Origin of the sequence: Pseudomonas nitroreducens NBRC 12694, from assembly GCF_002091755.1 — a bacterium.
In the GTDB taxonomy this organism is placed as follows: domain Bacteria; phylum Pseudomonadota; class Gammaproteobacteria; order Pseudomonadales; family Pseudomonadaceae; genus Pseudomonas; species Pseudomonas nitroreducens.
On the sequence record NZ_BDAI01000003.1, the window covers coordinates 444,606 to 500,957 of the forward strand.

Annotated in this window: 55 protein-coding genes (2 of these 55 running past the window's edge); 36 read left to right on the top strand and 19 right to left on the bottom strand. The window is 64.8% G+C overall.

The features are described 5' to 3' along the window. The 3 genes in view from PNI01S_RS11145 to PNI01S_RS11155 are tightly spaced (at most 5 nt apart) and all read left to right on the top strand, a layout consistent with a single transcriptional unit that may run on beyond the window. Positions 1-3,574: the 3' portion of an alpha-2-macroglobulin family protein gene (locus tag PNI01S_RS11145; protein WP_084358256.1), read on the top strand. The gene continues 980 nt to the left of window position 1, outside the view; only the last 3,574 of its 4,554 coding nucleotides appear in the window; the start codon falls outside the window, past its left edge; its stop codon occupies positions 3,572-3,574. Between the two features lie 3 nt (positions 3,575-3,577). Next, positions 3,578-5,221, top strand: coding sequence for a DUF2300 domain-containing protein (locus tag PNI01S_RS11150; protein ID WP_024765924.1), 1,644 nt, complete (start codon positions 3,578-3,580; stop codon positions 5,219-5,221). A gap of 5 nt (positions 5,222-5,226) precedes the next feature. Further along, entirely contained in the window at positions 5,227-6,042 is an 816-nt protein-coding gene (locus PNI01S_RS11155; protein ID WP_024765925.1) for a YfaP family protein, read from the top strand. 81 nt (positions 6,043-6,123) lie between these two features. On the opposite strand, the gene PNI01S_RS11160 is transcribed toward PNI01S_RS11155, so the two are convergent. Genes PNI01S_RS11160 through gatC form a run of 5 tightly spaced genes read right to left on the bottom strand, consistent with a single transcriptional unit; the run spans position 6,124 to position 10,184 of the window. After that, positions 6,124-6,465, bottom strand: a complete 342-nt coding sequence (locus PNI01S_RS11160) for a carboxymuconolactone decarboxylase family protein (RefSeq protein ID WP_054906694.1) — start codon at positions 6,463-6,465, stop codon at positions 6,124-6,126. A gap of 59 nt (positions 6,466-6,524) precedes the next feature. Further along, positions 6,525-6,908 (bottom strand): septal ring lytic transglycosylase RlpA family protein, encoded by a 384-nt coding sequence (locus tag PNI01S_RS11165; protein WP_024765927.1) that lies wholly within the window; start codon positions 6,906-6,908, stop codon positions 6,525-6,527. A 54-nt stretch (positions 6,909-6,962) separates the two neighbouring features. Then, positions 6,963-8,408 (bottom strand): Asp-tRNA(Asn)/Glu-tRNA(Gln) amidotransferase subunit GatB, encoded by a 1,446-nt coding sequence (gene gatB, locus PNI01S_RS11170; RefSeq protein ID WP_024765928.1) that lies wholly within the window; start codon positions 8,406-8,408, stop codon positions 6,963-6,965. Positions 8,409-8,422: 14 nt separating this feature from the next. Then, positions 8,423-9,877, bottom strand: a complete 1,455-nt coding sequence (gatA, locus tag PNI01S_RS11175; RefSeq protein WP_089285809.1) for an Asp-tRNA(Asn)/Glu-tRNA(Gln) amidotransferase subunit GatA — start codon at positions 9,875-9,877, stop codon at positions 8,423-8,425. A 19-nt stretch (positions 9,878-9,896) separates the two neighbouring features. Then, complete coding sequence (gene gatC, locus PNI01S_RS11180; RefSeq protein WP_015475813.1) at positions 9,897-10,184, bottom strand: Asp-tRNA(Asn)/Glu-tRNA(Gln) amidotransferase subunit GatC; 288 nt, start codon at positions 10,182-10,184, stop codon at positions 9,897-9,899. Positions 10,185-10,423: 239 nt separating this feature from the next. Here gatC and mreB point away from each other — a divergent pair, with 239 nt between their 5' ends. From mreB to tldD, 8 genes are all read left to right on the top strand, one after another. Then, complete coding sequence (mreB, locus tag PNI01S_RS11185; RefSeq protein WP_017518164.1) at positions 10,424-11,461, top strand: rod shape-determining protein MreB; 1,038 nt, start codon at positions 10,424-10,426, stop codon at positions 11,459-11,461. Positions 11,462-11,554: 93 nt separating this feature from the next. Continuing rightward, a complete protein-coding gene (mreC, locus tag PNI01S_RS11190) occupies positions 11,555-12,613 on the top strand; it encodes a rod shape-determining protein MreC (protein WP_084358257.1) in 1,059 nt (352 codons plus the stop codon). After that, complete coding sequence (mreD, locus tag PNI01S_RS11195; protein WP_024766558.1) at positions 12,613-13,101, top strand: rod shape-determining protein MreD; 489 nt, start codon at positions 12,613-12,615, stop codon at positions 13,099-13,101. Before mreC ends, mreD begins: the two co-directional genes overlap by 1 nt. Before the next feature lie 60 nt (positions 13,102-13,161). Beyond that, positions 13,162-13,746, top strand: a complete 585-nt coding sequence (locus PNI01S_RS11200) for a Maf family protein (protein ID WP_024766557.1) — start codon at positions 13,162-13,164, stop codon at positions 13,744-13,746. A 47-nt stretch (positions 13,747-13,793) separates the two neighbouring features. After that, a complete protein-coding gene (gene rng, locus PNI01S_RS11205; protein ID WP_084358258.1) occupies positions 13,794-15,251 on the top strand; it encodes a ribonuclease G in 1,458 nt (485 codons plus the stop codon). Between the two features lie 158 nt (positions 15,252-15,409). Beyond that, positions 15,410-19,228, top strand: a complete 3,819-nt coding sequence (locus PNI01S_RS11210; protein WP_084358259.1) for a YhdP family protein — start codon at positions 15,410-15,412, stop codon at positions 19,226-19,228. Positions 19,229-19,294: 66 nt separating this feature from the next. Continuing rightward, on the top strand, positions 19,295-20,143 hold the full coding sequence (locus PNI01S_RS11215; RefSeq protein WP_024766555.1) for a carbon-nitrogen hydrolase family protein: 849 nt from the start codon (positions 19,295-19,297) through the stop codon (positions 20,141-20,143). 2 nt (positions 20,144-20,145) lie between these two features. Then, entirely contained in the window at positions 20,146-21,588 is a 1,443-nt protein-coding gene (gene tldD, locus PNI01S_RS11220; RefSeq protein WP_024766554.1) for a metalloprotease TldD, read from the top strand. A 40-nt stretch (positions 21,589-21,628) separates the two neighbouring features. Here tldD and yjgA read toward each other — a convergent pair whose 3' ends face one another. Continuing rightward, positions 21,629-22,153 (bottom strand): ribosome biogenesis factor YjgA, encoded by a 525-nt coding sequence (gene yjgA / locus PNI01S_RS11225; protein ID WP_024766553.1) that lies wholly within the window; start codon positions 22,151-22,153, stop codon positions 21,629-21,631. A gap of 116 nt (positions 22,154-22,269) precedes the next feature. On the opposite strand from yjgA, the gene pmbA reads away from it, so the two are divergent. From pmbA to PNI01S_RS11255, 6 genes are all read left to right on the top strand, one after another. Then, entirely contained in the window at positions 22,270-23,619 is a 1,350-nt protein-coding gene (pmbA, locus tag PNI01S_RS11230) for a metalloprotease PmbA (RefSeq protein ID WP_084358260.1), read from the top strand. Positions 23,620-23,767: 148 nt separating this feature from the next. Then, a complete protein-coding gene (locus PNI01S_RS11235) occupies positions 23,768-24,151 on the top strand; it encodes a hypothetical protein (protein WP_024766552.1) in 384 nt (127 codons plus the stop codon). Next, positions 24,144-25,520, top strand: a complete 1,377-nt coding sequence (gene fumC, locus PNI01S_RS11240) for a class II fumarate hydratase FumC (protein ID WP_065083923.1) — start codon at positions 24,144-24,146, stop codon at positions 25,518-25,520. The genes PNI01S_RS11235 and fumC overlap by 8 nt, the downstream gene beginning before the upstream one ends. Positions 25,521-25,549: 29 nt before the next feature. Next, positions 25,550-25,999, top strand: a complete 450-nt coding sequence (locus PNI01S_RS11245; RefSeq protein WP_024766550.1) for a DUF2753 family protein — start codon at positions 25,550-25,552, stop codon at positions 25,997-25,999. A gap of 13 nt (positions 26,000-26,012) precedes the next feature. Beyond that, complete coding sequence (locus PNI01S_RS11250) at positions 26,013-26,639, top strand: superoxide dismutase (RefSeq protein ID WP_024766549.1); 627 nt, start codon at positions 26,013-26,015, stop codon at positions 26,637-26,639. A 22-nt stretch (positions 26,640-26,661) separates the two neighbouring features. After that, positions 26,662-27,555 (top strand): ZIP family metal transporter, encoded by an 894-nt coding sequence (locus PNI01S_RS11255; protein ID WP_413247456.1) that lies wholly within the window; start codon positions 26,662-26,664, stop codon positions 27,553-27,555. Positions 27,556-27,571: 16 nt separating this feature from the next. Here PNI01S_RS11255 and PNI01S_RS11260 read toward each other — a convergent pair whose 3' ends face one another. The 10 genes from PNI01S_RS11260 to PNI01S_RS11305 form a co-directional block, all read right to left on the bottom strand. Further along, on the bottom strand, positions 27,572-27,844 hold the full coding sequence (locus PNI01S_RS11260) for an HPr family phosphocarrier protein (RefSeq protein ID WP_024766547.1): 273 nt from the start codon (positions 27,842-27,844) through the stop codon (positions 27,572-27,574). A 34-nt stretch (positions 27,845-27,878) separates the two neighbouring features. Beyond that, a complete protein-coding gene (gene rapZ / locus PNI01S_RS11265) occupies positions 27,879-28,736 on the bottom strand; it encodes an RNase adapter RapZ (RefSeq protein WP_024766546.1) in 858 nt (285 codons plus the stop codon). A gap of 2 nt (positions 28,737-28,738) precedes the next feature. Beyond that, positions 28,739-29,206: a PTS IIA-like nitrogen regulatory protein PtsN gene (gene ptsN, locus PNI01S_RS11270; RefSeq protein WP_024766545.1), complete on the bottom strand. Its 468-nt coding sequence runs from the start codon at positions 29,204-29,206 to the stop codon at positions 28,739-28,741. Positions 29,207-29,215: 9 nt separating this feature from the next. Next, a complete protein-coding gene (gene hpf, locus PNI01S_RS11275; protein ID WP_017518151.1) occupies positions 29,216-29,524 on the bottom strand; it encodes a ribosome hibernation-promoting factor, HPF/YfiA family in 309 nt (102 codons plus the stop codon). Between the two features lie 78 nt (positions 29,525-29,602). Then, complete coding sequence (locus PNI01S_RS11280; RefSeq protein ID WP_081754068.1) at positions 29,603-31,105, bottom strand: RNA polymerase factor sigma-54; 1,503 nt, start codon at positions 31,103-31,105, stop codon at positions 29,603-29,605. A gap of 255 nt (positions 31,106-31,360) precedes the next feature. Further along, entirely contained in the window at positions 31,361-32,086 is a 726-nt protein-coding gene (gene lptB, locus PNI01S_RS11285; protein ID WP_037009811.1) for an LPS export ABC transporter ATP-binding protein, read from the bottom strand. After that, complete coding sequence (lptA, locus tag PNI01S_RS11290; RefSeq protein ID WP_024766543.1) at positions 32,086-32,622, bottom strand: lipopolysaccharide transport periplasmic protein LptA; 537 nt, start codon at positions 32,620-32,622, stop codon at positions 32,086-32,088. The genes lptB and lptA overlap by 1 nt, the downstream gene beginning before the upstream one ends. Beyond that, positions 32,609-33,181, bottom strand: coding sequence for an LPS export ABC transporter periplasmic protein LptC (lptC, locus tag PNI01S_RS11295; protein WP_024766542.1), 573 nt, complete (start codon positions 33,179-33,181; stop codon positions 32,609-32,611). Before lptC ends, lptA begins: the two co-directional genes overlap by 14 nt. Positions 33,182-33,189: 8 nt before the next feature. After that, positions 33,190-33,714 carry a KdsC family phosphatase gene (locus PNI01S_RS11300; RefSeq protein WP_037009806.1) on the bottom strand — a complete coding sequence of 175 codons (525 nt, stop codon included), beginning with the start codon at positions 33,712-33,714 and terminating at the stop codon, positions 33,190-33,192. Beyond that, entirely contained in the window at positions 33,715-34,689 is a 975-nt protein-coding gene (locus PNI01S_RS11305; RefSeq protein ID WP_024766541.1) for a KpsF/GutQ family sugar-phosphate isomerase, read from the bottom strand. It lies immediately after the preceding gene. Between the two features lie 238 nt (positions 34,690-34,927). Here PNI01S_RS11305 and PNI01S_RS11310 point away from each other — a divergent pair, with 238 nt between their 5' ends. The 10 genes from PNI01S_RS11310 (at position 34,928) to hisC (ending at position 42,815) form a co-directional block, all read left to right on the top strand. Next, the gene (locus PNI01S_RS11310; protein WP_024766540.1) at positions 34,928-35,737 is read left to right on the top strand and encodes an ATP-binding cassette domain-containing protein; all 810 of its coding nucleotides are present in this window, start codon (positions 34,928-34,930) and stop codon (positions 35,735-35,737) included. Further along, the gene (gene mlaE, locus PNI01S_RS11315) at positions 35,737-36,534 is read left to right on the top strand and encodes a lipid asymmetry maintenance ABC transporter permease subunit MlaE (RefSeq protein ID WP_024766539.1); all 798 of its coding nucleotides are present in this window, start codon (positions 35,737-35,739) and stop codon (positions 36,532-36,534) included. Before PNI01S_RS11310 ends, mlaE begins: the two co-directional genes overlap by 1 nt. Next, the gene (gene mlaD, locus PNI01S_RS11320) at positions 36,534-37,007 is read left to right on the top strand and encodes an outer membrane lipid asymmetry maintenance protein MlaD (protein WP_024766538.1); all 474 of its coding nucleotides are present in this window, start codon (positions 36,534-36,536) and stop codon (positions 37,005-37,007) included. Before mlaE ends, mlaD begins: the two co-directional genes overlap by 1 nt. 11 nt (positions 37,008-37,018) lie before the next feature. After that, positions 37,019-37,666 carry a Tgt2/MlaC family protein gene (locus tag PNI01S_RS11325; RefSeq protein ID WP_065083921.1) on the top strand — a complete coding sequence of 216 codons (648 nt, stop codon included), beginning with the start codon at positions 37,019-37,021 and terminating at the stop codon, positions 37,664-37,666. Continuing rightward, positions 37,663-37,971 carry an STAS domain-containing protein gene (locus PNI01S_RS11330; protein ID WP_024766536.1) on the top strand — a complete coding sequence of 103 codons (309 nt, stop codon included), beginning with the start codon at positions 37,663-37,665 and terminating at the stop codon, positions 37,969-37,971. Before PNI01S_RS11325 ends, PNI01S_RS11330 begins: the two co-directional genes overlap by 4 nt. Positions 37,972-38,081: 110 nt before the next feature. Then, complete coding sequence (locus PNI01S_RS11335; protein WP_017518139.1) at positions 38,082-38,321, top strand: BolA family protein; 240 nt, start codon at positions 38,082-38,084, stop codon at positions 38,319-38,321. A gap of 19 nt (positions 38,322-38,340) precedes the next feature. Next, on the top strand, positions 38,341-39,609 hold the full coding sequence (gene murA, locus PNI01S_RS11340; RefSeq protein ID WP_024766535.1) for a UDP-N-acetylglucosamine 1-carboxyvinyltransferase: 1,269 nt from the start codon (positions 38,341-38,343) through the stop codon (positions 39,607-39,609). Between the two features lie 14 nt (positions 39,610-39,623). Beyond that, complete coding sequence (gene hisG / locus PNI01S_RS11345) at positions 39,624-40,259, top strand: ATP phosphoribosyltransferase (RefSeq protein WP_024766534.1); 636 nt, start codon at positions 39,624-39,626, stop codon at positions 40,257-40,259. A 174-nt stretch (positions 40,260-40,433) separates the two neighbouring features. Continuing rightward, a complete protein-coding gene (gene hisD, locus PNI01S_RS11350) occupies positions 40,434-41,756 on the top strand; it encodes a histidinol dehydrogenase (RefSeq protein WP_084358262.1) in 1,323 nt (440 codons plus the stop codon). A gap of 3 nt (positions 41,757-41,759) precedes the next feature. Then, positions 41,760-42,815 (top strand): histidinol-phosphate transaminase, encoded by a 1,056-nt coding sequence (hisC, locus tag PNI01S_RS11355; protein WP_024766532.1) that lies wholly within the window; start codon positions 41,760-41,762, stop codon positions 42,813-42,815. Between the two features lie 69 nt (positions 42,816-42,884). Here hisC and algW read toward each other — a convergent pair whose 3' ends face one another. After that, positions 42,885-44,033, bottom strand: coding sequence for a Do family serine endopeptidase AlgW (algW, locus tag PNI01S_RS11360; protein ID WP_024766531.1), 1,149 nt, complete (start codon positions 44,031-44,033; stop codon positions 42,885-42,887). A 113-nt stretch (positions 44,034-44,146) separates the two neighbouring features. Here algW and PNI01S_RS11365 point away from each other — a divergent pair, with 113 nt between their 5' ends. Beyond that, positions 44,147-44,905 (top strand): Nif3-like dinuclear metal center hexameric protein, encoded by a 759-nt coding sequence (locus PNI01S_RS11365; RefSeq protein ID WP_024766530.1) that lies wholly within the window; start codon positions 44,147-44,149, stop codon positions 44,903-44,905. A 55-nt stretch (positions 44,906-44,960) separates the two neighbouring features. On the opposite strand, the gene mltB is transcribed toward PNI01S_RS11365, so the two are convergent. Next, on the bottom strand, positions 44,961-46,058 hold the full coding sequence (gene mltB, locus PNI01S_RS11370; RefSeq protein WP_084358263.1) for a lytic murein transglycosylase B: 1,098 nt from the start codon (positions 46,056-46,058) through the stop codon (positions 44,961-44,963). Positions 46,059-46,394: 336 nt separating this feature from the next. On the opposite strand from mltB, the gene cysD reads away from it, so the two are divergent. From cysD to PNI01S_RS11400, 5 genes are all read left to right on the top strand, one after another. After that, positions 46,395-47,312: a sulfate adenylyltransferase subunit CysD gene (gene cysD / locus PNI01S_RS11380; RefSeq protein WP_037009793.1), complete on the top strand. Its 918-nt coding sequence runs from the start codon at positions 46,395-46,397 to the stop codon at positions 47,310-47,312. Positions 47,313-47,324: 12 nt separating this feature from the next. Then, positions 47,325-49,223 (top strand): sulfate adenylyltransferase subunit CysN, encoded by a 1,899-nt coding sequence (gene cysN, locus PNI01S_RS11385; protein ID WP_024764038.1) that lies wholly within the window; start codon positions 47,325-47,327, stop codon positions 49,221-49,223. Positions 49,224-49,456: 233 nt separating this feature from the next. Further along, positions 49,457-49,963: a sigma-70 family RNA polymerase sigma factor gene (locus tag PNI01S_RS11390; protein WP_089285807.1), complete on the top strand. Its 507-nt coding sequence runs from the start codon at positions 49,457-49,459 to the stop codon at positions 49,961-49,963. Continuing rightward, positions 49,960-50,940 carry a FecR domain-containing protein gene (locus PNI01S_RS11395; protein WP_084358265.1) on the top strand — a complete coding sequence of 327 codons (981 nt, stop codon included), beginning with the start codon at positions 49,960-49,962 and terminating at the stop codon, positions 50,938-50,940. The genes PNI01S_RS11390 and PNI01S_RS11395 overlap by 4 nt, the downstream gene beginning before the upstream one ends. Positions 50,941-51,043: 103 nt before the next feature. Next, entirely contained in the window at positions 51,044-53,500 is a 2,457-nt protein-coding gene (locus PNI01S_RS11400) for a TonB-dependent siderophore receptor (RefSeq protein WP_084358266.1), read from the top strand. 61 nt (positions 53,501-53,561) lie between these two features. On the opposite strand, the gene PNI01S_RS11405 is transcribed toward PNI01S_RS11400, so the two are convergent. Then, positions 53,562-54,002 carry a Z-ring associated ZapG family protein gene (locus PNI01S_RS11405; RefSeq protein WP_045209602.1) on the bottom strand — a complete coding sequence of 147 codons (441 nt, stop codon included), beginning with the start codon at positions 54,000-54,002 and terminating at the stop codon, positions 53,562-53,564. A gap of 139 nt (positions 54,003-54,141) precedes the next feature. Between PNI01S_RS11405 and PNI01S_RS11410 the strand changes: the two genes are divergently transcribed. The 3 genes from PNI01S_RS11410 to zapE form a co-directional block, all read left to right on the top strand. Further along, complete coding sequence (locus PNI01S_RS11410; RefSeq protein WP_038803239.1) at positions 54,142-54,768, top strand: alpha/beta hydrolase; 627 nt, start codon at positions 54,142-54,144, stop codon at positions 54,766-54,768. A 60-nt stretch (positions 54,769-54,828) separates the two neighbouring features. Next, on the top strand, positions 54,829-56,169 hold the full coding sequence (locus tag PNI01S_RS11415) for a tryptophan--tRNA ligase (RefSeq protein ID WP_024764043.1): 1,341 nt from the start codon (positions 54,829-54,831) through the stop codon (positions 56,167-56,169). A gap of 94 nt (positions 56,170-56,263) precedes the next feature. Then, a protein-coding gene (gene zapE, locus PNI01S_RS11420) for a cell division protein ZapE (protein ID WP_037009786.1) crosses the window boundary here: on the top strand, positions 56,264-56,352 show its 5' portion. The gene runs 1,006 nt beyond the window's last position; the window shows 89 of its 1,095 coding nt (coding positions 1-89); it begins with the start codon at positions 56,264-56,266; its stop codon lies beyond the right edge, outside the window.

Here is a 56,352-nt window from a genome sequence, read left to right on the forward strand (position 1 = left end):
AATCTACGACACCAAGCTCTACGCCTTCACCGACCGGCCGCTGTACCGTCCGGGTGACTGGGTATCGCTGAAGATTGTCGGCCGCGAGTTCAAGAACTCCCGCGAATCGCAGGCTCCGCAAGCTGCCCCGCTGCGCCTGTCGGTGATCGACGCCGCCGGCACCACGCTGCAGACGCTGGATCTCAAGTACGACGCCAAGAGCGGCACCAGCGGCCGCTTCCAGCTGCCGGCCAACGCCGTGGCCGGCGGCTACGAGCTGCGCTTCGACTACCGCGACCAGACCTACAGCAGCGCCTTCCGTGTTGCCGAGTACATCAAGCCGCACTTCGAGATTTCCCTCGACCTCGCCAAGCCGGACTTCAAGACCGGCGAGCCGGTGAAGGGCAACCTGATCCTGCTCTACCCCGACGGCAAGCCGGTGGCCAACGCGCGCCTGGAGCTGAGCCTGCGCGCCCAGCAGTTGTCCATGGTGGACAACGAACTGCAGTACCTCGGCCAGTTCCCAGTGGAGCTGTCCAGCGCGCAGATCACCACCGACGCCCAGGGCCGCGCGGCGCTGGACCTGCCGGCGGCGGAGAAGCCCAGCCGCTACATGCTCACCGTGTTCGCCAGCGATGGCGCCGCGTACCGCGTGAAGACCAGCAAGGAAATCCTCATCGAGCGCGGCGCCGCCCGCTACCGCGTGAGCGCGCCGCAGCGCTTCAGCGCTGCCGGTGACAAGGTCGAGTTCAGCTACGCCGCAGAACAGCAGACCCAGATCCAGCCCACCGCCTACCGCTGGCTGCGCCTGGAAGACCGCAGCAGCGGCGACGGCGCGCTGGCCGACGGCAAGTTCGCCATCACCTTCGACAAGCCCGGCACCTATAGCATTGAGCTGCGCGACAAGGCCGGCCAACTGCTCGGCGGCACCGGCCACTCGGTCAGCGGCGACGGCGTGAAGGCCGTGCCGGGCACCGTGGAAATCGTCCTCGACAAGGCCGAGTACAAGGCCGGTGAGGAAGCGCTGGCGCTGATCACCTTCCCCGAGCCGGTAGACGACGCGCTGCTGTCGCTGGAGCGTGACAAGGTCGAGGCCACCGCACTGCTGTCCAAGGGCGGCGACTGGCTGAAGCTGGAGAAGCTCAACCCGACCCAGTACCGCGCGCGCATCCCGGTGAAGCCGGAGTTCTCGCCGAACCTGACCTTCTCCGTGCTCTACACCCGCAGCGGCGACTACAGCTTCCAGAATGCCGGCATCAAGGTCGCCGTGCCGCAGGTGGAAATCGCCGTCAGCACCGACAAGGAACGCTACGAGCCGGGCGAGACGGTCACCGTCAATCTCGACACCACCTACGCCGGCAAGCCCGTCTCCAGCCACCTCACCGTGAGCGTGGTGGACGAGATGATCTACGCGCTGCAGCCGGAGATCGCGCCGGGCATCGACCAGTTCTTCTACCACCCGCGCCGCAATAACGTGCGCACCAGCGCCAGCCTGTCGTTCATCAGCTACGACGTCGCCTTGCCGGGCACGCCCAGCGCGCCCGGCCGCGCCAACCGCAGCGAGCGTGGCGTGAAGGTGCTGGAGCGCCCGCGCCGTGAGGAAGTGGACACCGCCGCCTGGGAGCCCGAGCTGGTCAGCGATGCCAACGGCAAGGCGCAGTTCAAGTTCCGCATGCCGGATTCCCTGACCCGCTGGCGCATCACTGCCCGCGCCATGGATGACGAAGGCCAGGTTGGCCAGAAGAAGCAATTCATCCGCTCGGAGAAACCGCTGTACCTGAAGTGGAGCGGCCCGAAACGCTTCCGCAGCGGCGATGCGCCGGACCTCGGGCTGTTCGTCTTCAACCAGGGCGAGCAGGACACCAAGGCCGAACTGCTGATCCGCGCCAATGGCGAGGAACAGACCCAGGCGCTGGAGCTCAAGCGCGGCGTCAACTACATCGCCCTGCCGAAGCAGCCGCTCAGCGACGGCGACTGGAGCGTGGAACTGCGCCAGGACGGTCAGGTTCGCGACAGTCTCGGCGTGCACTTCAGCCTGGTCGCCGATAGCTGGCAGGTATTGCAGTCCAAGCCGTTGCAGGTCAATGCGCAGAACACCCCGCTGCAGCTGCCGGCGGATGCCCGCGATGTGAGGTTGCGCCTGGATGACAGCGCCCAAGCCTTGCTGCGTGGCAATCTGGATTCGCTGCTCGACTATCCGTGGGGTGGCGTCGAGCAGACTGCCAGCCAACTGCTGCCGCTGAGCGTCGCCTACCCGATGCTGGCCAATGGCGAGCCGCGGGTGCGTGACCGCCTGCGCCTGATCATGCAGACCAGCCGCCTGCGCCTGGTGCAGATGGCTGGCCCGGATGCCTACTTCACCTGGTGGGGCGGCGAAGACAACGACGCCTTCCTCACGGCGTATGCCTATTACGCCGACTGGCATGCCAGCCGCGCACTGGAAATCCAGCTGCCGCCGGACCACTGGCAGCGTGTGCTGGAACTCTACTCCGCGCGTGCCAGCGCCACGCCGCTGCTGCAGCGTGCGCTGATCCTGGCCTTCGCCCGCGACATGCAACTGCCGGTACAGACGCTGGTCAGCGGCCTGCTCACCGACCTGGAAAACGCCGGCAACGGCGAGGCAGCGAAGTCCGTGAACGACTTCGACAGCGACGACAGCCTGGTCATGGGCCGGCCGGACTCCGAACTGGGTCTGGCGGTGGCTCGCGTGCTGACCGCCAGCCTGGCCGAGCAGAACAAGGTCGCGCTGCCGCAAGGCTTCGCCAAGCAACTGGATGGCGCACGCCTGAAGCTGAACACCAGTGACCAGCCGTTCGCCCGTGCCGTGCAGCTCTACAGCGGTAGCGTGGATGCCAGCCGTGCTCGCGCGCTGCTGCTGAGCCTGGCGCCGCAGCAGTCCACCGTCGAACGCGCCCTGGCGCTGACCTGGATGCAGCGCGCCGTCGCCGATACCCCTGTCGCCGAGTTGCCCAAGCCGGTGGCGGACTGGAAGGAAAGCCACAGCACCACGGGTGACGCCTTCTGGCAATGGCAGGGCAAGGAGGTGCCAGTGCAGCTGGACCTGAGCGCCGCGCCGTCGCGTCCGCTCAATGCTTCGGTGACCTTCCGCAGCGCCGATGCGCCGGCCAGCCAGTTGCCGGTGACCATCAAGCGGCGCCTGCTGCGCCTGGTTCCGGGCGAAGACGCCTTCGCCTTCAAGGCCGAGGAGCTGGGTGACAAACCGCTGTCCAGCGACGAGCTGTACCTGGACGAAGTGACCCTCACCACCGATCAGGCGCAGGCCCTGCGCTACGGCATGCTCGAAGTGCCGCTGCCGCCGGGTGCGGATGTCGAGCGCACCACCTGGGGCCTGCAGATCAGCGGCCTGGGCGGCGTCGAGGCGACCAGCCTGGAGCGCGCGCGCAACGAGCCGGGCGACCTGTTCTACGGCGTGCCGGTGGATACCCTGGGCGGCGAGTTGCGCTTCCGTCATCTGGTCCGCTTCTCGCAGAAGGGCGAGTTCGTCCTGCCGCTGGCGCGCTACCAGCGCCTCTATGCGCCGCAGGAGCAAGCGCTGGAGCAGCAGCCGGCCCTGGCGAAGATCAAGGTCCGGTAATCCATGCGCGCACGCCTTGCCGGGCTGATCCTGCTGTTGCCGCTGAGCGCCCTTGCGGCGCCCGGCTCGCAAGAGCAGGCGCAGTTGGCCTGGCGCAGCGCGCAGGGCGATGAGCTGTTGCGCCTCGGGCCGCAGCAGGTACTGGATCGCCAGCCCTTGCCGGCTGAGCTGAAGGCGCCGCTGGGCAGCCTGTGGAAGCTGTTCGTCTATGCCTGGCTGAACGACACCGGCCAGCAGGAGCCGGCCTATCAGTGCCGTGGCGAGAACAAGGAAGAAGTCTATTGCTGCACGGTCGGGCAGAGCATCGAACGTGACGCCGCGCTGGTGAAGTCCTGTGGCCTGTACTTCGAGCCGCAGCGGTTGGGTATCGACGGCGCTGTCTGGCAGCAGTACTGGCAGGCGCGCCATGCGCCGGGCTGGATCGCCCAGCTGGACAAGTTGGCAGCGCAAACCGAAGTGCCGGTCGCCGAGCTGCTCGATCAACTACAACACCTGCCCGCCCAGGAACAGGCGCAAAAGGTGCTGCTGGACGTCAGCCTCGCTGCCGATGAGGGGCGTGCCCCGGCCGCATTGGGTGGACGTCTGCGGGTGAAGACCTGGAGCTGGGATGAAAATGGCAAGCGCGAAGGCGGCTTTGCCGGTTGGCTGGTGGACGGTACGCCGCTCTGGGCGCGCGGACCGGGCACCAGCAAGACGGTGCTGGCGAAGTACGGCAATGCCATCGGCGCTGCACTGCCGGCGCCCTGGCCGCATGATCCGGGACGCTGCGTGGAAGTCAGCCTGTTCAGTCGCTATCCACTGAAGGAGGTCTACGACGCGCGCAATCAACCGGCTGCCGAGGGGGTGCTGGCAGGCCGGCAGAGCGCACTGTTCGCCAACGGGGTTCGCCTCGACGTGGACAGCAACGGTGATCTGTTCCTGGAACGCGGCCCCCAGGGGACGCGCCTGACTGCCCGCCTTTCCCGCGAGGAATACGTTGCACGAGTGCTGGATCGTGAGGCGTCGGCCACGCCGCCGGAAGCCGCCAAGGCGTTGGCCGTGACCATCCGGACTTACCTGTTGCAGAACGGCGCTCCGCGCGGTGACTGTCTGAGCATCGACGACAGCAGTCAACGCCAGCGCGTGGCACCGCGCCCTGCCAGCGAGGCGGCGCGGGGCATCGCCGCCTGGACCGCCGATCTGGTATTGGCTGGCGGCACCGTAACCTATCATTCGGACGAGGCGGGGCAGTCGAAACTCTCCTGGCGCGACGCCCAGGAGCAGGCCGCCAAGGGCCTGCGCTACGACGCCATTCTCGCCCGCGCTTTCCCGCGCACCAGCCTGAGCCGCTGGAGCAACCCGACCGCTGCCTGCCAGCCCCTGCCGGAGGCCGAGCGCTGGCTGCAGGCACAGCGCCGCAACTGGCGGACGCGGCTGGAAGCAGAGGCGGGTTATGAAGAATTGCAGTCCTTCGCCGTGTGCCGACTGAGCAGCGGCCGACCCTATGTCGACCGCGAACGCCAGCGCATCTTCGTGCGTGGCCTGTATTCCCAGCAGGACCGCCTCGACCTGGCTCACGAATACCTGCACCTGGCATTCCAGGCGCACCCCAATGGACAAGACGAGGGCTACGTGGAAAGCCTGGCCCGTCGCCTGATACTGGAATGATCGACATGAAACTTGCCCATGCGCTCCGCCTGTCTCTGCTCGCCAGCCTGATACCGCTGGGCGTGCAGGCCGCCGAATCGCCGATCCGCCTGGATACTCCGCTGGGCGGCTGGCGCGCGGGCGACGGCGACAAGGCCGACTTCCGGCAGACGGTGAACTACCCGGCGGCGTCGGTGAATTCGCGGGAAGACCAGTCCGATACCGCGCGCATCCGTGGCGAAATCCGTGGGTTGCCCAAGGACAGCAAGGAGCCGGCGCGCCTGGTGGTCAACGGCGTGGCCATGCCGATGCGGGTCGAAAACGATGGCAGGTTTGACCGTCCCTTCGCTTTCCCCGCGGGCTCCAACAGTGTCGAGGTCATCAGTCCGGACGGCCAGCAGCACAAGCGCGTGCAGTTCTACCACGGCGGTGGCGGCGGCGAGGTGGCGGCCAAGCTGCGGGTCATACTGTCGTGGGACTCGGACAACACCGACCTCGACCTGCACCTGGTGACGCCCGATGGCGGGCATGTCTGGTACGGCAATCGCTCACTGCCCAACGGCGCGGCCCAGGACGTCGACGTGACCACCGGCTACGGCCCGGAAATCATCGCCAGCCCGACGCCGCTCAAGGGGCAGTATCTGGTTTACGTGAATTACTACGGCGGTGGCTGGAGCTCGGACGAGAGCTCCGGCGATGTGAACGCGGCCAAGCCGCTGACCACGGCGCAGGTGACCATCGTCACGGAGGAGGGCACGGTGAACGAGAAGCAGGAGTCCTTCCTGATCCCGATGCGCCAGCCCGGTGAGCTGACGCTGGTGAAGCGGTTCAGTTATCCGTAATGCCCTTGTAGGAGCGAGCTTGCTCGCGAACCAGCCCAGCGGATCCATTCGCGAGCCAGCTCGCTCCTACAGTCGTTACGGTCAGGCCTTCTGATCGGCCTGCCAGGCGTCGATCACTTCCTGCGCTGCGCGGAAAGCGTCGATGGCCGCCGGGACGCCGGCATACACCGCGCAATGCAGCAGCGCTTCGCGAATCTCTTCCACCGTGCAGCCGTTATTCAGGGCACCGCGCACGTGGCCTTTGAGTTCCTGCGGGCATTTCAGTGCGGTCAGCGCGGCCAGGGTGATCAGGCTGCGGGTCTTGCGCGGCAGGCCTTCGCGGTTCCAGACACCTCCCCAGGCGTGCTCGTTGACGAAGTCCTGCAGCGGCTGGGTGAACTCGGTGGCATTGCCCAGGGCACGGTCGACGAAGACGTCGCCCATCACTTCGCGGCGAACCTGCTCGCCGGCCTTGCGGTTGTCGTTGCTCACTTCTGGCTCCTTCAGAGACCTTCCAGGCGCACCCGGGCGGTACCGGAGCGCAGCATATTGAGTTGTTCGGCGGCGGCTTTCGACACATCGATGATGCGCCCGCGGCCGAATGGCCCGCGGTCGTTGATGCGCACCACGACGCTGCGGCCGTTGTCGAGGTTGGTGACTTTCACCCGCGTACCGAAGGCGAGCGTGCGGTGCGCGGCAGTCAGGGCGTTCTGGTTGAAGCGTTCGCCACTGGCGGTGCGCTTGCCATGGTGGGCCTTGCCGTAATAGGACGCGGTGCCTTCGGCGCGGTAGCCACGGCCGGAGACTTCCGAGTCGCTGTCGTAAGACGTGGTGCTACAGCCGGCCAGCAGGGCCAGGCAGCCGACGAGGGCCATGGGTCGCAGCATCGAACCTCCGGACGAAAAAACGCCGGGCAAGCCCGGCGTCGTTGAAGTATGGGCTCAGGCTTCGAGCTTCTTCTTCAGCAGTTCGTTCACTTGCGCCGGGTTGGCCTTGCCCTTGGCCGCTTTCATGGCCTGGCCGACGAAGAAGCCGAACATCTTGCCGCGCTTGGCTTCGTCGCTGGCGCGGTACTGTTCGACCTGCTCGGCGTTGGCTGCCAGCACGTCGTCCAGCAGCTTCTCGACGGCGCCGCTGTCGGTGTTCTGCACCAGGTCCTTGGCCTTGATGATCTCGTCCGGCGAGCCCTCACCTTCGGCCATGGCGGCGAATACGGTCTTCGCGGCCTTGCCGTTGATGGTGCCGTCCTTCAGGCGCAGGATCATCTGGCCCAGGTGCTCGGCGGAGACCGGGGACTGCTCGATCTCCAGGCCGTCCTTGTTGAGCAGGCTGGAGAGCTCGCCCATCACCCAGTTGGCGGCCAGCTTGGCGTCGCCGCAGATGGTCTGAACCTTCTCGAAGTAGTCGGCCATCTCGCGGCTGGCGGACAGCACGCTGGCGTCATAGGCGGACAGGCCGTACTGGCTCTCGAAACGCTCGCGCTTCTGGTCCGGCAGTTCCGGCAACTGGCCGCGCAGATCGTCCAGGAAGGCGCGCTCGATCACTACCGGCAGCAGGTCCGGGCAGGGGAAGTAACGGTAGTCGTTAGCTTCTTCCTTGCTGCGCATGGAGCGCGTTTCGTCCTTGTTCGGGTCGTACAGGCGGGTTTCCTGCACGACTTTGCCGCCGTCCTCGATCAGTTCGATCTGGCGCTGCACTTCGTGGTTGATCGCCTTCTCGATGAAGCGGAAGGAGTTCACGTTCTTGATCTCGGCACGGGTGCCGAATTCTGCCTGGCCCTTCGGGCGTACCGAGACGTTGCAGTCGCAACGCAGCGAGCCTTCGGCCATGTTGCCGTCGCAGATGCCCAGATAGCGCACCAGTGCGTGGATCGCCTTGACGTAGGCCACGGCTTCCTTGGCGCTGCGGATGTCCGGCTCGGAGACGATCTCCAGCAGCGGGGTGCCGGCGCGGTTCAGGTCGATGCCGCTCATGCCGTGGAAGTCTTCGTGCAGGCTCTTGCCGGCGTCCTCCTCCAGGTGTGCGCGGGTGATGCCGACGCGCTTGACGGTGCCGTCTTCCAGGGTGATGTCCAGGTGGCCCTTGCCGACGATGGGGTGGTCCATCTGGCTGGTCTGGTAGCCCTTGGGCAGGTCCGGGTAGAAGTAGTTCTTCCGGGCGAAGACGTTGCGCTCGGCAATCTCGGCGTTGATCGCCAGGCCGAACTGGCAGGCCATGCGCACGGCTTCCTGGTTCAGCACCGGCAGGGTGCCGGGCATCGCCAGGTCGATCAGGCTGGCCTGGGTGTTCGGGGCGGCGCCGAAGGTGGTGGCGCTACCGGAGAATATTTTCGATTGGGTGGAGAGCTGTGCGTGGATTTCCAGCCCGATCACGGTTTCCCATTGCATATCGTAATCCTTCCTCAGAACCCAGCCGGTGCTTGTGTGTGCCAGTCGGTGACCAGTTGGTACTGGTGCGCGACGTTGAGCAGGCGGCCTTCCTGGAAGTACGGCGCGAGCAACTGGACACCCACCGGCAGGCCATCGACGAAGCCGGCAGGCATGGACAGGCCCGGAATGCCGGCGAGGTTGGCGGTGATGGTGTAGATGTCTTCCAGGTACTGGGCGACCGGATCGTTGTTCTTCTCGCCCAGTTTCCAGGCCGGGTTCGGCGTGGTCGGGCCAAGGATCACGTCGACTTCGGCGAAGGCACTGGTGAAATCGTTCTTGATCAGGCGGCGAATTTTCTGAGCTTTCAGGTAATACGCGTCGTAGTAACCAGCGGAAAGCGCGTAGGTGCCGACCATGATGCGGTTCTTCACCTCGGCGCCGAAGCCTTCGGCGCGGGAGCGCTTGTACAGGTCCTGCAGGTCCTTCGGGTTTTCGCAGCGATAGCCGTAGCGCACGCCGTCGAAGCGCGACAGGTTGGAGCTGGCTTCTGCGGGCGCGATCACATAATAGGCAGGGATGGCGTGCTGCATGTTCGGCAGGGAGATCTCCTTGACCACCGCGCCGAGCTGCTTGAGCTGCTCGACTACCTTCATCACCGCGTCGGCGATGCGGCTGTCGAGGCCGGCGCTGAAGTATTCCTTCGGCAGGCCGATGCGCAGGCCTGTCAGCGGCTTGGCCAGGGCGGCCAGGTAGTCGTCCACTGGCTGGTCGACGCAGGTGGAGTCCTTCGGGTCGAAGCCGGCCATGGCGCCGAGCATCAGTGCGCAGTCCTCGGCGGTGCGGGCCAGCGGGCCGCCCTGATCGAGGCTGGATGCATAGGCGATCATGCCCCAGCGCGAGACGCGGCCGTAGGTCGGCTTGATGCCGGTGAGGTTGGTCAGCGCGGCTGGCTGGCGGATCGAGCCGCCGGTGTCGGTGCCGGTGGCCGCCGGGATCAGGCGCGCGGCCACCGCGGCGGCGGAACCGCCGGAGGAGCCGCCCGGCACGCGGGAGGTGTCCCAGGGGTTCTTCACCGGGCCGTAGTGGCTGGATTCGTTGGCCGAGCCCATGGCGAACTCGTCCATGTTCAGCTTGCCCAGGCTCACGGTGCCGGCATCCGCCAGGCGCTCGACGACGGTGGCGTCGTAGGGCGAGACGAAGGCGTCGAGGATCTTCGAGCCGCAGCTGGTGCGCACGCCCTGGGTGCAGAACAGGTCCTTGTGGGCGATAGGCGCACCGAGCAGGGCGCCGGTTTCACCTTTGGCACGCCGCTCGTCGGCGGCCTTGGCCTGGGCCAGGGCGCCTTCTTCGGTGACGGTGATGAAACTGTTCAGCTGCGGGTCGAGCTGCTGGATGCGCGCGAGCAGGGCAGTGGCCAGTTCCTGGGCAGAGAATTGCTTGTCGGCGAGTCCGCGGGCGACTTCGGCGAGGGTCAATTGATGCAGCATATGTCCGTGTCCTTAGCGCTTACTCGATGACTTTCGGGACGAGGTAAAGGCCGTCTTCCACGGCCGGCGCGATGGCCTGGTAGGCTTCGCGGCGGTTCTCCTCGGTGACTGCGTCGGCACGCAGGCGCTGCGTGGCTTCCAGCGGGTGGGCCAGGGGCTCCACGCCGTCGGTGTCGACGGCCTGCATGGCGTCGATCAGGCCGAGAATGTTGTTCAGGGTGTCGGTGGTACGCGAAATGTCGGCTTCCTCCAGGCCCAGGCGGGCGAGGTGGGCGATCTTTTCCACGTCGGAGCGTTCAAGCGCCATCGGGATCTCCAGCTAGAGCGGCCCGGTTCGAACTGGACCTGGCCGGAAGGAATGAGGGGGCGGGGAACAGAACCCGCGGCAGACGGTCGAAGGCCGCTGGGACGGGCCGAGCAGGCCCGAAAAACGAGGAATCTAGCATAAATTGCCGCCTTGCCCAAAACCCCCGTCATTGTTAGAGTTTGCCGCACTTTTTTACCCGCGCACTTTTCACCCACGCGCCACCTATGGGTTTCTTTCCAATGTTTAAAAAACTGCGTGGCATGTTCTCCAGTGATCTGTCGATCGACCTGGGCACTGCCAATACCCTTATTTATGTGCGCGAGCGCGGCATCGTCCTGAACGAACCGTCCGTGGTCGCCATCCGTAGCCATGGCAGCCAGAAAAGCGTGGTTGCCGTCGGTACCGAAGCCAAGCGCATGCTGGGCCGTACTCCGGGCAACATTGCCGCCATTCGTCCGATGAAAGACGGCGTGATCGCCGACTTCAGCGTCTGCGAGAAGATGCTGCAGTACTTCATCAACAAGGTTCACGAGAACAGCTTCCTGCAGCCCAGCCCTCGCGTGCTGATCTGCGTGCCGTGCAAGTCCACCCAGGTGGAACGCCGCGCGATTCGTGAATCGGCCCTGGGCGCTGGCGCCCGTGAGGTCTACCTGATCGAAGAGCCGATGGCCGCGGCCATCGGTGCCGGCCTGCCGGTGGAAGAGGCCCGTGGTTCCATGGTCGTCGATATCGGCGGCGGCACCACCGAGATCGCCCTGATCTCCCTCAATGGCGTGGTCTACGCCGAATCCGTCCGCGTCGGCGGCGACCGCTTCGACGAAGCCATCGTCACCTACGTGCGCCGCAACTACGGCAGCCTGATCGGCGAATCCACCGCCGAGCGCATCAAGCAGGAAATCGGCACCGCCTTCCCGGGCGGCGAAGTCCGCGAAGTCGACGTCCGTGGCCGCAACCTGGCCGAAGGCGTACCGCGCAGCTTCACCCTGAACTCCAACGAAGTGCTCGAAGCGCTGCAGGAATCCCTGGCGACCATCGTCCAGGCGGTGAAGAGCGCCCTGGAACAGTCTCCGCCGGAGCTGGCTTCGGACATCGCCGAGCGTGGCCTGGTGCTGACCGGTGGTGGCGCGCTGCTGCGCGACCTGGACAAGCTCCTGGCCCAGGAAACCGGCCTGCCGGTGATCGTTGCCGAAGACCCGCTGACCTGCGTGGCCCGTGGCGGCGGCAAGGCGCTGGAAATGATGGATCGCCATTCGATGGACCTGCTTTCCACCGAATAAGGTAGGAAAGCTCTGTAAAGGTCGGTTAACGTTTCGCCCACGCTGGTGAATCTTCAACCGACCTTGCACAGCTAGGAGCCGGTCATCAAACCGATATTCTCCAAAGGGCCCTCGCTGGGCGCGCGCCTGCTGGTGCTCGCCGTCCTGTCGGTCGCCTTGATGGTGGTCGATGCCCGCTTTGATTACCTGAAACCGGTACGCAGCCAGATGGGCCTCGTGCTGAGCCCCTTCTATGGCATCGCCGACATCCCGGTTCGAGCCTGGGAAGGCGTGCGCGACCAGTTCACCAGCCGCAGCGAACTGCTGGCCGAGAACGAGCGCCTGAAGGCAGAGCAGCTGCTGATGCAGCGCCGCCTGCAGAAGCTGGCCACCCTCACCGAACAGAACGTGCGCCTGCGCGAGTTGCTCAATTCCTCCGCGCTGGTCGACGACAAGGTGCTGGTGGGCGAGTTGATCGGTGTCGACCCGAACCCCTTCACCCAGCGCATCCTGATCGACAAGGGTGAGAAGGACGGCGTGTTCCAGGGCCAGCCGGTGCTCGATGCCAGCGGCCTGATGGGCCAGGTGGTCGAGGTGATGCCTTACACCGCGCGCGTCCTGCTGCTGACCGATACCACCCACAGCATTCCGGTGCAGGTGAACCGCAATGGCCTGCGCGCCATCGCCGTGGGCACCGGCAACCCGGAACGCCTGGAGCTGCGCTACGTCGCCGATACCGCCGACATCAAGGAAGGCGACCTGCTGGTGAGTTCCGGCCTGGGGCAGCGCTTCCCGGCCGGTTATCCGGTGGCGGTGGTGAAGGAAGTACTCCACGACACCGGTGGGCCTTTCGCCACCATCCGTGCCGTGCCGACCGCCAAGATGAACCGCAGCCGCTATGTGCTGCTGGTCTTCAGCGACAGCCGCACGCCCGAACAGCGCGCCACCGATGCCGCCGAAGCCCAGGCTGAAGCCGACCGCAAGGCGGCCGAGTCCGGCGCGCCGGCCCAGCCTGCGCCCGGCGCTCCGGCCGCCCAGCCACATGACAGTGCGCAGCCTGCCGCTCCTGCGGCTCCCGCCGCACAGCCTGCCCATCCGGCCGGCGCCAATGGCGCAGCGCCTGCCGCGCCTGGTGCGCCGGCGTCGCACCCCGATGCAAGGACCCGACGCTGATGGCGGGTCAGGGCTCGAACAATGGCTGGGCCATCTGGCTCACCCTGCTCCTGGCGCTGTTGCTGTCGGTGGCGCCCATGCCCAGCTTCATGGAGATCGGCCGCCCGCTGTGGCTGGCGATGTTCCTCACCTACTGGGTGCTCTACCTGCCGCACAAAGTCGGCATGCTGACTGCCTGGGTGCTGGGCGTTGCCGAAGACGTGCTCTACGGCAGCCTGCTGGGGCAGAACGCCCTGATCCTGAGCCTGATCATCTGCCTGGTGCTGTCGCTGCACCAGCGCCTGCGCATGTTCCCCATCTGGCAGCAGTGCCTGGTGTTGCTGGTGGTCTTCGGTCTCGCCCAGCTGGTCCAGCTGTGGATCAGCGCCCTGACCGGCAATCGCCCGCCGACCCTGGTGTTCCTGCTGCCGGCGCTGGTCAGCGCCTTGCTCTGGCCCTGGGTCTATACATTGCTGCGGGCCCTGCGGTTGCGCCTGAACATCAATTGATCGCCCCCTTGCGGGGGAATCGCCGGGCCGGCGTTGAGCGGGCCCGCTTCGGAGTCCCTGATGGCCCAGCTGTACCTCGCCTCCAGTTCGCCGCGCCGCCGCGAGCTGCTCACCCAGATTGGCTTGCCATTCCACATAGTGCCTGCGTCGATTGACGAAACGCCCGAGTCCGGCGAGTCGGCGCATGCCTATGTCGAGCGCCTGGCGCGCAGCAAGGCCCTGGCCGGGCTGAACTTCCTCGCCCAGCGCGCCGATGTCTGCGTGCTCGGTGCCGATACCGCCGTGGTGCTGGATGGTCGCATCCTCGGCAAGCCGCTGGACCGCGACGACGCCCTGGCGACGCTTCAGGCCCTGTCCGGCCGCGAGCATGAGGTGCTGACTGCCGTGGCGGTGGCCGATCGCGACCGCTGCGAAGCACGCGTGGTCAGCAGTCGCGTGACCTTCCGCGAGATTTCCGCCGAGGAGGCCGAGCGTTACTGGGAAACCGGCGAGCCGCAGGACAAGGCGGGTGGCTATGCTATTCAGGGGCTCGCGGCAGTCTTCGTCAGCCGCGTCGAGGGCAGCTACAGCGCCGTGGTCGGCCTGCCCCTGTGTGAAACTGCGGCATTGCTGGCTGACTTCTCCATCCCTAGCTGGCAGTCTTGATCACGAAGTAGCGCTGGCACGACTCCGGGCGCGATAAGGAAGGGCGCATGAGCGAAGAGATCCTGATCAATATCACGCCGATGGAATCGCGCGTGGCGGTGGTGGAGAACGGCGTCCTGCAGGAGGTCCATGTCGAGCGCACGCTGCGCCGCGGGATCGTCGGCAACATCTACAAAGGCAAGGTCGTGCGCGTGCTGCCGGGCATGCAGGCGGCCTTCGTCGACGTCGGCCTGGAGCGCGCAGCCTTTATCCATGCCGCGGAGATTTCCACCCGCGAGGGCAGTGCGGTGGAGAGCATCGGCGCGCTGGTCCACGAAGGGCAGAGCCTGGTGGTGCAGGTCACCAAGGACCCCATCGGCACCAAGGGCGCACGGCTGACCACGCACCTGTCGATCCCTTCGCGCTACCTGGTCTACATGCCGCGCACCAGTCATGTCGGGATTTCCCTGAAGATCGAGGACGAACACGAGCGCGAGCGCCTCAAGCAGGTGGTCGCCAAGTGCGTCGAGGCCGAGGGCATCGTCGAGCGAGGTGGGTTTATCCTGCGCACCGCTGCCGAAGGCGCCGGCGAGGACGAGATCCTCGCCGATATCCGCTACCTGCGCCGCCTCTGGGACCAGATCGACGCGCAGATCCAGACCGTCGGCGCGCCGACGATGATCTACGAAGACCTCTCCCTGGCCCTGCGCACCCTGCGCGACCTGGTGAACCCGCGCATCGAGAAGATCCGCGTCGATTCCCGGGAGAACTTCCAGAAGATCACGCAGTTCGTCGAAGACCTGATGCCGGAAATCGCCGACCGCCTGGAGCACTACCCGGGCGAGCGGCCGATCTTCGACCTCTACGGGGTCGAGGACGAGGTGCAGAAGGCGCTGGAGCGCAAGGTGCTGCTCAAGTCCGGCGGCTACCTGATCATCGACCCGACCGAGGCGATGACCACCATCGATGTGAACACCGGCGCCTTCGTCGGCCACCGCAATCTCGAAGAGACCATCTTCAAGACCAACCTCGAGGCGGCGACCGCCATCGCCCGCCAGCTGCGCCTGCGCAACCTGGGCGGGATCATCATCATCGATTTCATCGACATGGAAGACGAGGAGCACCGCCGCCAGGTCCTGCGGACCCTGGAGAAGCAGCTCGAACGTGATCATGCCAAGACCAACATCATCGGCATCACCGAGCTGGGCCTGGTGCAGATGACCCGCAAGCGCACCCGCGAAAGCCTGGTGCAGGTGCTCTGCGAGCCCTGCCCGAGCTGCCAGGGGCGCGGCATGCTGAAGACTGCCGAGACCATCTGTTACGAGATCTTCCGGGAAATCCTCCGTGAAGCGCGAGCCTACCAGGCCAATTCCTACCTGGTGCTGGCCAACCAGAAAGTGGTGGATCGCCTGCTCGACGAGGAGTCGGGCAACGTCGCGGACCTGGAGCTGTTCATTGGTCGCCCGATCAAGTTCCAGGTCGAGGCCATGTATTCCCAGGAGCAGTACGACGTGGTCCTGCTTTGAGCGGCGGCTCGCACATCGTGGAGATCCGCCGGCCGGCAGCTTTGCCATGGGGTTTTTTGGAGCTTTGCCTGACGCACACTGTCAGACCTGGTTCGACCTTGGATGGCTGGGAGGCCGCTCGATGACCCTTCGCTTCACCTCACAGGCAGCCGCCTGACATGGATCGCGCCGGCCGCCTGTTCGCCACCTCGCTGCGCATCGTCCTGGGCCTCCTGGCGCTGGGGCTGGTGCTGCTGGCTTTGTACGTCAGCCTTGGCCGGCAGTTGGTGCCGTTGGTGGCGGAGTACCGCGACGATCTGGCGCGCAAAGCCAGCGAGCAACTGGGCCTGCCGGTGGCTATTGGCGCCCTGGAAGGGCATTGGCGCGGGTTCAGCCCGATCATCGTGGTACGCGACATCCAACTGGGCGAAGGCACCGATTCGCTGCGCCTGGAGCGCGTGCGCCTGACCCCGGACATCCTCGGCAGCGTGATGGCGCGCCAGCCGCGCATCGACAGCCTGGAGCTGGAAGGCCTGCACCTGACCCTGCGCGAGGACGAGGACGGCAACTGGCACGCCGACGGCCTGCCCAGCCGTGGCGGCGACACCGACCCGCGCAAGCTCATGGACCTGCTGCTGACCCCACATCGCCTGTCGCTGATGGACAGCCAACTGACCGTACTGCCGCAACAGGCCAACCCGCTGTCGTTGAACTATGTCGGCATGACCCTGCGCAGCGGCAGCCGCCAGCGCCTGGAGGCACGCTTCAGCCTGCCCGGCGGCGAACCGGTGGCGGCGCGGCTGGAGGCCCGGCTGAACCGCGATGACTGGGCGAAGAGTTCGGCCCAGCTGTACCTGAGCCTGCCCCAGGCCGACTGGGCCAAATGGCTGCCCGAGCGTCTCACTGGCGCCTGGAAGCTGTCCCACGCCAAGGCTGGCGGCGAATTCTGGGCGACCATCGACAAGGGCGTGCCGGTCTCCGCCGTAGCCCGCCTGAATGCCCCTAAGATTGATGCCGCGCTGGGCGACCGCAAGCCGGTGAGCCTGAGCGACCTGGGCGTCAGCCTGTTCTTCCAGCGCAACGGCGACGATTTCGATCTGCGTGTCGCCGATCTGGCAGCGAATTTCGGCGAAAGTCGTTGGGGCGAGGTGGAGTTGGAGCTGACTCGCCGGATAAAGGGCGAGGAGCATTGGCAGCTGCGCGCCGACCGCCTCGACCTGACCCCGCTGGGACCGACCATCGCAGCACTGGCACCGCTGCCGGACAAGGCCATCGAGTGGCTCGAAGGGCTGAAACCGCACGGTGTGTTACACAACGTCAATTTCGATTACTGGCCGCAGCGCGAGGGCGCCGAGCGCGTCGCCTATGCCACCAACCTGGAGAAGGTCGGTGTCAGTGCCTTCCATGATGTGCCGGCCGTGGCCAACGTCGACGGCACCTTCCGCGGCAACCTTGGCGGCGGCACGCTGGACGCCAACGCCCAGGATTTCATGCTGCACCTGGCCACGCTGTTCCCCGAGCCCTGGCACTACCGCACCGCACGCACGCGGATGTTCTTCCAGTTCAACGACGAGGCCTTCACCCTAGGCAGCCACCTGATGCAGGTGGAGGGCGACGAGGGAACCATCGCCGGCGACATCCTGATACGCCTGATGCGCGACCCGGCGCAGGAAGACTACATGGACCTGCGCGTGGGGATGAGCAACGGCGATGCGCGCTACACCGGTAAATACCTGCCCACCGTCATCCCGCAGATGAGCAAGGATCTGGCTGCCTGGCTCAAAGGTTCAATCAAGAGTGGGCGCATCGAACAGGGCTATTTCCTCTGGCAAGGTTCGCTGCAGAAGGGCTCGGCGCCGGAAGCCCATGCCATGACCCTGTACTTCAAGGTCCATGACGGCGTGCTCGACTACCAGCCGGGCTGGCCCGGCCTGAGCAAGGCCGAGGGCGAGGTGCGCGTGGAGGACACCGGCGTCAGCATCAACGCAACCAGCGGGCAGATTCTCAACAGCCAGGTGCGCGATGTCTCGGTGGAGATTCCCCATTCCAACCCGGGGGAAGTCGCCCATCTGCATGTGGACGGCGATATCGACAGCAACCTCGTCGATGGCCTGAAGATCCTCCAGGACTCGCCCATCGGTGCGACGCACACTTTCGCCGGCTGGGAAGGCAAGGGCGACCTCAATGGCCACCTCAACCTCGACATTCCGCTGGCCAAGGGCGAGGCGAGCAAGGCGCGGGTGATCGTCGATTTCGACACCGACAAGGCGCAGCTGAAGATTGCCAAGCCTGAGCTGAACCTCGAACAGGTGAAGGGCAAGTTCCGCTACGACACCGACAGCGGCCTCAGCGGGCAGAACATCTCCGCTCAGGTGCTGGGTAGCCGTATCACCGGCAGCATTCGCGCCGAAGGCCGCAACGGCGCTCCGCGTACTCGGGTGCTGGTGGGTGGCCAGGTATCGGTGAAGACCCTGCTCGACTGGGGCAAGGTACAGAAACAGTTGCCGGTCGACGGCCGCGTGCCGTTCCAGCTCAACCTGCTGCTCGACGGCAAGGACAGCCAGCTGCAGGTCGCCTCGAACCTGCAAGATGTCACCATCGATCTGCCGGCGCCGCTGGGCAAGGCCGCGCAGGAAACCCGCGAGAGCGAATGGCGCATGACCCTCGAGGGCGCCGAGCGACGCTACTGGGCAACCTACGGCGATCGCGCCAGCCTGGCTTACGCGGCTCCGGCGGACCAGCCGCTGGCCGGCCGTGGCGTGCTGCGCCTGGGTGGCGACCCGGCCGTGCTGCCCAACTGGAATGGCGTCCAGGTGCGCGGCAAGATCGACGAAGTTGACGCCGACGCCTGGATGGCGGTCGCGAAGAAATACTCCAATACCGGGGTTGAGGGCGCCGCTGGCCTGCTGCGCGGCGCAGACCTGCAGATCGGTCGCTTCAAAGGCTTTGGCCAGACCCTGGAAAATCTCACGCTGGATGTGTTGCGTGTCGACAGCAGTTGGCAGGTTGGACTGGTCAGCTCGCTGGTCTCCGGCAAGGTCATCCTGCCCGACAGCAAGGTGAAGCCGATCCAGATCGCCCTGGACCGTCTCGACCTGCCCAAGGGCGAGGCCATCGATTCCGTGAAGGCAGTCGAGCAGCCTGACCCGCTGGCAAAGGTCGACCCGCGCAGCCTGCCGCCGATGGACGTGTCCATCCGCCAGGTCCTCAAGGCCGGGAAGCCGGTCGGTGCCTGGAGCTTCAACCTGCGCCCGACGCCTACCGGTGTTGGCTTCAACAATGTGAATCTGGACCTGCGTGGCCTGTCGGTGAAGGGCAGCCTGCGCTGGGATGGTCTTGAGGCGAGCGCGCGCAGTACCTTCCAGGGCAAGCTCGAGGGCAAGAACCTGGGCGACGTGCTGAAGGCCTGGGACTTCGCGCCCAGCGTGACCAGCGAGCGTTTCAACGTGGACATCAACGGCAACTGGCCGGGTTCGCCGGCGGCGCTGAACCTGCGGCGGTTCGGCGGTACCCTGGACGCCAGCCTGCGCAAGGGGCAATTCGTCGAAGTGGAGGGCGGAGCCAATGCCCTGCGGGTGTTCGGCCTGCTCAACTTCAACGCCATCAACCGCCGCCTGCGCCTGGACTTCTCCGACCTGCTGGGCAAGGGCCTGAGCTACGACCGGGTCAAGGGCGTGCTCACCGCCACCGATGGCGTCTACTTCACCCGCGAGCCGCTGCGTCTGGATGGACCGTCGAGCAACCTGGAACTCAACGGCACCCTGGACATGGCCCACGACGAGATCGACGCCAAGCTGCTGGTGACTCTGCCGGTGACCAACAACCTGCCGTTGGCGGCACTGATCGTCGGCGCTCCCGCCATTGGCGGCGCGCTGTTCGTGGTGGACAAGTTGCTGGGTGACAAGGTCGCACGCTTCGCCAGCGTGCAGTACAGCGTGAAGGGGCAATGGCAGAGCCCGACCATCACCTTCGAGAAACCCTTCGAAAAACCTCACTGAACCGGCGGCCAAGCACAATGCCCGGGCATCGGTTAGCATGAAAGCCAGGTATTCCCGGAGCTGACCATGTCCATCGCCGTCATCCAGATGGTCAGCCAGGACGATGTCCTGGCTAATCTTGCCACCGCCCGTCGCCTGCTGGAGCAGGCCGCCAACGGCGGCGCGCGCCTTGCCGTACTACCGGAAAACTTCGCCGCCATGGGGCGCCGAGACCTCGCGGACATCGGCCGCGCCGAAGCCCTTGGCGAAGGCCCGATCCTGCCCTGGTTGAAAAGCACCGCCCGCGACCTCAGGTTGTGGATAGTCGCCGGCACCCTGCCGTTGCCGCCGGAGAACCAGCCGGGAGCCAAGGCCAATGCCTGCTCGCTGCTGGTGGACGAGCGCGGTGAAGTGGCGGCGCGCTACGACAAGCTGCATCTGTTCGATGTGGACGTTGCTGATGCCCGTGGCCGCTATCGCGAGTCGGACGACTACGCCTTCGGCCAGCGCGTGGTGGTGGCGGATACGCCGGTCGGGCGGCTGGGGCTGACGGTCTGCTACGACCTGCGCTTCCCCGAACTGTATACCGCGCTGCGCGAAGCCGGCGCGGAGCTTATCAGTGCCCCTTCGGCATTCACCGCGGTGACTGGCGCTGCGCACTGGGAAATCCTCATCCGCGCCCGCGCCATCGAAACCCAGTGCTATGTACTGGCGGCTGGACAGGGCGGGACCCACCCCAACGGACGGGAAACCTGGGGCCAGTCGGCCATCGTCGACCCCTGGGGGCGTATCCTGGCCGAGCAGGCCAAGGGCGAGGCGGTGCTGCTGGCTGAGCGCGATAGCGAGGAACAGGCGGCGGTGCGGCAGCGCATGCCGATTGTCCGGCACAGAAGATTTTTCCCGTCGGTCGAACCGCGACCGGCGCGTACGGAGTGAATATGAGCGAACTGTTGTCATCCGTCAGCCAGCACCTGCTGGCCCCCGGTGGTCTGGATATCGACCAGCTGTCGCCGATCCTGCACGAGCTGAGCGGCCCCGGCATCGACGCCGCCGACCTGTACTTCCAGAGCCAGGTCTCCGAGTCCTGGATGCTCGAAGACGGCATCGTCAAGGAAGGCAGCTTCCACATGGACCAGGGTGTCGGCGTGCGCGCACAGTCCGGTGAGAAGACCGGCTTCGCCTACAGCAACGCGATCAACCACGAAGCGCTGATCCAGGCTGCCCGCGCTGCACGCTCGATCTCCCGAGCCGGGCAGAATGGCAAGGTGCAGGCGTTCAAGGCCGTGGTGCCGACCCGCCTGTATGCCGGCGAGAACCCGCTGGATGTGATGAGCCGCGCCGAGAAGGTAGAGCTGCTGCAGAAGATCGACGCCGCCACCCGCGCCCTTGATCCGCGCATCCAGCAGGTCACCGTCAGCCTCGCCGGTGTCTGGGACCAGGTACTGATCGCTGCGGCGGATGGTTCGCTGGCTGCGGACATCCGACCGCTGGTGCGTTTCAACGTCAGCGTCATCGTCGAGCAGAACGGCCGCCGTGAGCGCGGTGGGCATGGCGGCGGCGGTCGCACGGACTACAAGTACTTCCTGCAGGAAGACCGCGCCATGAGCTACGCGCGCGAGGCGCTGCGCCAGGCGCTGGTCAACCTGGAAGCGGTGCCCGCGCCGGCCGGCAGTCTGCCGGTGGTGATGGGCGCCGGTTGGTCCGGCGTGCTGCTGCACGAGGCCGTGGGCCACGGCCTGGAAGGCGACTTCAACCGCAAGGGCAGCTCGAACTACAGCGGTCGCATCGGCGAGAAGGTCGCTTCCAGCCTGTGCACCATCGTCGATGACGGCACCATCGCCGGCCGTCGCGGTTCGCTGTCGGTGGACGACGAAGGCACGCCGACCCACTGCAACGTGCTGATCGAGAACGGCATTCTCAAGGGCTACATGCAGGACAAGCTCAACGCCCGCCTGATGGGCGTGGCGCGCACCGGCAACGGTCGTCGCGAGTCCTACGCGCACCTGCCGATGCCGCGCATGACCAACACCTACATGCTGGCCGGGGAGAGCGATCCGCAGGAAATTATTGCCAGCGTCGAGCGTGGCATCTACTGCGCCAACCTTGGCGGCGGCCAGGTGGACATCACCAGCGGCAAGTTCGTCTTCGCCACCAGCGAGGCCTACCTGATCGAGAACGGCAAGATCACCCGCCCGGTGAAGGGCGCGACGCTGATCGGCAACGGCCCGGAAGTGATGAGCCGGGTGTCCATGGTCGGCAACGACCTGGCGCTGGACAGCGGCGTGGGAACCTGCGGCAAGGACGGCCAGTCCGTGCCGGTCGGTGTCGGCCAGCCGACCCTGAAGATCGACGCGATCACCGTTGGCGGCACGGGCGCCTGAGGCCGTTGCCCGTGAGGCTTGGAGAGAGGGACGCGGCTGCTCAGCGCAGGCCGCGTTTGAGCTCGTCCAGCTCGCGGATGTACTTGAAGATCTTCCGCGCCGCGGCCGGAGGCTTGTTGTGAGCGGCCTCGTGCTGGGCGTGGCGGATCAGCTGGAGCAGGTGCTGGCGGTCGCTTTCCGGGTATTCGCCGAAGAACGCGGACAGCGCTGCGTCACCGCCGGTGATCAGGTGGTCGCGCCAGCGCTCCAGGGCGTGGAAGCGTTCGTTGTACTGGCGGGTCGAGGTGTCTACCTGTTCCAGCAGGGCGAGGATGGCCTCGACGTCCTGGTCGCGCATCAGCTTGCCGATGAACTGCCGATGGCGTTTCTTGGCAGCGTTGGCCTTGTGCTTGGGTGCTTCTTCCAGCGCGCGGCGCAGCGGATCGGTCAGCGGCATGCGGTCGAGCATGTCGGCCTTGAGCGTCGTCAGGCGCTCGCCGAGCTCCTGCAGCGCGTGCATTTCGCGTTTTACTTGCGACTTGCTCTTCTCATCGAAGGACGAGTCGTCATCGTGAATTTCAGCCATGGCGGGGGTCTCTTTGAAAACGCCGCCATGATAACGAGTCAGGGGCCGCTTGTCCGGCCCGCGCCGGTTGCCGCCGCCTGATGGCGGGGCCGGAACATGAACAGGAGAGGCATGCAATGAGCGAACACAACCCGGCAGTGAGCCCGGAGGTCCTTCCCGAACTGCGCGAGCAGGTCGAGCGGATCATCGCCGAGGCTTCCCGGCAGGGCGCCAGCGCCTGCGAAGTGGCGGTGTCGGTGGAGCAGGGGCTGTCCACCTCGGTGCGCCAGGGTGAAGTCGAGACCGTCGAGTTCAATTGTGACCAGGGCTTCGGCATCACTCTTTACGTTGGCCAGCGCAAGGGCTCGGCGAGCACCTCGGCAACAGGCGCGGACGCCATCCGTGAAACCGTGGCGGCGGCGTTGGCGATTGCCAAGCATGCCTCCGAAGACGACTGCGCCGGCCTGGCGGACCCTGCGCTGATGGCGCGGGACCTGCCGGACCTGGATCTTTACCACGGCTGGTCGATCACCCCCGACCAGGCCATCGAGCGCGCGCTGGCCTGCGAGGCTGCCGCGTTCGCCACCGACAAGCGAGTCACCAAGGCCGACGGCACCACGCTGAACACTCATCAGGGCTGCCGCGTATACGGCAACAGCCATGGCTTTGTCAGCGGTTATGCGAGCACCCGCCACAGCCTGAGTTGCGTGATGATCGCCGAAGGCGAAGGGCAGATGCAGCGCGACTACTGGTATGACGTGAACCGCCGCGGTGAGCTGCTGGCGACTCCCGAATCCATCGGCCGCCGTGCCGCCGAGCGGGCTGCCAGCCGGCTCGGCGCGCGCCCGGTGCCGACCGCCGAGGTGCCGGTGCTGTTTGCCCCGGAAGTCGCGGTCGGCCTGTTCGGCCACTTCCTCGGTGCCATCTCCGGCGGCAGCCTGTACCGCAAGTCTTCCTTCCTCGAAGGTGCGCTGGGGCAGCGACTGTTCCCGGAATGGCTGACCCTGGACGAACGCCCGCTGCTGCGCGGCGCGCTGGGCAGTGCCTCGTTCGACAACGACGGCCTGGCGACCTATGCCAAACCCTTCGTCGAAGGCGGCGAGCTGGTCTCCTATGTGCTCGGCACCTACTCCGGGCGCAAGTTGGGCATGCCCAGCACGGCCAACTCCGGCGGCGTGCACAACCTGTTCGTCAGCCATGGCGACGAGGACCAGGCCGCGCTGATCCGTCGCATGGGACGTGGCCTGCTGGTCACCGAGCTGATGGGGCAGGGCGTCAACCTGGTGACCGGCGATTACTCGCGTGGTGCCGGCGGTTACTGGGTGGAAAACGGCGAAATCCAGTTCCCGGTGCAGGAAGTCACCATCGCCGCCAACCTGCGCGACCTGTTCCGCAATATCGTCGCCATCGGCAACGATGTGGAGCATCGCGGCAACCTGCACACAGGCTCCGTCCTCATTGAAAAGATGATGGTCGCCGGCAACTGATCCACCCACCGCGGCCTTGCTGGCCGCGGCTTTCAGTCCTTCCCAAAGCCGTTCTCCAGACAGGCCGTCCAGCGCATTGCGTTCGGGCGGCTTGTTTTTTTGATTCTCACAAACAATAATCAATCTCATTATCGATTGAGGGATTGCCATGTTTGCCGAGATCGACAGCTCGCTCACCGATCGCTGGTACCGCCTGGGGACCCGCATCCGCTGCGCCTTGGAGCCGGATGAGCCGCGTCTGGTCGAGCAGTACCTGTGCGAGGCGCGTTACCTGGCGGCCTGGGAACCGGTGCCGGCTTGGCGCCTCTTCGAGAAGTGCTTCCAGTTGCTGCTCGACAGCAGCCGCGACATCGCACTGCCCTGGCACTGGCGGGTGCTCTGCCTGGATCACGCCTATCTCCCTCTACGCGAACTGCAACGCCTGGCGACCTCTACCGCCCAGCGCCAACGCCTGTGCCTGCTCGGCCGGCGGATGGCACAGCAGGAGATGGCGCCTTCCCTGAGACTGCAAGAAGGAATCGAGAATGACTGACAGCCGTATCGAACGCGACAGCATGGGCGAACTGGAGGTGCCGGTGGCGGCGCTCTACGGTGCCCAGACGCAGCGGGCGGTGAACAACTTCCCGGTGAGCGGCCAGCGCATGCCGCGTCCGTTCATCCGCGCGCTGCTGCTGGCCAAGGCCGCCGCGGCGCGGGCCAATGTCAGCCTGGAACAGCTGGACGCGGAAACCGGCGCTGCCATCGTCGCTGCCTGTGAGGAGTTGTTGGCGGGCGACCTGCAGCAACACTTCCCGGTGGATGTGTTCCAGACCGGCTCGGGTACCAGCTCGAACATGAACGCCAACGAGGTGGTTGCGACCCTCGCCGGCCGCCGCCTGGGAAAACCGGTCAACGCCAATGACCAGGTCAATTGCGGGCAGAGCAGCAACGACATCATCCCTTCGACCATCCACATCAGTGCGGCGGTAGAGATCCACCAGCACCTGCTGCCGGCCCTGGATCACCTGCACGCGACCCTGGAGAAGAAGGCCAAGTCCGTGCACTCGTACGTGAAGACCGGCCGCACTCATCTGATGGATGCCATGCCGGTGCGCCTGAGCCAGGTGCTTGGCGGGTGGGCGCAACAGGTGCGCCAGGCGTCTCTGGGCATAGAAGGGCAACTGCCGGCGTTGCAGCAACTGGCTCAGGGCGGCACTGCCGTCGGAACCGGCGTGAACGCTCACCCGCAGTTCCCCGCGCGCTTCTGCGAAGAGCTCAACGGACTGACCGGCCTGGCATTCCGCCCCGGTGATGATTTCTTCGCGTTGATCGGTGCTCAGGATATCGCCGTGGCCACCTCCGGCCAGCTCAAGGCGCTAGGCGTGGCGCTGATGAAGATCGCCAATGACCTGCGCTGGATGAACTCCGGCCCGCTGGCAGGCCTTGCCGAGATCGAGCTGGAGGCGCTGCAGCCGGGTTCCTCGATCATGCCGGGCAAGGTCAATCCGGTGATTCCGGAAGCCACTGCCATGGTCGCCGCCCAGGTCATGGGCAACGACACCACCATCGCCATTGCCGGGCAGTCGGGCAACTTCGAGCTCAACGTAATGCTGCCGGTGATCGCCGACAACCTGCTGCACAGCATCCACCTGCTGGCCAACGTCAGCCGTCTGCTGGCGGACAGGGCCATCGCCAGCTTCAAGGTCAACGAGGCGAGCCTGCGCGAGGCGCTGTCGCGCAACCCGATCCTGGTCACCGCGCTGAACCCGATCATCGGCTACCAGAAGGCCGCGGAGATCGCCAAGCAGGCTTACCGCGAAGGGCGGCCGATCATCGACGTCGCGCTGGAAAACACGGACCTGGACCGTGCCCGCCTCGAGCAACTGCTCAATCCCGAGAAGCTCACCGCCGGCGGACTCTGAGTCCGCCCCACCCGCTGGAGGAACCTGCCATGCGCCACTGGCAACGCACCATCGAACTGGGCAACCGCTGCTTCATTCGCAACGAGTTGATCGATGCCCGTGAGCACTACCTCCATGCGCTGGCGCTGGCCCAGGTCCTGCTGGACCGCTGGCACGACCCGGAGGAAGCCGTGATGGCGTTTGTCATCTCCCACCACAACCTCGGCGACCTGCACCTGCAACTGGGACAGCCGGAGGAAACCGCCGAGTACCTGTGCGCCTGCCACGAGCGCCTATTGGTATTAGGCGAAGACCTGCGCAAATGCTCGGATCTGCGTGTGGCCGCGGTGCAGCACAGCCGCCGTACCTACGTCGAACTGCTCAACTTCATTGGCGAGCACGGTACCTATCCGCGTACCCAGCGCCTGCTGCGTCGCCAAGGCGCGGTCGAGTTGCGCCCGGGGCTGTTCACTGCCGTTCAATCGATGCGCTACCACTGAAGAAGGTTCGAAGATGCCTCACGTCCTGCCCGCCTTGCCCTATGCCTTCGACGCCCTGGAACCGCACATCGATGCGCAGACCATGGAAATCCACCACAGCAAGCACCACCAGACCTACATCAACAACCTGAACGCTGCGCTGGAAGGCACAGAGTTCGCCGAAGTTCCGCTGGAAACGTTGCTGCAGAAGCTCGACCGCCTGCCCGAGGCACTGCGCGCGCCGGTGATCAACAACGGCGGCGGCCACGCCAACCACTCGTTGTTCTGGACCGTGATGGCTCCTGACGGCGGTGGTCATCCGCAGGAGGAGTTGGGCCAGGCCATTGACGCTCAACTGGGCGGCTACGAGGCCTTCTGCCAGGCGTTCACCAAGGCGGCATTGACTCGCTTTGGTAGCGGCTGGGCGTGGCTGAGCGTCGATCCGCAGGGCCAACTGGTGGTGGAAAGCACCGGCAACCAAGACAGCCCGCTGATGCAGGGCAACTTGCCGATCCTCGGGCTGGACGTCTGGGAGCACGCGTACTACCTGCGCTATCAGAATCGCCGGCCGGAATACATTGCCGCGTTTTACAACGTCGTCGCCTGGCCGGAGGTGCTCCGACGTTACCGCGAGGCACGGCAGGCGCGGGGGCAAGGATGAAACCGAAGGGCGTCCCATGCGTCTGATCGTGCAGAGTCTGCGTGAAAGCGGAGGACGCAATTTGCGTTGGTTGCTGGGGCTGATCATTGTCCTCGGCGGCGGTCTGCTGGTGGCCCAGCACCTGATGCTGCTGGCGCGCTTGTCGCTTTCCCCGCCGCTGTACCTGGCCTTGCATGGCGGCATGCTCTGTGCGCTCGGGACTGCCCTGGGCGCGCTGCCCGTGCTGCTGGTGCGCAGCATGCCGGCGCGAATCGCCGACGCCATGCTCGGCTTCGGCGCCGGTGTGATGCTGGCGGCCACTGCATTCTCGCTACTGCTTCCCGCGCTGGAGGCTGCTGAAGCCTCGGGTCGGGCCACCTGGCTGGCCTCGGTGCTGGTCAGCCTCGGCCTGGCGCTGGGAGCCTTCGGTCTCGCGGTGTTCGGCCGAGTACTCGAGGACGCGCAGGCCAATATCCGGGGCGTTGCTGATGGAAAGGTTCCTGCGCGCATCCTGCTGTTCGTTGCTGCCATCGTCCTGCACAACATTCCCGAGGGCATGGCTGTCGGAGTCGCCGCCGGGGGAGAGGTGCAAGGCGCCAGCGGATTAGCGCTGGGCATCGCGCTGCAGGACGTGCCGGAAGGGCTGGCGATTGCGCTGGTACTGGCCGGGGCAGGCGTGTCACGCGGCAAGGCGGCGTTGGCGGGCGCGGCGTCCGGGCTGGTCGAGCCGCTGTTCGCGGTGCTCTGCGCCTGGCTGATCGGCATCTCGCGGATGTTCCTGCCCTGGGGGCTGGCCGCGGCAGCGGGAGCGATGCTCTACGTGGTGGTGCGCGAGATCATCCCTGAATCACAGCGGCGCGGCCATGCGGCGCAGGCCACCCAGGGGCTTATCATCGGCTTCTGTCTGATGATGGTGCTGGATACGTCGCTGGGCTGATCGAAGGCCCGGCGAGTCACTCGCCTTCGTCGAAGTAGTTGTTGATCAGTTCGACCAGCGCCTTGAGCGCCTCGTCTTCCTGCTCGCCTTCGGCAGCGAGGTGCAGATTGGTGCCCTTGCCGGCGGCGAGCATCATCACCGCCATGATGCTCTTGCCGTCTACCGTACTTTCCGGATTGCGCCCTACGCGAACCTGACAGGGATAACGTCCTGCCACGCCGACGAATTTGGCCGCCGCACGGGCGTGCAGGCCAAGCTTGTTGATGATGGTGATTTCGAGGGCGGGCATCGCGAGGGGCTGTCCTTTTGTTGTCTGTCGCTGCTTAGCTCAGGTCGCGGTGGCGAATCTGTACGTTGGTGAGGGTTTCCTTGAGGGCCTGACCGATGCGCTCGGCAATATAGGTCGAGCGATGCTGGCCACCGGTGCAGCCGATGGCGATGGTCACATAGGCCCGGTTGCTCGCGGCGAAGCGCGGCAGCCATTTGTTCAGGTAGGCGAGGATATCCTGGTACATCTCTTCTACATCCGGTTGCGCCGCCAGGTATTCCTGGACTTCCACTTCCAGCCCGGTGTGCTCGCGCAGTTCCGGTTTCCAGTAGGGATTGGGCAGGCAGCGCACGTCGAACACCAGGTCCGCGTCCACCGGCATGCCGCGCTTGAAGCCGAAGGATTCGACCAGGAAGGCGGTGCCCAGTTCGGGCTTGTTCAGCAGGCGCAGCTTGAGCACGTCGCGCAGCTGATACAGGTTGAGATTGGTGGTGTTGAGCTTGAGATCCGCCAGGTCGGCGATCGGTGCCAGCAGGTGCGTCTCGTCGGCGATGGCTTCGGCCAGTGAGCGGCTGTCGGTGGTCAGCGGGTGGCGCCGGCGCGTCTCGGAGAAGCGCTTGAGCAGCGTTTCATCATCGGCATCGAGGTACAGCACGTCGCACTGGATGTGCTTGTCGCGAGCTTCCTGCAGCAGCTCGGGAAAACGCTGCAGCTGGCTGGGCAGGTTGCGCGCGTCGATGGAGACGGCGACCTGCGGGTGCAGCAGCTCGGTGTGCAGCAACGCACGCTGGGCCAGGTCCGGGAGGAGGCTGGCCGGCAGGTTGTCGATGCAATAGAAGCCGTTGTCCTCGAGCACGTTGAGCGCTGTGCTCTTGCCCGAGCCGGATCTTCCACTGACGATGATCAGGCGCATGATCAGTGCCCGTTGTTCTGGAAGTCCACGACGATCCGGTACAGGTCCTCGCCGTTGGCGGCGTGACGCAAACGTTCGCGGACGTCGGAGCGGTCGAGCATGGAGGCGATCTGCCGCAGCAGTTCCAGGTGCTCCTCGGTGGCGGCTTCCGGCACCAGCAGCACGAACACCAGGTCGACCGGCGCGCCGTCGAGGGCGTCGAAATCTACCGGGTGATCCAGGTGCAGGATGGCGCTGATCGGCGACTGGCAGCCGGGGAGGCGGCAGTGCGGAATGGCGATGCCATTGCCGAAGCCGGTGGAGCCCAGGCGTTCCCGGGCCACCAGGCTGTCGAAGATGTCTTGGGAATCGAAACCCGGCAGCTCGCGAGCCACCAGGTTGGCGATTTGTTCGAGGACACGTTTCTTGCTGCCGCCCGGCACGTTCACGAGGGAACGGCCGGGGGTCAGGATTTGCTCAAGTCGGATCATAGGGAGGGGTTAACGGACGCCAACACCTTGCTGGCGTTCGAGGTATTTTTCCTTGTGCTTGATCAGTTGGCGGTCGAGCTTGTCGGTGAGCAGGTCGATGGCCGCGTACATGTCTTCATGTTCGGCGCAGGCAACCACTTCGCCACCGGCGATGTGGAGGGTGGCTTCAATTTTCTGCTTCAGCTTCTCGACCTCCATGATGACCTGAACATTGGTGATCTTGTCGAAGTGGCGCTCCAGTCGGCCAAGTTTCTCGCCGACATAGTCGCGCAGGGCGTCGGTCACATCCAGTTGATGTCCACTGATGTTGACTTGCATACCGCTTTCTCCTTGTTGCCCGTGTGTAAGTGGCAGGTTATGGGGCCTGCCGCCGGAACACCTTGGCGTGGATCAACGTCACACCAGCCGCTTGCGCTCGCTCGAGGGAGAGATTCCTAGGGACTCCCGGTACTTGGCGACGGTACGACGTGCCACTTGAATGCCCTGTGCTTCCAGTAAACCAGCGATCTTGCTGTCACTCAATGGCTTTTTCGGACTTTCCGCCGCGACCAGTTTTTTGATGATGGCGCGGATCGCGGTGGACGAGCACTCGCCGCCCTCGGAGGTGCTGACGTGGCTGGAGAAGAAATACTTGAGCTCGAAGATGCCACGCGGCGTGTGCATGAATTTCTGCGTGGTGACGCGGGAGATGGTCGATTCGTGCATGCCCACGGCTTCCGCGATGTCGTGCAGGACCAGTGGTTTCATCGCTTCCTCGCCGTATTCGAGGAAGCCGCGCTGGTGCTCGACGATCTGGGTCGCCACCTTCATCAATGTCTCGTTGCGGCTCTGCAGGCTCTTGATGAACCAGCGCGCTTCCTGCAGCTGGTTGCGCATGAAAGTGTTGTCGGCGCTGGAGTCGGCGCGGCGCACCAGGCCCGCATACTGCGAGTTCACGCGCAGGCGCGGTACCGCTTCCTGGTTCAGTTCCACCAGCCAGCGCTCGTTGTGCTTGCGCACGATGACATCCGGAACCACGTATTCGGCTTCGCCGGACTCGATCTGCGAACCGGGGCGCGGGTGCAGCGACTGGATCAGTTCGATGGTCTCGCGCAGCTCGTCTTCCTTGAGCTTCATGCGCCGCATCAGCTGGCTGTAGTCGCGGCTGCCGAGCAGGTCCAGGTGGTCGTTGACCAGGCGGATGGCCTCGGCCAGCAGGTAGGTTTTGGTGGGCAGCTGGCGCAGCTGCAGGAGCAGGCATTCGCGCAGGTTGCGGGCACCGACGCCGGCGGGCTCGAGCTGCTGCACACGGCGCAGGACGACTTCCACTTCGTCCATCTCCACGCCCAGTTCAGGGTCAATGGAGGCGAGGATGTCGTCCAGGGACTCTTCGAGGTAACCGTCGTCGTTGATGCCGTCGATGATGCTCAGGGCGACCAGGCGATCGGTGTCGGACATCGGCGCCAGGTTCAGTTGCCAGAGCAGATGGCTCTGCAGGCTTTCGCCAGCGGAGGTACGGGAAGTGAAGTCCCACTCGTCGTCATCGTTGCTGGGCAGGCTGCTGGCGCTGGTCTGGTAGATGTCTTCCCAGGCGGTGTCGACCGGCAGCTCGTTGGGAATACGCTCGGCCCACTGGTCCTCGTCGAGGCTGTCGGCGTTGGGCGTGGTGCTTTCCTGGAAGTTATCCTGGGAGTTGTTGCTGGTGCCGTTGGCGCCAGATTCGGCGCCGTCGGCCATGGGATCGCTGTTGTCGTAGTCCTCACCTTCTTCCTGGCGCTCCAGCATCGGGTTGGACTCCAGGGCTTCCTGGATTTCCTGTTGGAGGTCCAGCGTGGAGAGCTGGAGCAGTCGGATGGCCTGTTGCAGCTGCGGGGTCATCGTCAGCTGCTGGCCCATCTTGAGGACTAGCGATGGTTTCATGGCTGGAACTAGGCACCTTGTTCGCTGGCGCAAAGCGCGCCATATCCACGACTACGGACGCCGGGGCGCCGCGAGGAAGCAAATTATATGCCTGAGTTTGGGCGCTTTGCCTAGGGGCTGTCGACCTTTCGTTACAACCCGGTTGCGCCAGGGGCGATTGGGCGGCCGAATGCGGCGCGGAACAACCGGCGAACCGGGCCGCGCGAAGAGGGGGAGGCGGGGTGGCCGCGCCCTGGCAGGGCGCGGCGCAGGGCCTTAGAGGCGGAACTCGTGGCCCAGGTAGACTTCCTTCACCAGGTCGTTGGCGAGGATGCTCTCGGCGCTGCCTTCGGCGATCAGTTGACCGTCGTTGACGATGTACGCCGTTTCGCAGATATCCAGGGTTTCGCGGACGTTATGATCGGTGATCAGGACACCGATGCCCTTGGCCTTGAGGTGATGGATGATCTGCTTGATGTCGCCCACGGAGATCGGGTCGACACCGGCGAAAGGTTCGTCCAGCAGGATGAACTTCGGCGAACTGGCCAGTGCACGGGCGATCTCCACGCGGCGACGCTCGCCACCGGACAGGCTCATGCCGAGGTTGTCGCGGATGTGGTGGATGTGGAACTCCTCGAGCAAGCCTTCCAAGGCTTCCTGGCGTCCGGCGCGATCCAGGTCGCTGCGGGTTTCGAGGATGGCGCCGATATTGTCCGCCACCGACAGCTTGCGGAAGATCGAGGCTTCCTGCGGCAGGTAGCCGATGCCGGCGCGGGCGCGTCCGTGCATGGGCAGGTGGGTGACGTCCTGCTCATCGATGCGCACGACACCCTGATCGGCGCGAACCAGGCCGACGATCATGTAGAAGCAGGTGGTCTTGCCCGCTCCGTTGGGGCCGAGCAGGCCGACGATCTGCCCGCTCTCGATGCTCATGCTGACATCGCGGACGACTTGCCGGCTCTTGTAGCTCTTGGCGAGGTGCTGGGCGGTTAGCGTAGCCATTACTGCGCTTGATCCTGCTTTTTCTTGGGCTGGATGACCATGTCGATACGCGGGCGCGGCGTGGTCACCTGGGACCCGGTGGCGCGGCCTGCGTTGACGATCTGGCGCTGGGTGTCGTAGACGATCTTCTCGCCTTCGAAGGTGTTGCCTTCCTGGATCACCTTGGCCTGGTCGATCAATACGACGCGGTTCTGGGTGACGAAGTACTGGATCGTCAGGCCGTAGGCCTGAGTGATCTGCTTGTCCGGCGCCGGCTTCTGCTCGAAGTAGGCAGGCTTGCCGACCGAGGTGACGACTTCGATGTCACCATTCTTGTTCTGCTTGAGCGTGACGGTGTTGCCAGTCAGCTTCATGCTGCCCTGGGTTACCACCACGTCGCCGCGATACACGGCTACGCCCTGCTTGTCGTCCAGTTCGGCGCTGTCGGCCTGAACCCGGATCGGCTGTTCCCGGTCGGTGGGAAGAGCCCAGGCGGCACTGCTGCCGATGGCGGCGGCGAGGCTGAAAAGAAGGGGGAGGGTGTTAACGAGCCTCATGCTGACCTCTTACGTTGGACAGCAGGAGCATCCGGCTGTCTTTCAGATACGCTTTCATGCCAACTGCCGTGGTGACACCGTTGGGTTCAGTGATCTTCACGGGCTGGTCAGTCTGCGCATAGTCCTTGTCTGGGAACACCGTCATGCGCGAGGTGTTGAGCAGGAGCGTGCGTTGCTGTGCGTCGGTGCGCGCAACACGCACGTCGTCGATCAGCTCGACCTGCTTGCCTTCGGGGGCCACTTCGGCGTGAACGCTCTGGACATGCCACGGCTGAGACTCGTTCTCCCGGTGGAAGTAGAGGTCAGGCGTAGTGACCAGGGTCACGTCGGTTGCTTTCAGGTGTTCGAGTTTGTCGGCGGTCATCTCGTAGGCGAGGGAGCCGTCGATGCGGTACTGAACGCTCTTGGCGTTGACCACGTAGAAGTCGATGGCGTCGCTGGTCTGCGACTTGAGTTGCCGCTCGTTGAAATCCAGACGCACGTTCCAGTAATAGCCGAGGGCGATCAGCAGGATGGCGATCAGGGCGAGCAACAGCTTCTGTTGGAGTGTCTTGGGCATGTTCGGCTCTAGAGGTACGCGTTCTGGGCGGCTTCGAGGTTGCCCTGAGCGCGCAGGATCAGTTCGCAGAACTCGCGGGCGGCGCCTTCGCCGCCACGGGCTTGGGTAACGCCGTCGGCATGCTGGCGCACGAAGGCGTCGCCGCTGGCGACCGCCATGCCCAGGCCGGCGCGGCGGATGGCCGGCAGGTCGGGCAGATCGTCGCCCAGGTACGCGACCTCTTCATAGCCTAGACCCAGTTCGGCGAGCAATTCGTCCAGGGCGACCAGCTTGTCCTCGCGGCCCTGGAACAGATGGTTGATGCCCAGGTTCTTCGCCCGCCGCTCGACCACCGGGCTCGAACGGCCGGTGATGATCGCGGTGCTTACGCCGGAGTTCATCAACATCTTGATGCCCTGGCCGTCCAGGGTGTTGAAGGTCTTGAACTCGCCGCCGTCGGGCAGGAAGTAGAGCTTGCCGTCGGTGAGCACGCCATCGACGTCGAATACCGCCAGGCGGACCGCTTTCGCGCGTTGCAGCAGGTCGGCGGTCATTCAGATGACTCCCGCGCGGGTCAGGTCGTGGACGTGCAGGACGCCGACCGGGTGGTCCTTGTCGTCGACAACCACGAGTACGTTGATCTTGTGGTCGTCCATGATCTTCAGGGCTTCGGCAGCGAGCATATCCGGGCGGGCGGTCTTGCCGTGCACGGTCATCACCTGATCGATGGTGACCGTGCGCACGTCCAGTCCCTTGTCCAGGGTGCGGCGCAGGTCGCCATCGGTGAAGACCCCGGCGAGCTTGCCGTCTTCGCCGAGGATGACGGTCATGCCCAGGCCCTTGCGGGTCATTTCCAGCAATGCGCCACTGAGCGAAGTGCCGGGGGAAACCTGCGGCAATGCTTCACCCACGTGCATGATGTTTTCCACTTTCAGCAACAATCGACGGCCCAGCGCCCCGCCTGGATGCGAGAAGGCGAAGTCTTCGGCGGTGAAGCCGCGCGCTTCGAGCAGGGCGATGGCGAGCGCGTCGCCGATCACCAGGGACACCGTGGTGGAGGAAGTCGGCGCCAGGTTCAGCGAGCAGGCTTCGTGCTCCACGCTGGCGTCGAGGTTCACCGCAGCAGCCTTGGCCAGCGGTGATTCGGCGTTGCCGGTCATGCTGATCAGGGTGATGCCCAGGCGCTTGATCAGCGGCAGCAGAGTGACGATTTCCGCGGTGGAGCCGGAGTTGGAGAGGGCCAGGACGACGTCGTCCTTGGTGATCATGCCCATGTCGCCATGGCTGGCCTCGGCCGGGTGCACGAAGAACGACGGTGTGCCGGTGCTGGCCAGGGTGGCGGCGATCTTGCGTGCGATATGGCCGGATTTGCCCATGCCGACCACGACGACGCGCCCCTTGCAGTTCAGCAACAGTTCGCAGGCCAGCGAAAAATCGGTGCCGATGCGCGGCAGCAGGGCGTCCACCGAGTCACGCTCGAGGCGGATGGTGCGTTGTGCCGACTGGATGAAATCGTGTTTCTGGCTCATGTTCGAAAGGCGCGGGGCAAAATGAAGTGCGAGATTATAACGGGAAAGCGACAAAGGCTTCATCACTGGCAACTCAATGTTGAACGCATTTTGCTGAACTGGGCCTTAACAGCGGCTTAGCAGCCCTTGGGGCGCGGCTTCACGGGGTGTTATAGTTCGCGGCCGTTCGGCCTGCCGCGCCGTGTTTCTGCCGTATGACAGACGGGGCAACGGACAGCGCCGTGATGAAAGGAGTTCTATGAGCACCAATGACCAATACGCGGTCGAGCTGAAGGGCCTGAGCTTCAAGCGTGGCACGCGTAAGATTTTCGATAACGTGGACATCCGCATTCCACGCGGCAAGGTCACCGGGATCATGGGGCCGTCGGGGTGTGGCAAGACCACCCTGTTGCGACTGATCGCCGCCCAACTGCGTCCGGCGAGCGGCGAAGTGTGGGTCAACGGCCAGAACCTCCCCACGCTGGGGCGCAGCGACCTGTTCGACATGCGCAAGCAGTTCGGCGTGTTGTTCCAGAGCGGTGCGCTGTTCACCGATCTCGATGTCTTCGAGAACGTTGCCTTCCCGCTGCGCGTGCACACCGAGCTGCCCGAGGACATGATTCGTGACATTGTCCTGATGAAGCTCCAGGCCGTTGGCCTGCGCGGGGCGGTGGAACTGATGCCCGATGAGCTGTCCGGCGGTATGAAGCGCCGTGTGGCGCTGGCCCGCGCCATCGCGCTGGACCCGCAGATCCTCATGTACGACGAGCCCTTCGTGGGGCAGGACCCGATCGCCATGGGCGTGCTGGTGCGCCTGATCCGCCTGCTCAACGATGCCCTGGGCATCACCTCCATCGTTGTGTCCCACGATCTGGCGGAAACGGCGAGCATCGCCGACTACATCTATATCGTCGGTGACGGCCGTGTGCTCGGTCACGGAACGCCGGCCGACCTGCAGGGTCTCGATGATCCGCGAGTGCGCCAGTTCATGAAGGGCATCCCGGATGGGCCGGTGCCGTTCCACTATCCTGCTCGCGATTACCGCGCCGACCTGCTGGGAGAACGTTGATGCGCAAGACTTCATCGCTCGAGCGAGTTCGCCTGCTCGGGCGCGCGGGCCTCGATGTCCTCGAGTCGCTGGGCCGTTCGAGCCTGTTCCTGGTCCACGCCATTTTCGGCCGCCGGGTGCACAGCGGTGCCTTCCAGTTGCTGGTCAAACAGCTGTATTCGGTGGGTGTGCTGTCCCTGGCAATCATCGTCGTTTCCGGCCTGTTCATCGGCATGGTGCTGGCGCTGCAGGGCTACAACATCCTGGCGAGCTACGGTTCGGAACAGGCGGTCGGCCAGATGGTTGCGCTGACGCTGCTGCGTGAACTGGGGCCGGTAGTCACCGGTCTGCTGTTCGCCGGGCGTGCAGGCTCCGCGCTGACGGCCGAGATCGGCAACATGAAATCCACCGAGCAGTTGTCCAGCCTGGAGATGATCGGCGTCGACCCGCTCAAGTACATCATCGCTCCGCGCCTTTGGGCCGGCTTCATCTCGATGCCGCTGCTGGCAGCTATCTTCAGTGTGGTCGGCATCTGGGGCGGCGCCCTGGTCGCCGTGGACTGGCTGGGTGTGTATGACGGTTCGTACTGGTCGAACATGCAGAACAGCGTGCAGTTCACCAAGGACATTCTCAATGGCGTGATCAAGAGCGTGGTGTTCGCTTTCGTCGTGACCTGGATCGCCGTGTTCCAGGGTTATGACTGCGAACCCACCTCAGAGGGGATCAGCCGCGCCACCACCCGTACCGTTGTGTATGCCTCCCTGGCCGTGCTGGGGCTGGACTTCATCCTGACCGCCTTGATGTTTGGAGACTTCTGATGCAAACCCGCACCCTGGAAATCGGTGTAGGCCTGTTCATTCTGGCCGGCCTGCTGGCCCTGCTGCTGCTGGCCCTGCGTGTCAGCGGACTGACCATCGGCAATTCCGGCGATACCTACAAGCTGTATGCCTATTTCGACAACATCGCCGGCGTTACCGTCCGCGGAAAGGTCACCATGGCGGGTGTCACCATCGGCAAGGTCACTGCGGTGGACCTGGACCATGACAGCTATCGTGGTCGTGTGACCATGGAGATCAATCGTCAGGTCAACAACCTGCCGGACGACTCTACCGCCTCCATCCTCACTGCTGGCCTGCTGGGCGAGAAGTACATCGGCATCAGTGTCGGTGGCGACGAAGAGCTGCTGAAGGATGGCGATACCATCAAGGACACCCAGTCGGCACTCGTGCTGGAAGACCTGATCGGCAAATTCCTGCTGAATTCGGTCAACAAAGACGACTCGAAGAAATGAGGGCTCACTCCATGTTGAAAACCTTGCGCCGTGGCTTCCTGGTCCTGCTCGCGGTCCTGCCGCTGTTCGCCCAGGCCGAGCAGACTGCTCAGCAGGTCGTGCAGCAGACCGTCGACAGCCTGCTGTCGGACCTGAAGACCAACAAGGCCAGCTACAAGGCCAATCCCCAGGCGTTCTACGACACCCTGAACCGCATCCTCGGCCCGGTCGTGGATTCCGAGGGCATCGCCAAGGGCGTGATGACCGTCAAGTACTCCCGCCAGGCGACGCCGGAGCAGGTCAAGCGCTTCGAGGAAACCTTCAAGAACAGCCTGTTCCAGTTCTACGGCAACGCGCTGCTGGAGTACGACAACCAGGACATCCGCGTGCTGAACAGCGGCAAGCAGGAGCAGGATCGCGCTTCGGTGAACATGGAAGTGGTCGGCAGCAATGGCGCCGTCTATCCGGTGCAATACACCATGGTCAACCAGGGTGGCGATTGGCGCCTGCGTAACGTGATCATCAACGGCATCAACATCGGCAAGCTGTTCCGTGACCAGTTCGCCGACTCCATGCAGAAGAACCGCAACGACCTGGAGAAGACCATCGCCGGTTGGGGCCAGGTCGTCGCCAAGGCCAAGGATGCGGCCAAGGGCCAGCCGGAAGGCAGCGCAGAATGAGTCAGGGCAGTATCACGGAGCGCAGTGAGGGCGACCTGGCCCTCGCCGGCGTGCTGGACTACAGGACCGGCCCGGCGCTGCGCGAGCAGGGCAGAAGCCTGATCGCCGCCAGCAAGGCCGCGTCGCTGCGCCTGGACTGCTCGGCGGTGGAACACTCCAGTAGCGTCGGATTGTCGCTGCTGCTGTCCTACACCCGTGATGCGCGCAAGGCTGGCAAGACGCTGCAGATCTCTGGGATGCCCAAGGACATGCAGGAAATCGCCAAGGTTGGCGAGCTTCTCGAGATTCTGCCGTTACAGCATTGAAACAGTGAGAAAGCCCTCCGTCCGCGACTTCCCCTGCCGGGGTTCGCAGGCGGGGGGCTTTTTTGTATCATGGCCGACCCGCGCGCGTAGGGCGCCGAACGAGGTTGAGCATGCAGGCCGTAGAAGTCAAAAACTTCCTGGAATCGAAACTGCCAGGTACCCAGATCGAAGTGGAAGGCGAAGGCTGCAATTTCCAGCTGAACCTGATCAGCGACGAGCTCGCCGGCCTGAGCCCGGTCAAGCGCCAGCAACAGATCTATGCCCACCTGAACGAGTGGATCGCCTCCGGCGCCATCCATGCCGTCACCATGAAATTCTTCAGCCGCGCCGCCTGGGCCGAGCGTTCCTGAGCCCACGGGGAAATTAGCAATGGATAAACTGATCATTACCGGCGGTACTCGTCTCGATGGCGAGATTCGCATCTCCGGCGCGAAGAACTCTGCGCTGCCGATCCTCGCCGCAACCCTGCTGGCGGACACCCCGGTGACCGTCTGCAACCTGCCGCACCTGCACGACATCACCACCATGATCGAGCTGTTCGGCCGCATGGGCGTGCAGCCGATCATCGACGAGAAGCTCAACGTCGAAGTCGACGCCAGCACCATCAAGACCCTGGTGGCACCGTACGAGCTGGTGAAAACCATGCGTGCGTCGATCCTCGTGCTCGGCCCGATGGTCGCCCGGTTCGGCGAAGCCGAAGTCGCCCTGCCCGGCGGCTGCGCCATCGGTTCGCGTCCGGTTGACCTGCACATCCGCGGCCTGGAAGCCATGGGCGCAGAAATCGCCGTCGAAGGCGGCTACATCAAGGCCAAGGCCCCGGCCGGCGGCCTGCGCGGCGCGCACTTCTTCTTCGATACCGTCAGCGTGACCGGTACCGAGAACATCATGATGGCCGCTGCACTGGCCAATGGCCGCTCCGTGCTGGAAAACGCCGCGCGCGAGCCTGAGGTCGTCGACCTGGCTAACTTCATCAACGCCATGGGCGGTGATGTGCAGGGTGCCGGTACCGATACCATCGTGATCAACGGTGTAAAAAGCCTGGGTGGCGGTGCCAAGTACAACGTCATGCCCGACCGCATTGAAACCGGCACCTACCTGGCGGCGGCGGCTGCCACCGGCGGCCGCGTCAAGCTCAAGGATACCGATCCGACCATCCTCGAAGCGGTGCTGGCCAAGCTGGTCGAAGCCGGCGCGCACATCACCACCGGCAGCAACTGGATCGAGCTGGACATGAAGGGCAACCGGCCGAAGGCGGTGAACATCCGCACTGCGCCGTACCCGGCATTCCCGACCGACATGCAGGCCCAGTTCATCTCCATGAACGCCATCGCCGAAGGCACCGGCGCGGTCATCGAGACCGTGTTCGAGAACCGCTTCATGCACGTCTATGAAATGAACCGCATGGGCGCGCAGATCCTGGTCGAAGGCAACACTGCCATCGTCACCGGCGTTCCGCAGCTCAAGGGCGCACCGGTCATGGCGACCGACCTGCGCGCATCCGCCAGCCTGGTGATCGCTGCCCTGGTGGCCGAAGGCGACACCATGATCGACCGCATCTACCACATCGACCGTGGCTACGAGTGCATCGAAGAGAAACTGCAACTGCTCGGGGCGAAGATTCGCCGCGTGCCGGGCTAGGGCAGAATCAGACGATGCTGACGATTGCCCTGTCCAAGGGCCGTATCCTCGACGACACCCTGCCGCTGCTTGCAGCGGCAGGCATCGTGCCGACCGAGAATCCGGACAAGAGCCGCAAGCTGATCATCCCCACCACCCTCGATGACGTGCGCCTGCTGATCGTGCGCGCCACCGACGTGCCGACCTACGTCGAGCATGGCGCCGCCGACCTCGGCGTGGCGGGCAAGGACGTGCTCATGGAGTACGGTGGCCAGGGCCTGTACGAGCCGCTGGACCTGAAGATCGCCAACTGCAAGCTGATGACCGCCGGTGCGGTCGGTGCGCCGGAGCCCAAGGGGCGTCTGCGCGTGGCCACCAAGTTCGTCAATGTCGCCAAGCGCTACTACGCCGAGCAGGGTCGCCAGGTCGACGTGATCAAGCTGTACGGCTCCATGGAGCTGGCACCGCTGATCGGCCTCGCCGACAAGATCATCGACGTGGTCGACACCGGTAACACCCTGCGTGCGAACGGCCTGGAGCCCCAGGAACTGATCGCGCACATCAGCTCGCGCCTGGTGGTGAACAAGGCCTCGATGAAGATGCAGCATGCTCGCATCCAGGCGCTGATCGACACCCTGCGCGAAGCCGTCGAAGCTCGACACCGTCACTGATACCCACCGCGACCCCGGTCGCGGCAGAGCCCGCCAAGGATGGCGGGAATGCCGAAAACGCAGGGAGCAGCTTTTCGGCCCTATCCGTGTCATAGCCAAATTTTCTCGGGTGCCCGCACGGAAGGCTTGATAGTCTTGCGGCGCCCGAGATCATGCCAATTAAAGAGGCCAGCTATGACCGCACCCTTCGCTATCCGTCGACTCAACGCCGCCGATCCGGACTTCGCGCGTCATCTGGACCATCTGCTCTCCTGGGAAAGCGTGTCCGACGATGCGGTGAACCAGCGCGTGCTGGACATCATCGCCGACGTGCGCAAGCGCGGTGACGCTGCCGTAGTGGAATTCACCCAACGCTTCGACGGTGTCGACGTCAAGACCATGGCCGACCTGATCCTGCCGCGCGAGCGCCTGGAGCTGGCCCTGACCCGCATCACCCCGGCTCAGCGCGAAGCTCTGGAAGTCGCCGCCGAGCGCGTACGCAGCTACCACGAGAAGCAGAAGCAGGACTCCTGGCGCTACACCGAAGCCGATGGCACCGTGCTCGGCCAGCAGGTCACCCCGCTGGATCGCGCCGGCCTGTACGTGCCGGGCGGCAAGGCGTCCTACCCGTCTTCCGTGCTGATGAACGCCATTCCGGCCAAGGTCGCCGGCGTCGCCGAAGTGGTGATGGTGGTACCGACCCCGCGCGGCGAAATCAACGAAATCGTCCTGGCTGCCGCCTGCATCGCCGGCGTCGACCGCGTCTTCACCATCGGCGGCGCCCAGGCCGTGGCCGCGCTGGCCTACGGCACGGAGAGCGTGCCGCAGGTGGACAAGATCGTCGGCCCGGGCAACATCTACGTCGCCACCGCCAAGCGCCACGTGTTCGGCCAGGTCGGCATCGACATGATCGCCGGCCCGTCGGAAATCCTCGTGGTCTGCGACGGCGGCACCGATCCGGACTGGATCGCCATGGACCTGTTCTCCCAGGCCGAGCACGACGAGGACGCCCAGTCGATCCTGGTCAGCCCGGACGCCGCCTTCCTCGACAAGGTCGCCGCCAGCATCGAGAAGTTGCTGCCGACCATGGAACGCGCCGAGATCATCCGTACCTCGCTGACCAACCGTGGCGCGCTGATCCTCGTTGCCGACCAGGAGCAGGCCTGCCAGGTTGCCAACCGCATCGCCCCGGAACACCTGGAGCTGTCGGTGGCCGACCCGGAAAGCTGGCTGCCGAAGATTCGCCATGCCGGCGCCATCTTCATGGGCCGCTACACCGCCGAGGCGCTGGGCGACTACTGCGCCGGCCCGAACCACGTGCTGCCGACCTCCGGCACCGCGCGTTTCTCTTCGCCGCTGGGCGTGTACGACTTCCAGAAGCGCTCCTCGATCATCTTCTGCTCCGCGCCGGGCGCTTCCGAGCTGGGCAAGACCGCGTCGATCCTGGCCCGTGGCGAGTCGCTGACCGCCCACGCGCGCAGCGCCGAATTCCGCATCCTTGACGGCAAGAGTGAGTAACCCATGAGCAAATTCTGGAGCCCCTTCGTCAAGGAACTGGTGCCCTATGTTCCTGGCGAGCAGCCAAAGCTGGCCAAGCTGGTCAAGCTGAACACCAACGAAAACCCCTACGGCCCGTCGCCGAAGGTGGTCGCCGCGATCCAGGCCGAGCTGAACGACACGCTGCGCCTGTATCCGGACCCGAACGCTGACCGCCTGAAGCAGACTATCGCCGAATACCACGGTGTGAAGACCGCCCAGGTCTTCGTCGGCAACGGCTCGGACGAAGTCCTGGCTCACGCCTTCCACGCGCTGTTCCAGCACGGCAAGCCGCTGCTGTTCCCCGACGTGACCTACAGCTTCTATCCGGTCTACTGCGGTCTCTACGGCATCGAGTTTGAAGCGCTGCCGCTGGACGAGCAGTTCCAGATACGCGCCGAGGATTACGCACGCCCGAACGGCGGCATCATCTTCCCCAACCCCAACGCGCCCACCGGTTGCCTGCTGCCGCTAGGAGCCATCGAGCGCCTGCTGCAAGCCAGCCCGGACAGCGTGGTGCTGGTGGACGAGGCCTACGTCGACTTCGGCGGCGAGACCGCGATTTCCCTGGTCGACCGCTACCCGAACCTGCTGGTGGCGCAGACCCTGTCCAAGTCGCGTTCGCTGGCGGGCCTGCGGGTCGGCTTCGCGGTGGGGCATGAAGACCTGATCGAAGCGCTGGAACGGGTGAAGAACAGCTTCAACTCCTACCCGCTGGACCGCCTGGCGCTGGCCGGTGCGGTGGCGTCCTTCGAGGACCAGGCCTACTTCGAGCAGACCTGCAGCGCGGTTATCCACAGCCGCGAGAAGCTGGTGGCCGAGCTCAAGACCCTGGGCTTCGAGGTGCTGCCGTCGGCGGCGAACTTCATCTTCGCCCGCCACCCGCAGCGTGACGGTGCTGAACTGGCCGCGGCCCTGCGCGAAGAGGGCGTGATCGTGCGTCACTTCAAGCAGCAGCGGATCAACCAGTTCCTGCGCATCAGCATCGGCACCGAGGAGCAGAACCAGGCTCTGATCGATGCCCTGCGACTGAAGTTGTAAGGCTTTCGCTGGTAACGAAAACGGCGCCCGAGGGCGCCGTTTTTCATGGCTCCGGAAAAGAGCCCGGTATCAATTGGCGTTGGGCGCGGGCGGCGGGCGCAGGCCGACTTCGGCGTTGAGTGTCACCGGCTTGCCGTTGCGCAGCACTTCGATGGTGATCTTCTCGCCCGGCTTGGTGCGCGCCACCTGGTTCATCGAGCGGCGGCCATCGCTGGCGGCCTCGCCATCGATGTTCAGGATGATGTCGCCCGGCAGCAGGCCGGCCTTGGCGGCGGGGCCGTCGCGGTAGACGCCGGCGACGACGATGCCGGCCTTGTCCTTGAGGTCGAAGGACTCGGCCAGTTCCGGGGTCAGCGGCTGTACCTCGACACCGAGCCAGCCGCGGATCACCTGGCCGTGCTCAATGATCGACTGCATGACTTCCAGAGCCAGCTTGGTCGGGATGGCGAAGCCGATGCCCTGGGAGCCGCCGGATTTGGAGAAGATCGCGGTGTTGATGCCGATCAGATTACCGTTGGCGTCCACCAGCGCGCCGCCGGAGTTACCGGGGTTGATCGCCGCATCGGTCTGGATGAAGTCTTCGTAGGTGTTCAGGCCCAGCTGGTTGCGGCCGGTGGCGCTGATGATGCCCATGGTGACGGTCTGGCCGACGCCGAACGGGTTTCCGATGGCCAGGCAGACATCGCCGGTGCGGATGCCATCGGAGCGGCCGAGCATGATCGAAGGCAGGTCCTTGAGGTCGATCTTCAACACTGCAAGGTCGGTTTCCGGGTCGCTGCCCACCAGGCGGGCGATGGTCTCGCGGCCATCACGAAGGGCCACGACGATCTGGTCAGCGCCGGAGGTCACGTGGTTGTTGGTCAGCAGATAGCCTTCGGGACTCATGATCACTGCCGAACCCAGGCTCGATTCCATGCGCTTCTGTTGCGGCAGGTTATCGCCGAAGAAGCGCCGGAACAGCGGGTCGTCGAGCATGGAGTTGTTCGGCTTGCTGACCATCTTGGTGGTGTAAAGATTGGCCACTGCAGGCGAGGAGCGGGTCACGGCGTCAGCGTAGCTGACCGGGCCTTGCTGGATGCGGCTGAGCAGTGGAGCCTGTTGCAGGTGCACTTCCTGCTGCGGAAGGCCGACCCATTGCGGGTTATGCTGGATGATCAGCAGCGCCAACAGGACGCCAACCAGCACGGGCCAGCCGAGAAAACGCAGGGCCTTCAGCATCGAAGAAAATCCTTGGGGTTGCTTGGCCGGGGGATGGCCGATAGGGTGGCGGCCATTATACGGGCGGCGAGCCAAGAAAATAGACGCTCGCAGCCGATGTTGGAGGAATTTCGATGGCTATCGCACTGAGCACGCTGGTCGAGGAAGCGGACCGTTTCCTGGAGGCCGCGAAGATCCAGGATTACTGCCCCAACGGCCTGCAGGTCGAGGGCCGGCCGCAGGTGCGGCGCATCGTTTCCGGTGTCACCGCCAGCCAGGCGCTGCTGGATGCCGCCGTGGAAGCAGACGCCGATGTGGTGCTGGTCCACCACGGCTATTTCTGGAAGGGCGAGGATGCCCGGGTGGTCGGCATGAAGCAGCGACGCCTGAAGACCCTGCTGAACCATGACATCAGCCTGCTGGCCTATCACCTGCCGCTGGACCTGCATGCCGAGGTGGGCAACAACGTGCAGCTCGGCCGTCAACTCGGTTTCGAGATCGAAGGGCCGCTGGAGCCCGGCAACCCGCGCTCCATCGTCCTGGTAGGCTCGCTGGTCGAACCCATGCTGCCGAGCGATCTGGCGCTCCATGTGCGCGATGTGCTGGGTCGCGAGCCGTTGCTGGTGGATGGCGGCCAGCCGATCCGTCGCATCGCCTGGTGCACCGGTGGCGCCCAGGGCTACATCGACCAGGCGATCGCCGCGGGCGTCGATGCTTATCTGACCGGCGAAGTCTCCGAACAGACTGTGCACAGCGCGCGGGAGAATGGCATCAGCTTCATCGCCGCCGGCCACCACGCTACAGAGCGCTACGGTGTGCAGGCGCTGGGGGATTACCTGGCCAGGCGCTTTGCCATCGAGCACCTGTTCATCGATTGCCCGAACCCTGCCTGACTCTTCGGCGCCATGAAAAAAGCCGGCTCAAGGAGCCGGCTTTTTTCATGGCGCCTCAGCGGTAGCCGTGACGCTGGCGGTCCACCGCCTTGCCCAGTTCCCACACCGCCATGGCGTAGTGCGTGCTGTGGTTGTAGCGGGTGATCACATAGAAATTCGGCAGGCCGTACCAGTACTGGTAGGTGTTGCCCATGTCCAGGCGCAGCAGGCTGGCGGTCTGGTGATTGCCCAGCGAGCCCTGCGGGCGCAGGCCGGCAGCGGACAGGGCGCTGATCGAGTACTGAGTCTTGAAGCCATCTTCCAGCGAGCGGGCCTGGCCGATGGCCGGGATCGCCACCGCATCGCCGGTGACCCAGCCGTGCTGCTTGAAGTAGTTGGCCACGCTGCCGATGGCGTCGCGCGGATTCCACAGGTCGCGGTGGCCGTCGCCGTCGAAGTCCACTGCGTACTGGGTGAAGGAGGAGGGCATGAACTGCCCATAGCCCATGGCGCCGGCGTAGGAGCCGCGCATCTCCAGCGGATTGTCGCCTTCCTTGCGTGCCTGGAGAAGGAACTGCTCCAGCTCGCCGCTGAAGAACTCGGCACGACGCGGGTAGGAGAACGACAGGGTGGCCAGTGCGTCGATGATCCGCGTCTTGCCCATCACGCGGCCCCAGCGGGTTTCCACGCCGATGATGCCGACGATGATTTCCGGTGGCACGCCGTAGGTGCGCGAGGCGCGTTGCAGGTCCGCCTCGTACTGGTCCCAGAACAGTACGCCCTTCTGCACGTTATCCGGGGTGATGAATTTCTTCCGGTAGCGCAACCAGGCGCCGTTCGGGCCGCTGGGCGGGGTGTAGGTCGGGGCCTGGCGGTCCATCAGGCGGATCACCCAGTCCAGTTCCTGGGTTTGGGCAAACAGGTCGTGCAGGTCCTGCCGGTTGAAGCCGTGCTTGCTCACCATCATGTCGATGAAGCGATTGGCGTTGGCATTATTCGCGTAGTCACCGCGCAGCGGGGTGATCGGTTGTACAGAGCCGAACGCCGGGTGGGCACTGGTCGTGATCAGGGTGGGGGGCTTGGGCTTCTGGGCCGGTTGTGGTGCGGGAGTCGGTTTGCTGCTGCACGCAGAGACCAGGACGAGTAAAGGCAGGGTGAAAGCGATGCGGCGCATGGGGAATCTTCTGGGGCAGGAAAACGTGCCGGCTATGCTAGCGCAGTGCCGCGCGGGCACAAGCCGGGACATTGCGAGACTGTTGCAGGAAAAGTCCTTCAGTCTTGCGACACCAATGTCGGGCGATGGCATCTCAAGCGTCGATGAGATGGGGTTCAGGGCCTTCCTCAAACACCTCGTCGGCGGGCGCGAAGCTCTGAGGGTGACTGAGCGCGTATGGCTATATAAGTATATTTTTTCGGTATAACCCGCCCGCCGGTTAGAGCCTTGCGCTGTGATAGAGTGCGCGCTCGTCTACGGCCCGCCGGCCGTCCATAAGCAATTCCGTGAGTAGCCATGGTCGACAAACTGACGCATCTGAAACAGCTGGAGGCCGAGAGCATCCACATCATCCGCGAGGTCGCCGCCGAATTCGACAACCCGGTGATGCTGTACTCGATCGGCAAGGACAGCGCGGTGATGCTCCACCTCGCGCGCAAGGCCTTCTTCCCCGGCAAGCTGCCGTTCCCGGTGATGCATGTCGACACCCGCTGGAAATTCCAGGAGATGTACCGCTTCCGCGAGAAGATGGTCAGCGAATACGGCCTGGACCTGATTACCCACATCAATCCCGATGGCGTGGCGCAGGACATCAACCCGTTCACCCACGGCAGCGCCAAGCACACCGACATCATGAAGACCGAGGGCCTCAAGCAGGCGCTCGACAAGTACGGCTTCGACGCCGCCTTCGGTGGTGCCCGCCGCGACGAGGAGAAATCCCGCGCCAAGGAGCGGGTGTACTCGTTCCGCGACAGCAAGCACCGCTGGGACCCGAAGAACCAGCGTCCGGAACTGTGGAACGTCTATAACGGCAAGGTGAAAAAGGGCGAGTCGATCCGCGTCTTCCCGCTCTCCAACTGGACCGAGCTGGACATCTGGCAGTACATCTACCTCGAGCAGATCCCGATCGTTCCGCTGTACTTCGCCGAAGAGCGCGAAGTCATCGAGATGAACGGCTCGCTGATCATGATCGACGACGAACGCATCCTCGAGCACCTCACGCCCGAGCAGAAGGCCAGCATCCAGAAGAAGATGGTGCGTTTCCGCACCCTGGGCTGCTACCCGCTGACCGGCGCGGTGGAGTCGACCGCTACTTCGCTGCCGGAAATCATCCAGGAAATGCTGCTGACGCGGACTTCCGAGCGCCAGGGCCGGGTCATCGACCATGATGCCGCCGGCTCGATGGAAGAAAAGAAACGTCAGGGCTACTTCTAAGGTTCTCGCACCATGTCGCATCAATCCGATCTGATCAGCGAGGACATCCTCGCCTACCTGGCCCAGCACGAGCGCAAGGAACTCCTGCGCTTCCTCACCTGCGGCAACGTCGACGACGGCAAGAGCACCCTGATCGGGCGCCTGCTGCACGACTCCAAGATGATCTACGAGGACCACCTCGAGGCCATCACCCGCGACTCGAAGAAAGTCGGCACCACCGGCGATGACGTCGACCTGGCGCTGCTGGTCGACGGCCTGCAGGCCGAGCGCGAGCAGGGCATCACCATCGACGTGGCGTACCGCTACTTCAGCACCGCCAAGCGCAAGTTCATCATCGCCGACACCCCCGGCCATGAGCAGTACACCCGCAACATGGCTACCGGTGCTTCCACCTGCGACCTGGCCATCATCCTGATCGACGCCCGCTACGGCGTGCAGACCCAGACCCGCCGGCACAGCTTCATCGCCTCGCTGCTGGGCATCAAGCACATCGTCGTCGCCATCAACAAGATGGACCTCAAGGGCTTTGACCAGGGCGTGTTCGAGCAGATCAAGGCCGACTACCTGCAGTTCGCCGACAAGATCAACCTCAAGACCAATTCCCTGCACTTCGTGCCGATGTCGGCGCTGAAGGGCGACAACGTGGTCAACAAGTCCGAGCGCTCGCCGTGGTACACCGGCCAGTCGCTGATGGAAATCCTCGAGACCGTGGAAGTCGCGGGCGACCGCAACCTCGACGACATGCGCTTCCCGGTGCAGTACGTCAACCGTCCGAACCTGAACTTCCGTGGCTTCGCCGGCACCCTGGCGAGCGGAATCGTGCGCAAGGGCGACGAAGTCATTGCCCTGCCGTCGGGCAAGGGCAGCAAGGTCAAGTCCATCGTCACCTACGAAGGTGAGCTGGAGCAGGCAGGTCCGGGCCAGGCCATCACCCTGACCCTGGAAGACGAGATCGACGTCTCCCGCGGCGACATGCTGGTGCATGCCGACAACCGTCCGCAGGTCACCGACGGCTTCGACGCCATGCTGGTGTGGATGGCCGAAGAGCCGATGCTGCCGGGCAAGAAGTACGACATCAAGCGCGCCACCAGCTATGTCCCGGGCTCGATCCCGAGCATCACCCACAAGGTGGACGTGAACACCCTGGAAGAGACCGCCGCCAGCGAACTCAAGCTCAACGAGATCGCCCGCGTGAAGGTCAGCCTGGATGCTCCGATCGCGCTGGACGGCTACGAACAGAATCGCACCACCGGTGCCTTCATCGTGGTCGACCGCCTGACCAACGGCACCGTCGGCGCCGGCATGATCATCGCCGCGCCGCAGGCCGGGCAGGGGGCTTCCGTCCACCACAGCAACGGCCATGTAGCCCGTGAAGAGCGTGCTGCGCGCTTCGGCCAGCAGCCGGCTACTGTGCTGTTCAGCGGCCTCTCCGGCGCCGGCAAGAGCACCCTGGCCTATGCGGTGGAGCGCAAGCTGTTCGACATGGGGCGCGCGGTCTATGTGCTGGACGGCCAGAACCTGCGCCACGACCTCAACAAGGGCCTGCCGCAGGACCGCGCCGGTCGCAACGAGAACTGGCAGCGTACCGCCCATGTGGCCAAGCAGTTCAACGAAGCCGGCCTGATCAGCCTGTGCGCCTTCGTCGCCCCGAGCGCCGAAGGCCGCGCGCAGACCAAGGCGCTGATCGGAGCCGAACGCTTCATCACCGTCTACGTCCAGGCTTCCCCGCAGGTCTGCCGCGAACGCGACCCGCAAGGCCTGTATGCCGCCGGCCAGGACAACATCCCGGGCGAGTCCTTCCCCTACGATGTGCCGCTGGATGCCGATCTGGTGATCGACACCCAGAGCCAGTCGGTGGAAGAGGGCGTCAAGGCGGTCCTCGACCTGCTGCGCCAGCGCGGCGCGATCTGATCGCACAGCGCTGAACTGAAGAAGCCCCGCACCTGCGGGGCTTTTTCATGCCTGACGTTCTTGTGGGAGCCGCTGTGGCGGGCGGCCCGGTCGATTGTCATGCGCAAAGCCTTCGCTGGCAGATGGCTATTGCCGTTGATCGATACCTACATATAATGCGACTGATTATTATTTGCTGAATGGCAGGTGCGGTGGTGTCGCTACTGGGTCGTACACAACTCGCGGATCACGACATGCACCGCCTCTACGCCGATCACCATGGCTGGCTGCAAGGCTGGATCCGTCGCAAGACGGGCTGCTCGCAGCGTGCCGCCGACCTCGCCCAGGACACTTTCCTGCGCGTGCTCACGGTGCGTGCCAAGGGCGTCGCGGTGTATCTCGAGCAACCGCGCACCTACCTCGCGACCATTGCCCGCGGCCTGGTGATCGACCAGTGGCGCCGCCTGCAGCTGGAGCAGGCGTGGCTGGAGTCCCTGGCCGCCCAGCCCGAGGCGGTGCAATCGTCTCCTGAACAATTGGCGCTGATCCTGGAAACATTGCAGCAGGTGGACGCGATGCTTCTGCGTCTGCCCGCCAGAGCTCGCCGGGCCTTCCTGCTGGCGCAGATCGATGGCTTGCCGTACCGGGAAATCGCTGTGGAGCTGGGGGTGTCCGAGCGCATGGTGAAGAAATATCTCGCCCAGGCGTTCCTGCACTGCGCGGTGCTGGAAGCCGAGCTGGACGGAGTGCTGGTGGAGTGAACGGTCGCGACGACAAGCTCAGCCACGCCAGCCTGCAGCAGGCGGCGAACTGGTACGTGCTGCTGCAGGATGAAAATCCCAGCGTGCAACTCCATGCGCAATGGCGCCAATGGCTCGACCTGCACGCCGAGCACCAGGCCGCCTGGCACTACGTCGAGCGCATAGGCCAACGATTCGCACCGCTACAGGGGGAAAGACAGCTGGCGGGGCGGGTGCTCAAGGCCAGTGGCGAGCGCCAGCTCTCGCGTCGCCAGGGCCTCAAGGGACTGCTGGTGCTCAGCGGCGGCCTGCTGCTCGGCTGGGGCTCCTGGCGCAGTACCGCGTTGCCGAGGTTGGTGCAAGGATGGAGTGCCGATTACAGCACCAGTACTGCCGAGACTCGCGAGGCTATCCTTGCCGATGGCACCCATCTCTGGCTGGCGGCGATCAGTGCGGTGGATGCCGACTTCGGTCCGGACCAGCGCCTGTTGCGGCTGCGTTTCGGCGAAGTGCTGGTGGACACCGCCAGGGATGCCGCGCACCGGCCCTTCCTTGTCGATACCGAGCAGGGGCGTCTGCGCGCACTGGGCACGCGCTTTGCGGTCAGGCAACTGGGCGACTCTACGCGCCTCAACGTCTACACCGGCGCAGTGGAAATCCGCACCGCGGAGAGTGGCGAGAAGCGAGTACTGGAAGCCGGCCAACGCGCTGACTTCACGCGCATCGCCATCGGCGAGGTGTTGCCGGCACAGACGGCAGGGGATTCCTGGGTACGCCACGTGCTCACCGCCGAGAACATGTCGCTGGGGCAATTGGTCGAAGAGCTGGGCCGTTATCGCCACGGCTATCTGGGTTGTGATCCGGCAGTCGCGCAGTTGCCGGTGATGGGGTCCTTCCCCCTGGACGACAGTGACCAGGCGCTGCGCCTGCTGGCAGCGGCATTGCCGGTCAAGGTCCAGCGCCTGACACCGTGGTGGGTGAGCATCGAGTCCGTCTGACGTCTCACGAAAAAAACTTTCCGCCGCGGTTCCCTTTTCAGTCCCCCGTTCGGTCATTCCACAGAAACGCACTTTTACCCACTGCACCGAACCAGGGAATTCCATGCATTCGCTCATTTCCTCCTCGCGCCCCTTCGTCCGGCGGCCGCTGGCGCTGGCCATCTCGTTGTCGCTGTGCAGCCTTGTTGCGCTGAACCCGATTCAGTCGGCTCAAGCGGCTTCGGGCACGGAACAGGCTGTTCTGCGCGAATACCACATCGCTCCGGGGGCCCTGGCGGCCTCGCTCAACCAGTTCAGCGGCCAGGCTGGCATCTACCTGGTTGGCCACAACGATCTGACCGCCGGCAAGACCAGCAAGGGGCTTGATGGTCGCTATAGCATCGAGCGCGCCCTGGCGTTGCTGCTCGATGGCACGGGCCTGCAGGCAGTGCCGCAGGCGTCCGGCGGCTACGTCCTGCAACCGGACCCGAACGGTACCGTATTGCAAATGGATTCGACCTCGATCATCGGTAGCGGTACCGGCGCCGAGCAACTGGACGACAACGGCTACAACGCCAAGGTCAGCTCCACGGCGGGCAAGACCAGCACTTCCCTGGCGGAGACACCTCGCTCGATCTCCGTCGTGACCCGCCAGCGCATGGTCGATCAGCAATCGCAGACGCTGACCGATGTGCTGGGCTATGTGCCGGGGATCTTCGCCCCGCCGTTCGCTGCCGGTGATGGCTTGGCCGGCGATCTGTTCTTTATCCGCGGCTTCAATGCCACCGACTGGGGCTATGGCCTGCTGCGCGATGGCTTGCGGGTGCAGGGCAATCGCTACGACACCACCAGCGAGCCCTATGGCCTGGAGCGCGTCGAGGTCTTTCGTGGGCCGACCTCGATCCTCTACGGGGAAAATGCTCCCGGAGGCATCGTCAACCTGGTGAGCAAGCGGCCCACCGCCGACCCGCGCGGCGAGGTCCAACTCACCTACGGGTCCCATGACCGCAAGCAGCTGGGCGTGGACGTTTCCGGCCCGCTGACCGATGAAGGCAACATTCTCGGTCGCGTGGTGATGCTCGGCCGCGACGCCGATACCCAGGTCGATCACCAGCCGGATGACCGCATCTATATCGCGCCATCGATGACCTTCAACTTCGACGATGCCACCACTCTGACACTGCTCTCTACCTACCAGCGCGACCGCACGCTGATGGAGCTGGGCTATCCGGCGGCCGGCACGCTGCTGCACAACCCCAATGGCAAGATCGACAAGGACACGCTGTCGGGCAACCCGGACTGGGACAGGTTCGAGCGCGAAGCCTGGACCCTGGGCTACGAGTTCAGCCACCAGATCGACGATACCTGGCAGTTCCGCCAGAACTCACGCTACATGCAGTCGCGTATCGACCGCCGCGAGATGTGGCCGGGGAGCCTGAACAACGCTGGCTTCGGTACCAACGTCAACAACACGGCGTACGACCGCTACAACAAGTCGATGACTTACTCGCTGGACAACCAGTTCGAGGGGCTCTTCCAGTCCGGCGAGCTGGCCAACACGGTGCTGGTGGGCGCGAGTTTCGACCGTACTTCATTCAACCAGGACTGGGACGCCGGTGCCGGCGGTTCGGTGAACGTGTTTGACCCGGTGTGGACAGTCAAGCCAAGCACGCCGATCCATGTTCAGGACGCGCTGCTGGAACAGAAGATGTATGGCCTCTACGGCCAGTTGCAGACCCGCTACGACAACTGGGTCGCTCTGTTGGGCGGGCGCCTTGACGAGGTCAACAGCCAGTACCGCAACCGCGCCGGCACCACCAACGGGCTGGCAGACCTGGACTACTGGGACCATGACTTCACCTGGCAGGCGGGCCTGATGTACCAGTTCGACAATGGCCTGTCGCCGTATGCCAGCTACTCCACCGCCTTCGCTCCGACCCAGCAGACGTCGAGCAAATCGGGCACTCTCGACCCGACGACCAGCGAGCAGTACGAGGTGGGCGTGAAGTACGAGCCCAAGGGCTGGAATACCTCGATGACCGCCTCGGTCTACGATCTGCGCAAGACCGACGATGTGATCTACGACAGCACGGTCGGCGACTACCGGCAGGTGGGTGAAAGCCGTTCCAAGGGGCTGGAGCTGGAGGTCAACAGCGACATCACCGAAAATCTCAGCCTGACGGCGTCCTATACCTACACTGATTCGCGGATTACCAAGGATGCCCCCGGTTCACTGTTGGAGGACCACCAGATTACCGGCGTGCCGCGCAACCAGGCGTCGGCCTGGGGTACCTACCGCTTCCTCGACGGCTATCTCAAGGGGTTTCGTGTGGGTGGCGGCGTGAGGCACTTCGACAGCACCTTCGCCTACACCCCGGCATCGCTGTACGGCAAGCTGGATACCGGCGACGTGACCCTGGTGGACGCCCTGGTCGGCTACCAGCTAGACGAGCACTGGTCCGCAGAAGTGAATGCGAAGAACCTGCTGGACAAGGAATACGTCGCCGGCTGCAACAACGCCGGGCGTTGCTACTGGGGCGAAGAGCGCTCGCTGCTGGGGAGCGTGACCTTCCGCTGGTAGTTCTGGCAGCATGAATGAAAAAGCCCCGCATCGGCGGGGCTTTTTCCTTGGCGCGGAGACCTCAGTACTTGCTTTTCAGTCCGTACGTCTCGTCCAGAGTGCCCGGGCCGTCGCCGGTCTTGGGCGCATAGTCGCGCGGCGCTTCGTTGTTCGCCGGCGGGGTCAGGCGCTCGCGGCGCTCGGGGTATTCGTCGGCGTGCAGGGCGGCCAGCAGGCGCTGTTTGGTCTGTTCGTCCAGGGCCAGGCGCTCGGCGCCCTCGGACAGGTGCTCCTGCACATCCTGATAGCTCTGGGTGAGCTTCTTCATCAGGCTGGCGGAGGTGCTGAAGTGGGTCACCACTTCGCGCTGGTAGCTATCGAAACGATCCTGCATGTCGTCCACCTGACGCTGCAGCTTGTTGGGCGCGGCGTTGGGCAGCAGGCGGGCGATCAGAAAGCCGATGCCGACCCCGACGATCAGGGCGAGTAGCGGCAGCAACCAGGTGGTGAGGGACTGTTCCACGCGAATCCTTCCTCTATAGACGGCTTTGCTTTACGTTAGCGGCTTGCACCTGTGCTTGTATACCGTGGCGAATGCTTCGCCGCCTGCGCAGGTATTGAGCTAGACGAGACGACCCGCCACGGGGTCACGGAGCTGTTGTTTGACCACCCGCGAAATCCCCCTGTTCCTCGATGGCCCCGAGGGCCAACTGGAAGCCCTGCACCTCGCCACGCCTGATGCCAAGGGCGTCGCGCTGATCTGTCATCCGCACCCGCTGTTCGCCGGCACCCTGCAGAACAAGGTGGTCGCCACCCTGCAACGCGCCGCACGGGATGCAGGATACGCCACCCTGCGTTTCAATTTTCGTGGCGTGGGTCAGAGCGCCGGCAGTTACGCCGAAGGCCGCGGTGAAATCGACGACGTGCTGGCCGTCGCGCACTGGCTGGCCGGGCAGCATCCGGGCCTGCCGCTGACGCTGATGGGCTTCTCCTTCGGCTCCTGCGTGGCCGGCAATGCTGCCGGGCGCCTGGAAGAGCAGGGCGCAGAACTCGCACAGCTGTTCATGCTGGCGCCGCCGGTGGAGCGCTTCGATGTCGACCTGCCCGAGCGCTGCCCGCTGACGGTGATCCAGCCCGAAGCCGACGAAGTAGTCACGCCCGAGCGTGTGTACGCCTGGAGTGCGGAGCTCACCAAGCCCCACGAACTGATCCGCATCCCCGAGTGCAGCCATTTCTTCCACGGCAAGCTGATCGAGCTCAAGGACCTGATACAGGCCCGGCTCGCCTAGGCCGCCAAGCCGCGTTACCATCCGGCCCGCCATTTCATTTGTGTTGATTCCTGGATTCCCATGACGACCCGTATCCTGACCGGCATCACCACCACCGGTACTCCGCACCTGGGCAACTACGCCGGCGCCATCCGCCCGGCCATCGTCGCCAGCCGCGATCCGCAGGCAGATTCCTTCTACTTCCTGGCCGACTACCACGCGCTGATCAAGTGCGATGACCCGGCGCGCATCCAGCGTTCGCGTCTGGAAATCGCCGCCACCTGGCTGGCCTGCGGCCTGGATGCTGACAAGGCGACCTTCTATCGCCAGTCCGATATTCCCGAAATCCCCGAACTGACCTGGCTGCTCACCTGCGTCAGCGCCAAGGGCCTGCTCAACCGCGCCCACGCCTACAAGGCCTCGGTGGACAAGAACGTCGAGGCCGGCGAAGACCCGGACGCCGGCGTCACCATGGGCCTGTACAGCTATCCGGTGCTGATGGCCGCGGACATCCTGATGTTCAACGCGCACAAGGTGCCGGTCGGCCGCGACCAGATCCAGCACGTGGAAATGGCCCGCGACATCGGCCAGCGCTTCAACCACCTGTTCGGCAACGGCAAGGAACTGTTCACCCTGCCTGAAGTGGTGATCGAGGAAGACGTGGCGACCTTGCCGGGCCTGGACGGTCGCAAGATGTCCAAGAGCTACGACAACACCATCCCGCTGTTCGGCAGCGCCAAGCAGCTCAAGGACGCCGTGGCGCGCATCGTCACCGACTCCCGCGCGCCGGGCGAGCCGAAGGACCCGGACAACTCCCACCTGTTCACCCTGTACCAGGCGTTCTCCACCCACGAGCAACAGGCCGCGTTTCGCGCCGAACTGCTCGGCGGCCTGGCCTGGGGCGAGGCCAAGCAGCGCCTGTTCGAACTGCTCGACAACGAGCTGGGCGAGGCCCGCGAGCGCTACCACGCGCTGATTACCCGTCCGGCGGATCTGGAAGACATTCTCCTGGCCGGCGCCGCCAAGGCCCGCCGCATTGCCACTCCGTTCCTCGGCGAGCTGCGCGAGGCCGTGGGCCTGCGCTCGTTCCGCGAGCAGGTGCAGGTGGTGACCGAAGGCAAGAAGAAAGCTGCCAAGGCGGCGCGCTTCGTCAGCTTCCGTGAGGACGATGGCTTCCGCTTCCGCCTGCTGGATGCCGCTGGCGAGCAACTGTTGCTCTCCATCACTTTCGCCGACGGCAAGGCCGCCGGCCAGGTGACCAAGCGCCTGCAGTCCGAGGAACTGGACCTGCACGCCGAACTGAACGCCTTCAGCGTGCGCCTGGATGGCGAAGCCGTGGCGTACAGCCCGGAGTTCTCCACCGACGCGGAGCGCGACGCGGCCATGCAGCGTCTGCGCGAGGCTCTCGCTCCACAGGAGTGAGGCGCCGCAGGCCGGTCCGACTACCGGCCAATTGCCAAGAAACGGGGGCGCCGCTAAAGTGTGCGCCCCCGTTTTCGTTGCCTTGCTACCGATCATGACGCCTCTTCAGCGCTACCAGGAAGACCTCAAACGCCCCGATTTCTTCCACGACGCCGCGCAAGCGAACGCCGTGAAGCACCTGCA

Bases quoted from the DNA above. Each gene is read 5' to 3' on its own strand.
- PNI01S_RS11150 (WP_024765924.1), top strand. From the start codon at position 3,578: ATGCGCGCACGCCTTGCCGGGCTGATCCTGCTGTTGCCGCTGAGCGCC.
- PNI01S_RS11155 (WP_024765925.1), top strand. From the start codon at position 5,227: ATGAAACTTGCCCATGCGCTCCGCCTGTCTCTGCTCGCCAGCCTGATA.
- PNI01S_RS11160 (WP_054906694.1), bottom strand. From the start codon at position 6,465: ATGGGCGACGTCTTCGTCGACCGTGCCCTGGGCAATGCCACCGAGTTC.
- PNI01S_RS11165 (WP_024765927.1), bottom strand. From the start codon at position 6,908: ATGCTGCGACCCATGGCCCTCGTCGGCTGCCTGGCCCTGCTGGCCGGC.
- gatB (WP_024765928.1), bottom strand. From the start codon at position 8,408: ATGCAATGGGAAACCGTGATCGGGCTGGAAATCCACGCACAGCTCTCC.
- gatA (WP_089285809.1), bottom strand. From the start codon at position 9,877: ATGCTGCATCAATTGACCCTCGCCGAAGTCGCCCGCGGACTCGCCGAC.
- gatC (WP_015475813.1), bottom strand. From the start codon at position 10,184: ATGGCGCTTGAACGCTCCGACGTGGAAAAGATCGCCCACCTCGCCCGC.
- mreB (WP_017518164.1), top strand. From the start codon at position 10,424: ATGTTTAAAAAACTGCGTGGCATGTTCTCCAGTGATCTGTCGATCGAC.
- mreD (WP_024766558.1), top strand. From the start codon at position 12,613: ATGGCGGGTCAGGGCTCGAACAATGGCTGGGCCATCTGGCTCACCCTG.
- PNI01S_RS11200 (WP_024766557.1), top strand. From the start codon at position 13,162: ATGGCCCAGCTGTACCTCGCCTCCAGTTCGCCGCGCCGCCGCGAGCTG.
- rng (WP_084358258.1), top strand. From the start codon at position 13,794: ATGAGCGAAGAGATCCTGATCAATATCACGCCGATGGAATCGCGCGTG.
- PNI01S_RS11210 (WP_084358259.1), top strand. From the start codon at position 15,410: ATGGATCGCGCCGGCCGCCTGTTCGCCACCTCGCTGCGCATCGTCCTG.
- PNI01S_RS11215 (WP_024766555.1), top strand. From the start codon at position 19,295: ATGTCCATCGCCGTCATCCAGATGGTCAGCCAGGACGATGTCCTGGCT.
- tldD (WP_024766554.1), top strand. From the start codon at position 20,146: ATGAGCGAACTGTTGTCATCCGTCAGCCAGCACCTGCTGGCCCCCGGT.
- yjgA (WP_024766553.1), bottom strand. From the start codon at position 22,153: ATGGCTGAAATTCACGATGACGACTCGTCCTTCGATGAGAAGAGCAAG.
- pmbA (WP_084358260.1), top strand. From the start codon at position 22,270: ATGAGCGAACACAACCCGGCAGTGAGCCCGGAGGTCCTTCCCGAACTG.
- PNI01S_RS11235 (WP_024766552.1), top strand. From the start codon at position 23,768: ATGTTTGCCGAGATCGACAGCTCGCTCACCGATCGCTGGTACCGCCTG.
- fumC (WP_065083923.1), top strand. From the start codon at position 24,144: ATGACTGACAGCCGTATCGAACGCGACAGCATGGGCGAACTGGAGGTG.
- PNI01S_RS11245 (WP_024766550.1), top strand. From the start codon at position 25,550: ATGCGCCACTGGCAACGCACCATCGAACTGGGCAACCGCTGCTTCATT.
- PNI01S_RS11250 (WP_024766549.1), top strand. From the start codon at position 26,013: ATGCCTCACGTCCTGCCCGCCTTGCCCTATGCCTTCGACGCCCTGGAA.
- PNI01S_RS11260 (WP_024766547.1), bottom strand. From the start codon at position 27,844: ATGCCCGCCCTCGAAATCACCATCATCAACAAGCTTGGCCTGCACGCC.
- rapZ (WP_024766546.1), bottom strand. From the start codon at position 28,736: ATGCGCCTGATCATCGTCAGTGGAAGATCCGGCTCGGGCAAGAGCACA.
- ptsN (WP_024766545.1), bottom strand. From the start codon at position 29,206: ATGATCCGACTTGAGCAAATCCTGACCCCCGGCCGTTCCCTCGTGAAC.
- hpf (WP_017518151.1), bottom strand. From the start codon at position 29,524: ATGCAAGTCAACATCAGTGGACATCAACTGGATGTGACCGACGCCCTG.
- PNI01S_RS11280 (WP_081754068.1), bottom strand. From the start codon at position 31,105: ATGAAACCATCGCTAGTCCTCAAGATGGGCCAGCAGCTGACGATGACC.
- lptB (WP_037009811.1), bottom strand. From the start codon at position 32,086: ATGGCTACGCTAACCGCCCAGCACCTCGCCAAGAGCTACAAGAGCCGG.
- lptA (WP_024766543.1), bottom strand. From the start codon at position 32,622: ATGAGGCTCGTTAACACCCTCCCCCTTCTTTTCAGCCTCGCCGCCGCC.
- lptC (WP_024766542.1), bottom strand. From the start codon at position 33,181: ATGCCCAAGACACTCCAACAGAAGCTGTTGCTCGCCCTGATCGCCATC.
- PNI01S_RS11300 (WP_037009806.1), bottom strand. From the start codon at position 33,714: ATGACCGCCGACCTGCTGCAACGCGCGAAAGCGGTCCGCCTGGCGGTA.
- PNI01S_RS11305 (WP_024766541.1), bottom strand. From the start codon at position 34,689: ATGAGCCAGAAACACGATTTCATCCAGTCGGCACAACGCACCATCCGC.
- PNI01S_RS11310 (WP_024766540.1), top strand. From the start codon at position 34,928: ATGAGCACCAATGACCAATACGCGGTCGAGCTGAAGGGCCTGAGCTTC.
- mlaE (WP_024766539.1), top strand. From the start codon at position 35,737: ATGCGCAAGACTTCATCGCTCGAGCGAGTTCGCCTGCTCGGGCGCGCG.
- mlaD (WP_024766538.1), top strand. From the start codon at position 36,534: ATGCAAACCCGCACCCTGGAAATCGGTGTAGGCCTGTTCATTCTGGCC.
- PNI01S_RS11325 (WP_065083921.1), top strand. From the start codon at position 37,019: ATGTTGAAAACCTTGCGCCGTGGCTTCCTGGTCCTGCTCGCGGTCCTG.
- PNI01S_RS11330 (WP_024766536.1), top strand. From the start codon at position 37,663: ATGAGTCAGGGCAGTATCACGGAGCGCAGTGAGGGCGACCTGGCCCTC.
- PNI01S_RS11335 (WP_017518139.1), top strand. From the start codon at position 38,082: ATGCAGGCCGTAGAAGTCAAAAACTTCCTGGAATCGAAACTGCCAGGT.
- murA (WP_024766535.1), top strand. From the start codon at position 38,341: ATGGATAAACTGATCATTACCGGCGGTACTCGTCTCGATGGCGAGATT.
- hisG (WP_024766534.1), top strand. From the start codon at position 39,624: ATGCTGACGATTGCCCTGTCCAAGGGCCGTATCCTCGACGACACCCTG.
- hisD (WP_084358262.1), top strand. From the start codon at position 40,434: ATGACCGCACCCTTCGCTATCCGTCGACTCAACGCCGCCGATCCGGAC.
- hisC (WP_024766532.1), top strand. From the start codon at position 41,760: ATGAGCAAATTCTGGAGCCCCTTCGTCAAGGAACTGGTGCCCTATGTT.
- algW (WP_024766531.1), bottom strand. From the start codon at position 44,033: ATGCTGAAGGCCCTGCGTTTTCTCGGCTGGCCCGTGCTGGTTGGCGTC.
- PNI01S_RS11365 (WP_024766530.1), top strand. From the start codon at position 44,147: ATGGCTATCGCACTGAGCACGCTGGTCGAGGAAGCGGACCGTTTCCTG.
- mltB (WP_084358263.1), bottom strand. From the start codon at position 46,058: ATGCGCCGCATCGCTTTCACCCTGCCTTTACTCGTCCTGGTCTCTGCG.
- cysD (WP_037009793.1), top strand. From the start codon at position 46,395: ATGGTCGACAAACTGACGCATCTGAAACAGCTGGAGGCCGAGAGCATC.
- cysN (WP_024764038.1), top strand. From the start codon at position 47,325: ATGTCGCATCAATCCGATCTGATCAGCGAGGACATCCTCGCCTACCTG.
- PNI01S_RS11390 (WP_089285807.1), top strand. From the start codon at position 49,457: ATGCACCGCCTCTACGCCGATCACCATGGCTGGCTGCAAGGCTGGATC.
- PNI01S_RS11400 (WP_084358266.1), top strand. From the start codon at position 51,044: ATGCATTCGCTCATTTCCTCCTCGCGCCCCTTCGTCCGGCGGCCGCTG.
- PNI01S_RS11415 (WP_024764043.1), top strand. From the start codon at position 54,829: ATGACGACCCGTATCCTGACCGGCATCACCACCACCGGTACTCCGCAC.